The 56,670-nt window shown below is 69.1% G+C and carries 54 protein-coding genes, 1 tRNA gene and 3 pseudogenes (1 of these 58 only partly in view); 24 read left to right on the forward strand and 34 right to left on the reverse strand.

Translation table 11 applies throughout. The annotated features are described in order from the left end of the window. Positions 1-86: 86 nt before the first annotated feature. Positions 87-578 carry an inorganic diphosphatase gene (locus tag KK097_RS06565; RefSeq protein ID WP_111040210.1) on the reverse strand — a complete coding sequence of 164 codons (492 nt, stop codon included), beginning with the start codon at positions 576-578 and terminating at the stop codon, positions 87-89. A 64-nt stretch (positions 579-642) separates the two neighbouring features. Here KK097_RS06565 and tilS point away from each other — a divergent pair, with 64 nt between their 5' ends. The 15 genes from tilS to KK097_RS06635 all read left to right on the forward strand — a co-directional run bounded on the left by tilS (position 643) and on the right by KK097_RS06635 (position 13,801). Beyond that, complete coding sequence (gene tilS / locus KK097_RS06570) at positions 643-1,662, forward strand: tRNA lysidine(34) synthetase TilS (protein ID WP_214544116.1); 1,020 nt, start codon at positions 643-645, stop codon at positions 1,660-1,662. Positions 1,663-1,671: 9 nt separating this feature from the next. Beyond that, positions 1,672-2,223, forward strand: coding sequence for a hypoxanthine phosphoribosyltransferase (gene hpt, locus KK097_RS06575; RefSeq protein WP_214531689.1), 552 nt, complete (start codon positions 1,672-1,674; stop codon positions 2,221-2,223). A 158-nt stretch (positions 2,224-2,381) separates the two neighbouring features. Then, entirely contained in the window at positions 2,382-4,370 is a 1,989-nt protein-coding gene (ftsH, locus tag KK097_RS06580) for an ATP-dependent zinc metalloprotease FtsH (RefSeq protein WP_214531690.1), read from the forward strand. A 6-nt stretch (positions 4,371-4,376) separates the two neighbouring features. Continuing rightward, positions 4,377-5,345 carry a dihydropteroate synthase gene (gene folP, locus KK097_RS06585; protein WP_214531691.1) on the forward strand — a complete coding sequence of 323 codons (969 nt, stop codon included), beginning with the start codon at positions 4,377-4,379 and terminating at the stop codon, positions 5,343-5,345. After that, positions 5,342-5,731, forward strand: coding sequence for a dihydroneopterin aldolase (gene folB, locus KK097_RS06590; protein WP_214544117.1), 390 nt, complete (start codon positions 5,342-5,344; stop codon positions 5,729-5,731). The genes folP and folB overlap by 4 nt, the downstream gene beginning before the upstream one ends. After that, positions 5,728-6,282, forward strand: coding sequence for a 2-amino-4-hydroxy-6-hydroxymethyldihydropteridine diphosphokinase (gene folK, locus KK097_RS06595; protein ID WP_214544118.1), 555 nt, complete (start codon positions 5,728-5,730; stop codon positions 6,280-6,282). Before folB ends, folK begins: the two co-directional genes overlap by 4 nt. Further along, positions 6,279-6,770, forward strand: coding sequence for a DUF3180 domain-containing protein (locus tag KK097_RS06600; RefSeq protein WP_214544119.1), 492 nt, complete (start codon positions 6,279-6,281; stop codon positions 6,768-6,770). The genes folK and KK097_RS06600 overlap by 4 nt, the downstream gene beginning before the upstream one ends. A 24-nt stretch (positions 6,771-6,794) precedes the next feature. Next, on the forward strand, positions 6,795-7,316 hold the full coding sequence (locus KK097_RS06605) for a PH domain-containing protein (RefSeq protein ID WP_214544120.1): 522 nt from the start codon (positions 6,795-6,797) through the stop codon (positions 7,314-7,316). A gap of 9 nt (positions 7,317-7,325) precedes the next feature. Beyond that, positions 7,326-9,086, forward strand: a complete 1,761-nt coding sequence (locus KK097_RS06610) for a PH domain-containing protein (RefSeq protein ID WP_214544121.1) — start codon at positions 7,326-7,328, stop codon at positions 9,084-9,086. Further along, the gene (locus KK097_RS06615) at positions 9,083-9,775 is read left to right on the forward strand and encodes a Rossmann-like and DUF2520 domain-containing protein (protein ID WP_307858343.1); all 693 of its coding nucleotides are present in this window, start codon (positions 9,083-9,085) and stop codon (positions 9,773-9,775) included. The genes KK097_RS06610 and KK097_RS06615 overlap by 4 nt, the downstream gene beginning before the upstream one ends. A 352-nt stretch (positions 9,776-10,127) precedes the next feature. After that, positions 10,128-11,666, forward strand: a complete 1,539-nt coding sequence (lysS, locus tag KK097_RS06620) for a lysine--tRNA ligase (protein ID WP_214531620.1) — start codon at positions 10,128-10,130, stop codon at positions 11,664-11,666. Positions 11,667-11,750: 84 nt separating this feature from the next. Further along, positions 11,751-11,954, forward strand: coding sequence for a hypothetical protein (locus KK097_RS06625; RefSeq protein ID WP_071245264.1), 204 nt, complete (start codon positions 11,751-11,753; stop codon positions 11,952-11,954). A gap of 58 nt (positions 11,955-12,012) precedes the next feature. Beyond that, complete coding sequence (locus KK097_RS06630; RefSeq protein ID WP_214531621.1) at positions 12,013-12,174, forward strand: hypothetical protein; 162 nt, start codon at positions 12,013-12,015, stop codon at positions 12,172-12,174. 86 nt (positions 12,175-12,260) lie between these two features. Then, positions 12,261-12,389, forward strand: a complete 129-nt coding sequence (locus tag KK097_RS18395) for a hypothetical protein (protein WP_267239042.1) — start codon at positions 12,261-12,263, stop codon at positions 12,387-12,389. A gap of 353 nt (positions 12,390-12,742) precedes the next feature. Beyond that, the gene (locus KK097_RS06635) at positions 12,743-13,801 is read left to right on the forward strand and encodes a sigma-70 family RNA polymerase sigma factor (RefSeq protein WP_035809350.1); all 1,059 of its coding nucleotides are present in this window, start codon (positions 12,743-12,745) and stop codon (positions 13,799-13,801) included. A gap of 198 nt (positions 13,802-13,999) precedes the next feature. Here the strand turns inward: KK097_RS06635 and KK097_RS06640 are convergent, their stop codons facing one another. Next, entirely contained in the window at positions 14,000-14,932 is a 933-nt protein-coding gene (locus KK097_RS06640; RefSeq protein WP_214544122.1) for an NAD(+)/NADH kinase, read from the reverse strand. A 70-nt stretch (positions 14,933-15,002) separates the two neighbouring features. On the opposite strand from KK097_RS06640, the gene KK097_RS06645 reads away from it, so the two are divergent. After that, the gene (locus KK097_RS06645) at positions 15,003-15,479 is read left to right on the forward strand and encodes a Clp protease N-terminal domain-containing protein (protein WP_214531623.1); all 477 of its coding nucleotides are present in this window, start codon (positions 15,003-15,005) and stop codon (positions 15,477-15,479) included. 224 nt (positions 15,480-15,703) lie between these two features. After that, entirely contained in the window at positions 15,704-18,223 is a 2,520-nt protein-coding gene (locus KK097_RS06650) for an ATP-dependent Clp protease ATP-binding subunit (RefSeq protein ID WP_214531624.1), read from the forward strand. A gap of 265 nt (positions 18,224-18,488) precedes the next feature. On the opposite strand, the gene KK097_RS06655 is transcribed toward KK097_RS06650, so the two are convergent. The 5 genes from KK097_RS06655 to KK097_RS06675 form a co-directional block, all read right to left on the reverse strand. Continuing rightward, a complete protein-coding gene (locus KK097_RS06655; protein ID WP_214544123.1) occupies positions 18,489-19,523 on the reverse strand; it encodes a DUF8805 domain-containing protein in 1,035 nt (344 codons plus the stop codon). Continuing rightward, positions 19,520-20,470, reverse strand: a complete 951-nt coding sequence (locus KK097_RS06660; RefSeq protein WP_214544124.1) for a hypothetical protein — start codon at positions 20,468-20,470, stop codon at positions 19,520-19,522. Before KK097_RS06660 ends, KK097_RS06655 begins: the two co-directional genes overlap by 4 nt. A 4-nt stretch (positions 20,471-20,474) precedes the next feature. Beyond that, positions 20,475-20,930: a hypothetical protein gene (locus KK097_RS06665; protein WP_214544125.1), complete on the reverse strand. Its 456-nt coding sequence runs from the start codon at positions 20,928-20,930 to the stop codon at positions 20,475-20,477. Beyond that, positions 20,927-21,370: a hypothetical protein gene (locus KK097_RS06670; protein WP_214531628.1), complete on the reverse strand. Its 444-nt coding sequence runs from the start codon at positions 21,368-21,370 to the stop codon at positions 20,927-20,929. The genes KK097_RS06665 and KK097_RS06670 overlap by 4 nt, the downstream gene beginning before the upstream one ends. 192 nt (positions 21,371-21,562) lie before the next feature. Continuing rightward, positions 21,563-22,015: an SRPBCC family protein gene (locus KK097_RS06675; RefSeq protein ID WP_214544126.1), complete on the reverse strand. Its 453-nt coding sequence runs from the start codon at positions 22,013-22,015 to the stop codon at positions 21,563-21,565. Positions 22,016-22,121: 106 nt separating this feature from the next. Between KK097_RS06675 and KK097_RS06680 the strand changes: the two genes are divergently transcribed. Together KK097_RS06680 and KK097_RS06685 are read left to right on the forward strand one after the other, a co-directional pair. Beyond that, entirely contained in the window at positions 22,122-22,664 is a 543-nt protein-coding gene (locus tag KK097_RS06680) for an amino-acid N-acetyltransferase (protein ID WP_181419931.1), read from the forward strand. Between the two features lie 64 nt (positions 22,665-22,728). Continuing rightward, the gene (locus KK097_RS06685) at positions 22,729-23,427 is read left to right on the forward strand and encodes a hypothetical protein (protein WP_214544127.1); all 699 of its coding nucleotides are present in this window, start codon (positions 22,729-22,731) and stop codon (positions 23,425-23,427) included. A gap of 110 nt (positions 23,428-23,537) precedes the next feature. Here the strand turns inward: KK097_RS06685 and cspE are convergent, their stop codons facing one another. Next, entirely contained in the window at positions 23,538-23,747 is a 210-nt protein-coding gene (gene cspE / locus KK097_RS06690) for a transcription antiterminator/RNA stability regulator CspE (RefSeq protein WP_017887662.1), read from the reverse strand. A gap of 280 nt (positions 23,748-24,027) precedes the next feature. Between cspE and KK097_RS06695 the strand changes: the two genes are divergently transcribed. Then, positions 24,028-24,411: an SseB family protein gene (locus tag KK097_RS06695; RefSeq protein WP_182064278.1), complete on the forward strand. Its 384-nt coding sequence runs from the start codon at positions 24,028-24,030 to the stop codon at positions 24,409-24,411. 4 nt (positions 24,412-24,415) lie between these two features. Here KK097_RS06695 and radA read toward each other — a convergent pair whose 3' ends face one another. Together radA and KK097_RS06705 are read right to left on the reverse strand one after the other, a co-directional pair. Continuing rightward, positions 24,416-25,777 (reverse strand): DNA repair protein RadA, encoded by a 1,362-nt coding sequence (radA, locus tag KK097_RS06700; RefSeq protein ID WP_214544128.1) that lies wholly within the window; start codon positions 25,775-25,777, stop codon positions 24,416-24,418. Positions 25,778-25,787: 10 nt separating this feature from the next. Continuing rightward, positions 25,788-26,795: an SGNH/GDSL hydrolase family protein gene (locus tag KK097_RS06705; protein WP_214544129.1), complete on the reverse strand. Its 1,008-nt coding sequence runs from the start codon at positions 26,793-26,795 to the stop codon at positions 25,788-25,790. A 143-nt stretch (positions 26,796-26,938) separates the two neighbouring features. Here KK097_RS06705 and KK097_RS06710 point away from each other — a divergent pair. Together KK097_RS06710 and KK097_RS06715 are read left to right on the forward strand one after the other, a co-directional pair. Then, positions 26,939-27,028, forward strand: a tRNA-Ser gene (locus tag KK097_RS06710). A gap of 843 nt (positions 27,029-27,871) precedes the next feature. After that, complete coding sequence (locus tag KK097_RS06715; RefSeq protein ID WP_214544130.1) at positions 27,872-28,996, forward strand: ComEC/Rec2 family competence protein; 1,125 nt, start codon at positions 27,872-27,874, stop codon at positions 28,994-28,996. A 270-nt stretch (positions 28,997-29,266) separates the two neighbouring features. On the opposite strand, the gene KK097_RS06720 is transcribed toward KK097_RS06715, so the two are convergent. The 19 genes and pseudogenes from KK097_RS06720 to ppk2 all read right to left on the reverse strand — a co-directional run bounded on the left by KK097_RS06720 (position 29,267) and on the right by ppk2 (position 52,874). Further along, complete coding sequence (locus KK097_RS06720) at positions 29,267-30,205, reverse strand: carbohydrate kinase family protein (RefSeq protein WP_214544131.1); 939 nt, start codon at positions 30,203-30,205, stop codon at positions 29,267-29,269. Further along, positions 30,205-32,049 carry an HAD family hydrolase gene (locus KK097_RS06725; protein ID WP_214544132.1) on the reverse strand — a complete coding sequence of 615 codons (1,845 nt, stop codon included), beginning with the start codon at positions 32,047-32,049 and terminating at the stop codon, positions 30,205-30,207. The genes KK097_RS06720 and KK097_RS06725 overlap by 1 nt, the downstream gene beginning before the upstream one ends. Further along, positions 32,039-33,106 (reverse strand): hypothetical protein, encoded by a 1,068-nt coding sequence (locus KK097_RS06730; RefSeq protein WP_214544133.1) that lies wholly within the window; start codon positions 33,104-33,106, stop codon positions 32,039-32,041. The genes KK097_RS06725 and KK097_RS06730 overlap by 11 nt, the downstream gene beginning before the upstream one ends. Before the next feature lie 4 nt (positions 33,107-33,110). Next, positions 33,111-35,063 (reverse strand): ORC-CDC6 family AAA ATPase, encoded by a 1,953-nt coding sequence (locus KK097_RS06735; protein ID WP_250896532.1) that lies wholly within the window; start codon positions 35,061-35,063, stop codon positions 33,111-33,113. Between the two features lie 38 nt (positions 35,064-35,101). Further along, complete coding sequence (locus KK097_RS06740; RefSeq protein ID WP_250896533.1) at positions 35,102-36,193, reverse strand: phosphoribosyltransferase-like protein; 1,092 nt, start codon at positions 36,191-36,193, stop codon at positions 35,102-35,104. Positions 36,194-37,184: 991 nt separating this feature from the next. After that, complete coding sequence (locus tag KK097_RS06745) at positions 37,185-37,802, reverse strand: hypothetical protein (RefSeq protein ID WP_214544136.1); 618 nt, start codon at positions 37,800-37,802, stop codon at positions 37,185-37,187. Positions 37,803-38,818: 1,016 nt separating this feature from the next. After that, positions 38,819-39,532, reverse strand: a complete 714-nt coding sequence (locus tag KK097_RS06750; protein ID WP_214544137.1) for an NADPH-dependent F420 reductase — start codon at positions 39,530-39,532, stop codon at positions 38,819-38,821. Between the two features lie 27 nt (positions 39,533-39,559). Then, positions 39,560-40,153 carry a TetR/AcrR family transcriptional regulator gene (locus KK097_RS06755; protein ID WP_214544138.1) on the reverse strand — a complete coding sequence of 198 codons (594 nt, stop codon included), beginning with the start codon at positions 40,151-40,153 and terminating at the stop codon, positions 39,560-39,562. 100 nt (positions 40,154-40,253) lie between these two features. Then, a complete protein-coding gene (locus KK097_RS06760; RefSeq protein ID WP_111110199.1) occupies positions 40,254-40,595 on the reverse strand; it encodes a hypothetical protein in 342 nt (113 codons plus the stop codon). A gap of 49 nt (positions 40,596-40,644) precedes the next feature. Then, on the reverse strand, positions 40,645-41,175 hold the full coding sequence (locus tag KK097_RS06765) for a DUF6611 family protein (protein ID WP_214544139.1): 531 nt from the start codon (positions 41,173-41,175) through the stop codon (positions 40,645-40,647). Beyond that, entirely contained in the window at positions 41,172-41,732 is a 561-nt protein-coding gene (locus tag KK097_RS06770) for a hypothetical protein (RefSeq protein ID WP_214544140.1), read from the reverse strand. The genes KK097_RS06765 and KK097_RS06770 overlap by 4 nt, the downstream gene beginning before the upstream one ends. An 85-nt stretch (positions 41,733-41,817) precedes the next feature. Then, positions 41,818-42,411 (reverse strand): biotin transporter BioY, encoded by a 594-nt coding sequence (locus KK097_RS06775; protein WP_214544141.1) that lies wholly within the window; start codon positions 42,409-42,411, stop codon positions 41,818-41,820. Between the two features lie 57 nt (positions 42,412-42,468). Continuing rightward, on the reverse strand, positions 42,469-43,161 hold the full coding sequence (locus KK097_RS06780; RefSeq protein WP_250893237.1) for a TetR/AcrR family transcriptional regulator: 693 nt from the start codon (positions 43,159-43,161) through the stop codon (positions 42,469-42,471). A 26-nt stretch (positions 43,162-43,187) separates the two neighbouring features. Continuing rightward, positions 43,188-44,942 (reverse strand): allophanate hydrolase, encoded by a 1,755-nt coding sequence (atzF, locus tag KK097_RS06785; protein WP_214544142.1) that lies wholly within the window; start codon positions 44,940-44,942, stop codon positions 43,188-43,190. Next, positions 44,939-48,640 carry an urea carboxylase gene (gene uca, locus KK097_RS06790; RefSeq protein ID WP_307858344.1) on the reverse strand — a complete coding sequence of 1,234 codons (3,702 nt, stop codon included), beginning with the start codon at positions 48,638-48,640 and terminating at the stop codon, positions 44,939-44,941. Before uca ends, atzF begins: the two co-directional genes overlap by 4 nt. Next, positions 48,637-49,341 carry an urea amidolyase associated protein UAAP2 gene (locus KK097_RS06795; protein ID WP_214544143.1) on the reverse strand — a complete coding sequence of 235 codons (705 nt, stop codon included), beginning with the start codon at positions 49,339-49,341 and terminating at the stop codon, positions 48,637-48,639. The genes uca and KK097_RS06795 overlap by 4 nt, the downstream gene beginning before the upstream one ends. Then, a complete protein-coding gene (locus KK097_RS06800) occupies positions 49,341-50,180 on the reverse strand; it encodes an urea amidolyase associated protein UAAP1 (RefSeq protein WP_214544144.1) in 840 nt (279 codons plus the stop codon). The genes KK097_RS06795 and KK097_RS06800 overlap by 1 nt, the downstream gene beginning before the upstream one ends. 15 nt (positions 50,181-50,195) lie before the next feature. Continuing rightward, a pseudogene (locus tag KK097_RS06805) lies at positions 50,196-51,807 on the reverse strand (APC family permease). A gap of 158 nt (positions 51,808-51,965) precedes the next feature. After that, positions 51,966-52,874 carry a polyphosphate kinase 2 gene (ppk2, locus tag KK097_RS06810; RefSeq protein WP_214530572.1) on the reverse strand — a complete coding sequence of 303 codons (909 nt, stop codon included), beginning with the start codon at positions 52,872-52,874 and terminating at the stop codon, positions 51,966-51,968. A gap of 177 nt (positions 52,875-53,051) precedes the next feature. Here ppk2 and KK097_RS06815 point away from each other — a divergent pair, with 177 nt between their 5' ends. Further along, complete coding sequence (locus tag KK097_RS06815; protein ID WP_214544145.1) at positions 53,052-53,411, forward strand: UBP-type zinc finger domain-containing protein; 360 nt, start codon at positions 53,052-53,054, stop codon at positions 53,409-53,411. Positions 53,412-53,429: 18 nt separating this feature from the next. On the opposite strand, the gene msrA is transcribed toward KK097_RS06815, so the two are convergent. Next, positions 53,430-53,951 carry a peptide-methionine (S)-S-oxide reductase MsrA gene (gene msrA, locus KK097_RS06820; protein ID WP_071245202.1) on the reverse strand — a complete coding sequence of 174 codons (522 nt, stop codon included), beginning with the start codon at positions 53,949-53,951 and terminating at the stop codon, positions 53,430-53,432. Positions 53,952-54,147: 196 nt separating this feature from the next. Between msrA and KK097_RS06825 the strand changes: the two genes are divergently transcribed. After that, positions 54,148-54,507: a hypothetical protein gene (locus KK097_RS06825; RefSeq protein ID WP_214544146.1), complete on the forward strand. Its 360-nt coding sequence runs from the start codon at positions 54,148-54,150 to the stop codon at positions 54,505-54,507. Between the two features lie 81 nt (positions 54,508-54,588). Here the strand turns inward: KK097_RS06825 and KK097_RS06830 are convergent. The 4 genes and pseudogenes from KK097_RS06830 to KK097_RS06845 form a co-directional block, all read right to left on the reverse strand. Next, a pseudogene (locus KK097_RS06830) lies at positions 54,589-55,380 on the reverse strand (AAA family ATPase); the annotation flags it as partial. Between the two features lie 229 nt (positions 55,381-55,609). After that, positions 55,610-55,744: pseudogene (locus tag KK097_RS17985) on the reverse strand (helix-turn-helix domain-containing protein); the annotation flags it as partial. A 6-nt stretch (positions 55,745-55,750) separates the two neighbouring features. Continuing rightward, on the reverse strand, positions 55,751-56,353 hold the full coding sequence (locus KK097_RS06840; protein WP_214530568.1) for a recombinase family protein: 603 nt from the start codon (positions 56,351-56,353) through the stop codon (positions 55,751-55,753). A 200-nt stretch (positions 56,354-56,553) separates the two neighbouring features. After that, positions 56,554-56,670: the 3' portion of a hypothetical protein gene (locus KK097_RS06845; protein WP_051805400.1), read on the reverse strand. Its footprint extends 111 nt past the window's final position; 117 of the gene's 228 nt are visible here — the last part of the coding sequence; its start codon lies off the right edge, out of view; it ends in the stop codon at positions 56,554-56,556.

Consider the following 56,670-nt stretch of genomic DNA (forward strand, 5'->3'; position numbering starts at 1 on the left):
GCGCCGCCCCCCGCACCCCCACGCACGACACAGAACGGCGCCCGCCCTCCGATGGAGAGCGGGCGCCGTTCGTCGTCAGGGGATCGTCAGTGACCAGCGGGCACGTACGCGGCCTGACCGGCCTGCACGATGCGCTCGGCCTCGGCGGCGTCGCCCCAGCCCTCGGCCTTGACCCACTTGTTCGGCTCGAGGTCCTTGTAGCGCTCGAAGAAGTGCGCGATCTCGGCCTTCGTCTGCTCCGGCACGTCCGAGATGTCCTGGATGTGCGCCCAGCGCGGGTCCTTGGCGGGGACGACGAGGACCTTCTCGTCGTTGCCGGCCTCGTCACTCATCTTGAAGACGCCGACGGGGCGGACCTTGACGCCGACGCCGGGGAACGTCGGGAACTCGAGCAGCAGCAGGGCGTCCACGGGGTCACCGTCGTCGGCCAGGGTCTTCTCGAAGAACCCGTAGTCGGTGGGGTAGACGAACGAGGTGAACAGCACGCGGTCGAGGTAGACGCGACCGGTCTCGTGGTCCACCTCGTACTTGTTGCGGCTGCCCTTGGGGATCTCGACGACGACGTCGTACGCGGCCATGTTGCGCTCCTGTGTCTGCTTCGGGGACTGTCGTGTGTTGCGAAAGCGCGGCTAACGTTACCGGGTGAACTCTCCGCGTCCCCGGCTCGACCCCGCCGTCGCCGAGACCCGCCTGGCGGTCCGCGACCTGCTCGCCGCAGCCGTCGACGACGGCGTGGTCGCCGCGGGCGACCTGGTCCTCGTCGCACTGAGCGGCGGACCGGACTCCCTCGCCCTGGCGGCGGCCACCGCGTTCGAGGCGGGCAAGCAGGGTCTCCGGGCCGGTGCGGTGGTCGTCGACCACGCGCTCCAGGCGGGCTCCGAGGCGGTCGCGAGCCGCGCCTCCAGGCAGGCATCCGAGCTGGGACTCGACCCGGTGACGGTCCGCAGGGTCGCGGTCGGCTCCGACGGTGGTCCGGAAGGCGCCGCCCGGGAGGCCCGTCACGCGTCGATCGCCGAGGTCGCGGCCGCCACCGGGTCGCCCCTGGTGCTGCTGGGCCACACCCTGGACGACCAGGCCGAGACGGTGCTGCTCGGCCTGCTGCGCGGCAGCGGGCCGGACAGCCTGTCCGGCATGCAGCCGCTCGCGCGGCGCGACGACGGTCCGGCCTACGGCCGGCCGCTCCTGTCGGTCCGGCGCCACGCGACCCGGCAGGCGTGCGCCGCAGCGGGGCTGGCGCCGTGGCACGACCCGCAGAACGACGACCCCGCGTACGCGCGGGTGCGGGTGCGGAACACGCTGCTGCCGCTGCTCGAACGGGAGCTCGGGGCCGGGGTGCCCGAGGCCCTGGCCCGCACGGCCGACCAGCTGCGCGAGGACTCCGCGGCGCTCGACCACTTCGCCGAGGAGATCGCGGAGGACATCGCCGAGCACTCCGAGGCGGGGATCTCGCTGTCGGTGCGGGCGCTCGGGGCGAACCCGCCGGCGCTCCGGCAGCGACTCGTGCGCCTGGCGGTGGAGAGCGAGTTCGGGGTGACGCTGTCGCGCGTGCAGACGCTCGAGGTCTGCCGGCTCGTCACGGACTGGAGCGGACAGGGGCCGATCGACCTGCCGGGGGTCCGTGCGACGCGGACCGGCGACCGGATCGAGTTCAGCGCCGGTTAGGCTGGCGTGGTGGAACTCTCCGACGTCCAGTCAGACCTGTCCGAAGTGCTCTTCACCCCCGAGCAGATCGACGAGAAGCTCGCCGAACTCGCGGCGGCGGTCGACGCCGACTACGCGGGCCGCGACCCGTTGCTCGTCGGGGTGCTGAAGGGTGCCGTCATGGTGATGGCGGACTTCTCGCGCCACCTCAAGATGCAGGCGCGGATGGACTGGATGGCGGTGTCGTCGTACGGCTCCGGCACGAAGTCGTCCGGCGTGGTGCGGATCCTCAAGGACCTCGACACCGACCTGCACGGCCGCGACGTCCTGATCGTCGAGGACATCATCGACTCCGGTCTGACGCTGTCCTGGCTCAAGCAGAACCTGCAGTCCCGCGGTGCCGCGAGCGTCGAGATCGTCGCCCTGCTGCGCAAGCCCGAGGCCGCCAAGGTCGAGGTCGACGTCAAGTACGTCGGCTTCGACATCCCCGACGCGTTCGTCGTCGGGTACGGCCTGGACTACGACGAGCGCTACCGCAACCTGCGCGGCGTCGGCGTCCTCGCGCCGCACGTCTACTCCTGACGGGCGTTCCGCGGCGCTCGGTGCACGCTCGGCGGACTCTGGCCCGGGGGTGAGTTCGCCCGCAGAGGACACCCATTCTCGCCACAGAATCGCAGCCGTATGCTGATCAGCACGCAACTTCGGCAGAGAAAGGTGTCGGGCACTCACGCCCGGATCACATGAACTTCAAGCGCATCTTCCGCGGCCCGTACCTCTACGTGCTGATCGCGCTGGCGGGCATCTTCATCGGCTGGAGCGTCATCAGCCAGGGCAGCACGCAAGAGATCAGCACCCAGAAGGGTCTCGAGCAGCTCGCCGACGGCAAGATCTCGTCCGTCATCGTGAACTCCACCGAGCAGCGGGTCGACATGATCACCCGCGACGGCGACAAGCAGGAGCAGTTCTACTACTCCACGCCCCGCGGTGAAGAGGTCATCCAGGCGGTCAACGACGCCAACCTGCCCAAGGGCTACGACGACCACGTGAACACGGGCAACTGGTTCCTGTCGCTGCTCGGCATCCTGCTGCCGTTCCTGATCATCGGTGCCCTGTTCTGGTTCCTGCTCTCGAGCGCCCAGGGCGGCGGCTCGAAGGTCATGCAGTTCGGCAAGTCGAAGGCCAAGATCAACAACAAGGAGAACCCGCAGGTGTCGTTCGCCGACGTCGCGGGTGCCGACGAGGCGATCGAGGAACTGCACGAGATCAAGGAGTTCCTCAAGGAGCCCGCGAAGTTCCAGGCCGTCGGGGCGAAGATCCCGAAGGGCGTGCTGCTCTACGGCCCTCCCGGAACCGGCAAGACCCTGCTGGCCCGCGCCGTCGCCGGTGAAGCCGGTGTGCCGTTCTACTCGATCTCCGGTTCGGACTTCGTCGAGATGTTCGTCGGTGTCGGTGCGAGCCGTGTCCGTGACCTCTTCGAGCAGGCCAAGGCGAACTCGCCGGCCATCGTCTTCATCGACGAGATCGACGCCGTCGGTCGGCACCGTGGTGCCGGCATCGGCGGTGGCAACGACGAGCGCGAGCAGACGCTGAACCAGCTCCTCGTCGAGATGGACGGCTTCGACGGCAAGACGAACGTCATCCTCATCGCCGCGACGAACCGTCCCGACGTGCTCGACCCCGCGCTCCTGCGCCCCGGCCGGTTCGACCGCCAGATCGGTGTCGACGCCCCGGGTCTCGCCGGCCGCAAGCAGATCCTCGAGGTGCACGCGAAGGGCAAGCCGCTCGCCGCGAGCGTCGACCTCGAGCTGCTCGCCCGCAAGACGCCGGGCTTCACCGGTGCCGACCTGGCGAACGTCCTGAACGAGGCAGCCCTGCTGACCGCCCGCTCGAACGCGCAGCTCATCGACAACCGCGCCCTCGACGAGGCCGTCGACCGCGTGATGGCCGGTCCGCAGCGTCGCACCCGGATCATGTCCGACCAGGAGCGCCTGATCACCGCCTACCACGAGGGCGGCCACGCCCTGGCGGCGGCGGCGATGCGGCACACCGACCCGGTCACGAAGATCACGATCCTGCCCCGCGGCCGTGCCCTCGGTTACACGATGGTGCTCCCGCTCGAGGACAAGTACTCGGTCACCCGCAACGAGCTCCTCGACCAGCTCACCTACGCCATGGGTGGTCGCGTCGCCGAGGAGATCGTGTTCCACGACCCCACCACCGGCGCCTCGAACGACATCGAGAAGGCCACCGGCACCGCCCGCAAGATGGTCACCGAGTACGGCATGAGCCAGGCCGTCGGGTCGGTCAAGCTCGGCTCCGGTTCCAGCGAGCCGTTCGTCGGCCGCGACATGAGCGGTGGCACCGGCCGGGACTACTCGGAGAACATCGCCCAGACGGTGGACGCCGAGACCCGTGCCCTGCTCGAGGCCGCGCACGACGAGGCCTACCAGGTGCTCAACGACAACCGCGACATCCTCGACCGCCTGGCGGGTGAGCTCCTCGAGAAGGAGACGCTCGACGCCCCGGAGCTCGTGGAGATCTTCAAGGACGTCCGCAAGCTGCCGGAGCGCCCGCAGTGGCTCTCCAGCGACCGGCGCCCGGTGAGCAACCTGCCCGCGATCCAGGTGCCCGGACAGGCTGCCTCGACCGCAGCGGACGACGCGTCGGGCTCCGAGACCTCGAAGCCCCGTCGCCGTCCGTTCGGCAACCCGGGTATCGCCCCCGCGTAGGCCGGCATGACCGAGCTGCCGACGCGACGAGAGCGTCGACTCGCCGAGGTGAGTCGTGCTCGCGCAGCCGCCGCCGAACCGGCGACGGTCGCGATCGACCTCCGCGCACCCCAGCCGGTGCCGGAGGTCGTGACCGGTCGTCGCCGTGACCGGGGTGGCCCTGCCGAGGACCGCACCCGCGTGCTGGGCATCCTCAACGTCACGCCGGACTCGTTCAGCGACGGCGGTCTGCACCAGGCCTACGACGCAGCCGTGCAGCACGCGCGGGACCTCGTGGCCGCCGGCGCGGACGTCATCGACGTCGGTGGGGAGTCCACCCGCCCCGGCTCTGAGCGCGTCCCCGTGCCGGTCGAGCAGGAACGGGTGCTGCCGGTCGTGCAGCAGCTCGTCGCCGAGGGCATCCCGGTCAGCGTCGACACGATGAACGCCGCAACCGCCGAACGCGCGGTGGACCTCGGCGCCGCGATCGTCAACGACGTCTCCGGCGGCCTCGCCGACCCCGACATGGCCCGGGTCGTGGCGTCGACCGGCGTCGGGTTCGTCGTCATGCACTGGCGCGGGCACAGTGACCGGATGTACCGCAACGCGGAGTACACCCACGCGGTCGAGGAGGTCCGGCGCGAGGTCGAGCTCCGGGTGGCGGAACTCATCGTGCTCGGGGTCCGGCAGGAGCAGGTCGTCATCGACCCGGGCCTCGGGTTCGCCAAGCGCGGCGTGCAGAACTGGGAGATCCTGGCCGGGTACGAGCGGTTCGCCTCGATCGGTCTGCCCGTGCTCGTCGCCGCCTCGCGCAAGCGGTTCCTCGACGGTGTCGGGAGCCCCGAGGGCGCTCCGCCGAAGGAGCGCGACCTCGCCACCGCCGCCATCAGCCTGCTCGCCGCAGAACGCGGCGCGTGGGGTGTGCGCGTGCACGACCCGGCACCGACCCGTGCCGTGCTCGACGTCTGGGATGCCTGGAGGGCAGCGCGATCGTGAACGACACCATCCGACTCACGGGGGTCCGCGCCCGCGGGCACCACGGCGTCTTCGACCACGAGCGCGCTGACGGCCAGGACTTCGTCGTCGACGTCGCCGTGGAGCTCGACGCCCGTGCGGCCTCCGGCAGCGACGACCTCGACGCCACCGTGCACTACGGCGTGCTGGCCGAGCAGGTCGTGGCCGAGATCGAACGCGACCCGGTCGACCTCATCGAGACGCTGGCCGAGCGCATCGCCACCGCCGTGCTGACCCACCGAGCCGCACTCGGGACCGAGGTCACCGTGCACAAGCCGCAGGCTCCGATCACCGTGCCGTTCACCGACGTCTCGATCACCATCCGGCGCACCCGCGGCGCGACCGTGCCGGACGAGGAAGAAGAATGACCCACCGGGTGGTCGTCGCCCTCGGTGCGAACCTCGGCGACCGCGGGAGCACGCTCCGCGCCGCCGCCACCGCGATCGCCGCGCTGCCCGGTGTCGTGCCGGTGGCCTCCAGCCGCGAGGTCGAGTCCGTCGCCCTGACCGTCGACGGCCTCGACACGTCGAAGCCCCGGTACCGCAACGCCGTCGTGGTGGTCGACACCGACCTCGAGCCGCAGGACTTCCTCGACGCCCTGCACGGCATCGAGGACGCCCACGGTCGGACACGCGAGGTCCGGTGGGGCGACCGCACCCTCGACCTCGACGTCGTCGCCGTGGACGACCTGCGGATCACCACGGACACCCTGGTCGTGCCACACCCCCGGGCAGCGGAGCGCGCGTTCGTGCTCGCCCCCTGGCTCGACGCCGACCCCGGGGCCGTCCTGCCCGGTGCCGGGCCGGTGGCCGACCTGCTGGCCGCCGTGGGGAACGACACGGAGCGCGTCGACGAGCCGCGCCTGTTCGACGAGCTGACACGGGCCTCCCGGCCGGCGGGGAGCGCGACCAGCGCATGAAGCCCACCCGTGCCTCCACCCTGATCAGCATCGCCGTCGTGACGGTGGTCGCCGGTTTCGCGCTCGACGCCGTCCTGGCCTCGCGGCAGCTGCCGACGTTCCTGTTCTCGATCCCGCTCGGCATCACCCTCGCGTTCATCGGCGTCGCCGTCGTGCTCATGGCACGCCCGGTGCGCCGGCACGCGCGCGACGGCGCCGGACGCGAGCGACCGGTCGACCCGCTCTACGCGACGCGGGTCGTCGTGCTCGCGAAGGCCTCGAGCATCTGCGGCACGCTGCTCGGCGGGTTCGCCGTCGGACTCGTGCTGTACCTGCTGACCCGTTCCGCGACGCCTTCGCTAGGCTCGACCCTGCCGAACGTGATCGCCGTCGGGGGCGGGATCGTCCTGACGGTCTGCGCACTCGTGGCGGAGCGCATGTGCATCGCACCCCCGGGTGACGACGACGACCGCGACGATCCGCGCAACGGCTCGACGACGGTGAACTGACCGCGCAACCCCAGGAGGCCCGCGATGCCGCGTGAACGACTCGACGAGCCGGGCCTCGGCCTCGGTGGGACCACCTGGCACCGGGTGTCCCCGAAGCTCGCGTGGACCGAACTCATCACCACGCTCGTCATCGGCGTCGTCGTCACGGCTGGCTGCGTGCTCATCGGCGTCGTGAACGACGGCTTCGGTTCCGGCGCCGGCACCGTCTGGCTCGTCATCGGCATCGTGGTCGCCGTCATCACGGCGATCACCGCGGCGCTCACGCCCCGACGGGTCCGAGCCATCGGCTACGCGCTCCGCGACGACGACCTGGTCGTCCGCCGCGGGCTCATGTGGCAGCGCTTCACGGCGGTCCCGTACGGCCGCATGCAGCTCGTCGACGTCGCCCGGGGTCCGCTCGACCGGGCGCTCGGCATGAGTGAGCTGAAGTTCGTCACGGCCGCCGCCGCGACCAACGTGCGCATCCCGGGTGTCCCGGCCGCGGACGCCGACGAACTGCGCGACCGGCTCGTCGAGCTCGCCGAGTCCCGTCGCGCCGGGCTGTAGGGGTCGTCCGTGACCTTCCGACCCGGCACCCCGCCACCCGCACCGCCCGCGCCGCCCACCCCGGGCAACGCGGCCGCCGCAGCACCCCTGACCGACGGCGAGTGGCACCGCCTGCACCCGCTCACCCCGCTGCTCAAGGGCGGCATCTTCCTCATCGTCATCCTCGGCTACGTGCTGAACAGCCTGCGCGACCAGCTCGTCGAGTTCTTCATCCCGGGCGACCAGCAGGAGGACGGCGACCCCGTCCGGTACGTGTACGAGCACGGTGTCGTCGGCTGGGTCCTGCTCGGCGTCGTGGTGCTCCTCCTGGTGCTGATCGGGCTCTTCTACCTGTCGTGGCGGATGCACGAGTTCCGGGTCACCGGCGAGATCGTCGAGGTGCGCTCGGGCGTGCTGTTCCGGAACCACCGCAAGGCCCGGCTCGACCGGATCCAGGGCATCAACATCCAGCGGCCACTGGTGCCCCGGGTGTTCGGCACCGCCAAGCTCGAGATCGCACAGGCCGGCAACGACGCCAGCGTGCAGCTCGCCTACCTCGGGGCGCGCGCCGCCGACGACCTGCGGCAGCGGATCCTGGTGCTGGCGTCGGGTGCCAAGGACGACGACGGGCACGGCGGTCCGTCGCGGCGCTCGAACGGGGCCCTGCAGGACCGCGTCGACGAGATGTTCTCGCCCGAACTCGACCCGGCGGCCGTGCACGCCACCCGCATCGTCAAGGTCCGTCCCGGACGGTTGATCGCCTCGATGCTCCTGTCCGGCACGACGCTGTTCCTCGTGCTCGTCATCGCCGGGATGATCGTCAGCGTCGCCCTGACCGGCGAGTACGCGGTGCTGTTCGGCCTGTTCCCCGCGGTGCTCGGCGCCGGCAGCTACTACGTCCGCAAGTTCTCACGATCGCTGCAGTACACGATCGCCGAGACGCGCGACGGCATCCGGATCGGCTACGGCCTCGTCTCGACGTCGAACGAGACGCTGCCGCCCGGCCGCATCCACGCGGTCAGTGTCGCGCAGCCACTGCTGTGGCGTCCGTTCGGCTGGTGGGACATCCGCATCAACCGCGCGACGAGCGCCGCCGGGGCCGCCTCGAGCAACCAGCAGGTGTCGTCGATCGTGCTGCCCGTCGGCACCGCGTCGGACGTGCGCGAGGTCCTCGACATCATCCTGCCGGGCCTCGTCGGCACCGTGGTCGCCGGCCCGGAGGCCTCGCAGGAAGCCCTGCGAGAAGGCTCGGCCGAAGCCGTCAACGTCGTCGACGACAGCCTCACCACCACGGGGGAGCGCGGCGGCTTCGTGCACTCCCCGCGTCGCGGCGCCTGGTTGCGGCCGTTCGCGTTCCGGCGCAACGGCTACCGCTTCGTCCAGGGCGCGGTGCTGCTGCGGCTCGGTGCCGTCTGGCGTTCGCTCGTGATCGTGCCGCTGCCCCGCGTGCAGAGCGTCAAGGTCGAGCAGGGTCCGCTCGAGCGTGCACTCCGCCTCGCCGCGGTCCACGTGCACACCGTGGCCGGCCCGGTCTCGGCCCGCGTCGGTGCGCTCGACGCGCAGGACGCGCAGCGTCTGTGGTCCGAGACCACCCGCCGCGCCGTCGAGACGGCCGCGGTCGACACGACCCACCGCTGGCGCGAACGGGAGGCCCGTCCCACGGCCGCCACGCACGCAGCGGACGCCGCGGGGCCCGGGACCACGGCCCCTGCCGGACCGTCGGCGGACCACCGGACCGGCACCGTGCCTCCCGACTGGGACGACGTCCCGCCGACGGGAGCCGTGCGGTGAGGGCCGGACGTCTCGGCGTCGGCATCGTCGGCGCCGGGCGGGTCGGACCCGTCCTCGGAGCAGCCCTGGCGAACGCGGAGCACGCGGTCGTCGGGGTGACCGCCGTCTCGGAGGAGAGCCGTGACCGAGCCGAGGCCATGCTGCCCGGCGCTCCGGTGCTCGCGACGCCGGACCTGGTCGAGCGGAGCGAACTCGTGCTGCTCGCGGTGCCGGACGACCAGCTCGCGTCGCTCGTGCAGGGCCTGGCGGACGCCGGGATCTGGCAGCCCGGGCAGCTCGTCGTGCACACCAGCCCGGACCACGGCGTCGGCATCCTCGCCCCGGCGATGGCGGCCGGTGCGATCCCGCTCGCGATCCACCCGGCGATGGCCTTCACCGGCACCAGCGTCGACCTGTCCCGGCTGCGTGACGCGTACTGCGCGGTGACCGCCCCGGCCCCGGTGCTGCCGATCGCGCAGGCGCTCGTGGTCGAGATGGGCGCCGAACCGTTCGTCGTCGCCGAGGCGGACCGGCACGCGTACGCCGATGCGGTCCGCGCGGCCGTGAGCTTCTCCACCGCGATCGTCGACCAGTCAGCCGGCACGTTGTCCGGCATCGGCGTGGAGCACCCGGGCCGCGTGCTCGGCGCGCTCGTCCGATCCGCCGTCGACAACGCGCTCACCGCGGCCGACGGGCAGTCGACGCTCTAGCCGTCGGGGGCGGGATCGCGTCGCGGGGAGGAAGACGAGGCCGGGCGCTCGAGCGGCCAAGACTCCCCGCTCAGTTCGCCCGAATGGTCACGACCTGTCGGCTGCGGGTGCTCAAGCCGACAGTTCGTGACCGGTGGGCGTGACGCGGGTGGCGTGTTGTGACCGCGGTCTCGGCTCCGGCAGCCCGGCCGCCCGGCAGCCCGGCAGCGCTCCAGCCCGGGGTGGTCGGGACCCACCGCTCAGTTCTGCCGAGGGGGCGGGAACTGTTGGCCGGGCGGGCACGGTTCGGGGGCGGGACCGCGGCGCGGGTAGCATTTCCCCCGACCCCCACGACCATCGGAGCCGCACCCGCATGACCGACGAGACCGTCACCCCCGACACCGCGATCGCCGACGCCGCCGCACTGGCCGAGCAGGAGACCAGCGAGCAGCGACAGGTCCGGCTCGACAAGCGCGCGAAGCTGCTGGAGTCGGGGATCGAGGCGTACCCCGCCGAGCTCCCGATCACCACGACGATCCCGGCCGTGCGCGAGCAGTACGTGCACCTGGAGACCGGCGAGGAGACCCAGGACGTCGTCGGCATCGCGGGTCGTGTGGTGTTCTCGCGGAACACCGGCAAGCTCTGCTTCGCGTCCCTGCAGTCCGGCGACGGCTCCCGGATCCAGGCGATGGTCTCCCTGGCCGAGGTGGGGGACGAGTCCCTCGCCCGCTGGAAGGAGTTCGTCGACCTCGGCGACCACGTGTTCGTGCACGGGCGCGTGATCTCCTCGCGCCGCGGCGAGCTGTCGATCATGGTGGACGACTGGGCGATCGCGGCGAAGGCGATCCTGCCGCTGCCGAACCTGCACAACGAGCTCAACGAGGAGACGCGGGTCCGTCAGCGCTACCTCGACCTCATCGTCCGCGACGAAGCCCGCGCCACCGTGCGTGCCCGCGCCGCGGTGATGGCGTCGCTCCGCCAGACGTTCACCGCGCACGAGTACCTCGAGGTCGAGACCCCGATGCTGCAGACCCAGCACGGCGGTGCCTCGGCCAGGCCCTTCGTGACGCACTCGAACGCCTTCGACACCGAGCTGTTCCTGCGGATCGCGCCCGAGCTGTTCCTGAAGCGCGCCGTCGTCGGTGGCATCGACCGGGTGTTCGAGATCAACCGCAACTTCCGCAACGAGGGCGCCGACTCGTCGCACTCGCCCGAGTTCGCGATGGTCGAGGCGTACCAGGCGTACGGCAACTACGAGCAGATGGCCGACCTGACCCAGGAGCTCGTGCAGAACGCGACCCGCGCGGTCACGGGCGGACCGCTCGAGGTGACCCTGCCGGACGGCAGCACCTACGACCTGGGTGGCGAGTGGCCCCGCATCGACATGTACGGCTCGCTGTCCGAGGCGGCGGGACGCGAGATCACACCGGAGACCCCGCTGTCCGAGCTGCAGGCGCTCGCCGACGCCGAGGGGGTCGAGGTCGCGCACGCCACGCACGGCAAGTACGTCGAGGAGCTCTGGGAACACTTCGTCATCGACTCGCTCGACCGCCCCACCTTCGTGATGAACTTCCCGGTCGACACGTCGCCGCTCACCCGGCAGCACCGCACCCGTCCGGGGATCGTCGAGAAGTGGGACCTGTACATCCGCGGGTTCGAGCTCGCGACGGCGTACTCCGAGCTCGTCGACCCGGTCGTGCAGCGCGAGCGGTTCGTGGAGCAGGCGAAGCTCGCGGCCGGCGGTGACCCCGAGGCGATGCGCGTCGACGAGGAGTTCCTCCGTGCCCTCGAGCACGCGATGCCGCCGTCGGGGGGCATGGGCATGGGGATCGACCGGTTGCTCATGGCCATCACGGGCCTGGGCATCCGCGAGACGATCCTCTTCCCGCTGGTCAAGGGCGCTGGAGCTTAGGGCAGCGCGCCAGCGCTGCGCGACGCCAGCCCCGGACGAGCTTGCGAGTCCGGTCGGAACAGATAGTCGGGGTACGATGCTCGGGTGCCTGAAGGAGTCGTAAGCGGGATCGTCTTCGCCCTGACGCCGACCATCGTCGTCGGCCTGATCTTCTGGTTCGTGATGCGCGCGATCATGCGCGCAGACCGCACCGAGCGCGCCGCGTACGCCAAGGTCGAGGCCGAGGAGCGCGCCCGCTTCGAGCGTGAGCACGGTCGCCCCGCGCCGGCTCCGACCTCGGCGGAGTAGCCGCCCGCGCACGATCCACTTCACCCCGTGTTCACCGCACGGTGTGATCCTGTCGCGCATGCCCACCATCCCGGAGTCCGCCGCCGGCGTCGACGACCTCGACGACCTGGACGTGGAGGACGCCTTCGGGCACCCGGCGTCCGGGCTGTCCGTCGTGCCCGTCGGCAGCGACGACGGAGCCCTCGACGACGAGGGTGACGTCGACGACCTCGACGTCTGACCGTCGACGACCTCGACGTCTGAGCGCCGACGACCCGTCACGCACCGTTCACCTCGCCGACGCGTGCCGGGGTGAGCATCGTCCGCATGACAACCACACCCTTCACGGGACGCAGCCTCGTCGGTGACATCGAGAGCGAGTACGACGAGTTCGACCGAGACGCCGACCTCGAGGTGTCCAAGCGCCGGGACGGGTGGCTCGAACCCTCCTGGTGACCCCCACCCATCCGGTATTCGGGGTACGACGACCAGATCACACTGATCGGGTCGGACGTACCCCTTTTGCATGTCCGGAGTACGCAGTCGCCCGGGGTACACGACCGGAAACGCTCGTGAAACACGCCTGCAACGCCGGAAACACGGCACTTCCGGCTTGATCCGGGGCCTGATGGGGGACCAGACTGTCGGTGGGCCGTACCCCGTGGGGGACGGTTCCGATGGTGAAGCACGGAGAACCCTGAGAATCACTCCGAACGATTTGTGGGGTACACCTCCGGGCCGCTTTACTCATCAGCACCCCCCGGCAACGCCCCACGAAGCCATCACCGTCGAACGCAGGGAGAAACACCATGACGATCGCAACGGCTGCACCCAGCACCACCCGCCGCACCGCCACCAAGAAGGCATCGGCATCGAAGACCGCGACCGCCGAGTCCGCCACCACCTCCCTCGACACCGAGGTCGAGGCCGACGAGCAGCTCGCCGGTGTCCGCGGTGCCTCGGTCGACCAGGTCGGCGACTACCTCCGTCACATCGGCCGTCTCTCGCTCCTCACCGCCGAGGAAGAAGCGCAGATCGCCCGCCGCATCGAGGTCGGGCTCTTCGCCGAAGAGAAGCTCGCCACCGAGAAGGGCCTCGCGAAGACCCTGCAGCGTGAACTCCGCTGGCTCGTCCGCGACGGTGAGCGCGCCAAGGAGCGCATGATCACCTCGAACCTCCGCCTCGTCGTGAGCATCGCCAAGCGGTACTCGCAGCGTGGTCTGCCCTTCATGGACGTCATCCAGGAAGGCAACCTCGGCCTGGTCCGTGCCGTCGAGAAGTTCGACTTCACGCAGGGGTACAAGTTCTCGACCTACGCCACCTGGTGGATCCGCCAGGCGATCTCGCGTGGTCTCGCCGACAAGGCGCGCACGATCCGCATCCCGGTGCACACCGTCGAGCTCATCAACAAGATCTCGCGCACCGAGCGCGACCTGACCGTCGACCTCGGCCGTGCGCCGATGCCGGAGGAAGTCGCCGCCGAGCTGAGCATGAGCGTCGAGGAACTCGTCGACCTCAAGGGCCGCTCGCACGAGCCGGTCTCGATCCACACCGTGGTCGGCGACTCCGACGACAGCGAGCTCGGTGACTTCATCGAGGACGAGGACGCCGCGAGCCCGAACGAGCTCACCGAGACGACGCTGCTGCACCGCGACATCCGCTCCATCGTCGCCGAGCTGCCCAGCGACGAGGCGAACGTCATCCGCATGCGCTACGGCCTGGACGACGACAAGCCGATGACGCTCGACGAGATCTCGAAGATCGTGCACACGACCCGCCAGGCCGTCAGCCGGGTGGAGTCGCGCGCCAAGCTGCGTCTGTTCGCCAAGGCGGTCTCGCAGGACATGCAGCTGTACCTGACCGACTAGGTCAGTGGACTTCGGCCGGCGCGTTCACCCGTGCCGGCGCGGGGAAACCGGGTCGTTCTGTGGGAAGACGATCCGGTGGGGTGATGGGACGGCCCGCTCGAGCACTGCTCGAGCGGGCCATTCACGTCCCGGGGCAGGGCCAGGCCCAGGCCCAGGGCCAGGACCAGGACCGGGGCCAGGGCCAGCGCCGACACGGCGTCAGTCGTCGATCTCGCGCCGGAGCTTCTGCCGCAGGTCGCTCGGGATGAGCTCGACGAGCTGGTCCGGACGCACGGGCAGGTCGAGCAGGCTGAGCTTCACGCGTCCGGTGCGCCCGTGCCGCTCGGCGTCGAGGCGCACCACACTGCCGGCGTCCTTGCGGAGCCGCATGTCGATCTGCGCCCCGGTGGCGACCTCGCCGACCACGAGCCCGTCGACCTCGAGCGCGGCGCTCCTGGTGCCCTCCGCGATGTCGAACCGGTAGCGCTCCCGTGCGGCGAGCACCACCGAGCGGTCGATCCCGGCCATCGGCGCGACCGGGGTCACCACGGAGCCGGACAGTGCGGGGGAGAGGACCGGTCCGCCCGCGGCGTAGTTGTACGCGGTGGAGCCGGCCGGGGTCGCGGCCACGATGGCATCGGCGCGGTAGTACCCGTACCCGAGGCCCCCGACGCTGAGGTCGGCCGACACCTGCCCGGCGCCCGGCCGTCGCACGATGGTCAGGTCGTTGAACGCCAGGTAGTCGGTGCGGGCACCACCCCAGGACAACCGGGCCTCGAGCGCGTGGTGCGGCTCGAGCTGGTACTCGCCGGCGGACAGCCGGGCGAGCGCGATCTCGAGCTCGGGCGGCTCGATCTCCACCAGGAACCCGACGTTGCCGTAGTTCACGCCGAGGACGGGCACCGGGCGCTTCGCCACGAGCCGCATCGCGCCGAGCATGGTGCCGTCGCCGCCGAGCGCCACGACCAGGTCGACACGGTCGGTGAAGTCGTCGTCGTCGACCACGTCAACACCGCCGCCGATCCGCTGGGCATCCGCGCGTCGGGCGAGCAGTTCGCCCTGGCCGGACGCGTTCCAGCGCTGCAGGGTCGTGACGGACTCCTGCACGTTCTTGGTCGGGTGGACGACGAGGCCGACGACGGGCTGCTCCATGAGCGGATCGTACCGAGCGGACCTCCGACGCGGGCTGGTCGTCGACGGCCGTATGCGATATTCTGAATACATGCAGACTGCTCAGCTCTCCGTCGCCCTCCCTTCCGTCCGGCACGGCCGTGAGATCGTGCTGCTCGCCGACCTCGAGGCCCACGAGTCCGGCTTCGGCTTCGTCGACGCCGAGCACCTGCTCCTCGCGGCCGTCACCCTCTGTGCCGGCATGCCCCGGTTCCGCCCGGTCCTCGACGCCCACCGGGTCACCCCCGACGGCGTCCGCTCCGGTGTCCGTGCCTTCGTCGGCGCCCACACCACCTGTCCCGGTGAGCACGACCGTGTCGCCTGCACCCCGGCAGCCGTCCGCGTGCTCGCCCGCGCCGCCACGATCGCCGGTCGGTCCGACCGCATCCGACCGCCCCACGTCGTGCTCGCCGTGCTCGACTCGGTCGACGATCCGCTCGCCGGATCGGCGCACGACGTCCTCGACACCCTCGGCGTCGACGCGCGCCGCTTCCGACGGGACCTGCGTCGCGCGGTGCGGCGCGCCTGACCCAGCGCGACCGAGAAGCGGACTGGAGGCCCGTGGCGATCCCGCCACGGGCCTCCAATCCGTCTCGTCGTTCGCTCACTGCGCACAAGACGCACCCTGGTCACGCCCACGGCGAACAGGGGCAGCCCCCGGGGGGAGCGCTGGTTACTCTCGAAGTACTTGGCCGGACTCACACGAGACCGGCACAGCGTCGGCTCCGCTCATCAGGGGCCAAGGGAGAGCACATGTTCGAGAGATTCACCGACCGGGCCCGTCGTGTTGTCGTCCTCGCTCAAGAAGAAGCGAAGATGCTCAACCACAACTACATCGGCACCGAGCACATCCTCCTCGGCCTCATCCACGAGGGCGAGGGCGTCGCCGCCAAGGCGCTGGAGTCGCTGGGCATCTCGCTCGACGCCGTGCGCGAGCAGGTCCAGGACATCATCGGGCAGGGCCAGCAGCAGCCGACCGGGCACATCCCGTTCACGCCGCGCGCCAAGAAGGTGCTCGAGCTGTCCCTGCGCGAGGCGCTGCAGCTCGGCCACAACTACATCGGCACGGAGCACATCCTGCTCGGCCTGATCCGCGAGGGCGAGGGTGTCGCAGCCCAGGTCCTCGTGAAGCTCGGCGCCGACCTGAACCGGGTGCGCCAGCAGGTCATCCAGCTCCTGTCCGGCTACCAGGGCAAGGAAGCGGTCGCCGTCGGCGGCGAGCAGCAGCAGAACGCGCAGCAGGGTTCGCAGGTCCTCGACCAGTTCGGTCGGAACCTCACCCAGGCCGCGCGCGACGGCAAGCTCGACCCCGTCATCGGGCGCGAGAAGGAGATGGAGCGGGTCATGCAGATCCTCTCCCGCCGCTCCAAGAACAACCCCGTCCTGATCGGTGAGCCCGGCGTCGGCAAGACCGCCGTCGTCGAGGGCCTCGCCCAGGCGATCGTCAAGGGCGACGTGCCCGAGACGCTGAAGGACAAGCAGCTCTACTCGCTCGACCTCGGTTCGCTCATCGCCGGGTCCCGCTACCGCGGTGACTTCGAGGAGCGCCTCAAGAAGGTCACGAAGGAGATCCGCACCCGCGGCGACATCATCGTCTTCATCGACGAGATCCACACGCTCGTCGGTGCCGGTGCTGCCGAGGGCGCGATCGACGCGGCCTCGATCCTCAAGCCGCTCCTCGCCCGCGGTGAGCTCCAGACCATCGGTGCCACCACGCTCGACGAGTACCGCAAGCACTTCGAGAAGGACGCCGCACTCGAGCGTCGCTTCCAGTCGGTGCAGGTCAATGAGCCGTCGCTGCCGCACACGATCAACATCCTCAAGGGCCTGCGCGACAAGTACGAGGCATTCCACAAGGTGTCCATCACCGACGGTGCGATCGTCTCCGCAGCGAACCTGGCGGACCGCTACGTGCAGGACCGCTTCCTGCCGGACAAGGCCATCGACCTGATCGACGAGGCCGGCGCGCGCCTGCGTCTGTCGATCCTGTCGGCGCCGCCGGAGCTCCGCGAGTTCGACGAGAAGATCTCGACGGTCCGCGGGTCGAAGGAAGCCGCCATCGAGGAGCAGGACTTCGAGAAGGCCGCGAGCCTGCGCGACGAGGAGAAGAAGCTCCTCGGCGAGCGTCTCCGCCTCGAGAAGCAGTGGCGTGCGGGTGACGTCGCCGCGTCCGGCACCGTCGACGAGGGCATCATCGCCGAGGTCCTGGCGCAGGCCACGGGCATCCCGGTGTTCAAGCTCACCGAAGAGGAGACCTCGCGTCTCGTCTTCATGGAGAAGGCACTGCACGAGCGCGTCATCGGTCAGGAAGAGGCCATCTCGGCGCTGTCCAAGACCATCCGCCGCACCCGTGCCGGTCTGAAGGACCCGAACCGTCCCTCCGGCTCGTTCATCTTCGCCGGCCCCACGGGCGTCGGGAAGACCGAGCTCGCCAAGGCCCTCGCCGAGTTCCTGTTCGACGACGAGGGTGCGCTGATCTCCCTCGACATGTCGGAGTTCGGTGAGAAGCACACCGTGTCCCGCCTGTTCGGTGCCCCTCCCGGGTTCGTCGGGTTCGAGGAGGGCGGCCAGCTCACCGAGAAGGTGCGCCGCAAGCCGTTCTCCGTGGTCCTGTTCGACGAGATCGAGAAGGCCCACCCGGACATCTTCAACTCGCTGCTGCAGGTGCTCGAGGAAGGCCGTCTCACCGACGGTCAGGGCCGCGTGGTCGACTTCAAGAACACCGTCATCATCATGACCACGAACCTCGGTTCGCAGGGCATCGCCGGTGGCCCGGTGGGCTTCCAGGTCGAGGGTGACTCGGCCGTCGGCTACGACCGCATGCGCGGCAAGGTCAACGAGGAGCTGAAGAAGCACTTCAAGCCCGAGTTCCTGAACCGCGTCGACGACACGATCGTGTTCCCGCAGCTGTCGCAGCCCGAGCTGCTGCAGATCGTGGACCTGTTCGTGAAGCGTCTGGCGGACCGCCTGCTTGACCGCGACATGACCATCGAGCTCACGCTGCCGGCCAAGGAGCAGCTCATCAAGGTCGGGTTCGACCCGTCCCTGGGTGCTCGCCCCCTGCGTCGCGCGATGCAGCACGAGGTCGAGGACCAGCTGTCCGAGCACATCCTGCAGGGTGAGCTCAACGCGGGCGACCACGTGAAGGTCGACTTCGTCGACGGTGCGTTCCACTTCGAGACCGGGCGTCAGCCGGGCCGCGAGGAGGTCCTCGCCGGTGCGGCCGCGGTCGAGGCCGCGACCGACGCGCCCCAGGGCGAGATCGAGTCCTAGGACCTGACACTCCACGGACAGGAGGCTCGGTGCCAGCTGGCACCGGGCCTCCTGTCCGTTCTCGGGTCGCTTCCAGATCCCGCGTCGGCCGATCTGCGCGTCATTGTGTCCATCGGCCCCCGTCCGGGGGTACTGTGATGACAACGCGCGAGACGTTCCCCCCAACTCCTCGCGCGTCGCGCTCGACCGGTTCCCCCCAACGGGTCGAGACGCAGCCGGCCCCGGTCTGTTCGCAGACCGGGGCCGTTGCACGTCCGGGGTGGCGTCAGGCTGCGTCGGTCAGTCGTGCGGCGAAGTCGCGGACGGCGCGCTCCCAGCGCTCCGGGTCCTCGTTCCACTCGAGGGTGTGCGGTGCCGTGCGGAACGCGACGGTGGTGGCACCCTGTCGCGCGGCCACCGCTGTGACGTCGTCGACGGCGACCAGGGCGTCGGCCTCGGAGTGGATCAGCAGCGTCGGCGTCGCGGAGTCCTGCCAGGTGGTCGTCGTCACGGGCGTCGGGGCCCCGGCGAGGCGGGACAGCACGTTCGTCGTCGCGATGCGGGCCGCGACGGTGCCGACGAAGGCGGGCAGGTGCGCACCGCGGACAGCTCCGCGGAGTGCCGAGGCGACGTCGAGCAGGGGTGACACCACCACGAGTCCGTCGACGTCGACGCGTGCGGCGGCGACCGAGCAGGCGAGCGCGCCGGCGGACCAGCCCTGCAGCACGACGCGCTGTGCACCGCGGGCGCGGGCGGCGCGGACGGCAGCGACGATGCGGTCGGCGGCTCCGGGGTCGAGGGAGCGCAGCGGCAGGTCGGTGGTGTCGATGACCTCGGACGAGGCGCCGAGCGATCGCCAGACCCCGACGCCGCGGAGGACCTGCCGTGGGCCGAGGGACTGCCCGTGCACGTGGACCACGTGGGTCGTGGCGGCCTCGGGCTCGGTGCCGGGCACGTCATCCGGTCCGTCGTACCGCAGGGCGTCCCAGCCCCACGCGCCGGTCGCCACGGGGCCGGTGACGCTGCGGCGGACGCTGTCGCTGCTCGCCCCGCTCTCGGTGGTCGGACCGCTGTCGCTGCTCGCGGCGATGATCGCACCGACCTGCACCCGGGCACCGTCGCGCTGCAGGTCGTAGGTGCCCGGCAGGCGGGTGTCGCGGGTGGCGGTCAGCTCGACCTCGGTGTCCGTGGCACTGCGGACCGTGGCGGTCGCGGTGTACGGCGTCGGGAACAGCAGGCGTCGGGCGACGAAGGCGCCGAGCCCGAGCGTGCCCACCGCCCCCGCCGCGGTGCCGAGTGCGGTGATGCGTGCGCCGGTCATGTGATCTCCCTGAGTCGTGCCGTGGTGAGCGTCGCAGCGGCCGGCACTGCCTGTCCGGCCTCGCGCGCGCGGTCTTCGATCTCGACGGACAGTCGGTGCTGCCGACTCCGCCACTGGCGACGCTGCCACACGATCGTGAAGTAGAGCCCGGTGTTGCCCGATGCCGCTTCGAGTCGACGGAGTTCCGGCTCGAGCGCGCGGAACCGGCGTCGGGCGGCCCGCCAGTCGCGGAACTCCCGTGCGGCGTCGGGCAGCACGCCACCGGCCGCTCCGATGGCGAGCAGGACCATCGAGCCGAGGAACACCGGGGTGTAGAGCTTCGACAGGACCCCGACCGCACCGTCCGCGCCGGCGACGTGCACGGCGTCGAGGGCGATCGCGATGCCGGCGAGCAGCACGAGGCCGGCGGCACCGACGACGAAGAGCCAGTACAGGCGGCCGAGCCCGTCGCCGCTGCGGAACCCGCGCAGCACGGCGACGGCCGAGCGGGCGATCACGATGGCGATGTAGGTCATCTCGACGGCCGAGTAGAGCGCGGTCGGCAGCTGGTCGCCGTAGGCCACCATGAACTGCGCCGTGGGGGTCGGTGCGTCGATGAACGCGAACAGCACGACGAGGGCGACGAGCACGAGCACGCAGCCGATGATGCGGCTCGCACGGAGGAGTTTGGCGGAGCGCGCGGCGGCCTCGACCGACTGTGCGAGGGCGAACATGCCGCACACCATCAGGCAGCGGCCGATCAGGTCGGCGATGTTCGGCACGTGCGTCACCCCGGCGAGGAACGTCGTGACGTCGGGCTGGTTGATCGTCAGACCGACGGCGACGAAGCTGCAGCAGACCATCAGCCAGGTGACGCTGGCCGACTGGGTTCGCACCAGGAACAGCCGGACGACCAGCACCGTCAGGATGAGCCAGACCGGGATCGATCCCCAGACGTGCAGCGTCACCGGGTCACCGGAAGATCCCGGGCTGGCCCTCGGGGTCGAGCAGCCCGATCCGCAGCGCCAGCTGGTCGGCGACGAGTTCGACGGCCTGCTCGTGCGGGGTGTCCAGCGAGCGGGTGAAGGCCGTCCGGCCGCTGAGCAGCCCCGTGTACGCCTGGTGGTCGCAGCCGGTGTCGTCCATGAACACGTGGGCGAGCTCGTGCAGCACGCAGGCCACGCGGGAGCGCTCGGACAGCCCGGGGCGGGTCTCGAGCAGGGCGTGGTCGGTGCGCTGGATGAGCCGCGCTGACAGGTCACCCGGCAGCTCCGTGGTGCGCACGAGGATCGGCTTGCCGAGCGCCGCCTCGGCACGGGCGGTCAGCTCCGGCAGGGTCAGGCGGCGGGGGAGTCCAAGGCGCTGCACGCGACGGCGGGCCTCGGTCTGTCGGCGCAGGGCACCGAAGCGGTCGCGGTACCCGCTCACGGTGTGCCGCCCGACTCGTCGAGCCGACGCAGGTGCTCGGTGAAGTCGCGGATCTCGTCCGCCGAGGCGAACTCGCCCAATCGTCGGGTGGCGAACGCGACGACCTCGCGCTTGCGCAGCTCGAGCACGAGTTCGAGCTGTGCCTGCACCCGCTCGGGCACGTCCGTGTTGCCGGCGGCGTCGGTCAGGTACTCCGCCGGGACGCCGAAGTAGGTCGCCAGGGCCGCCAGGAGTCGCTGGTCACGGACGGCCGGTCCGTTGCCGCCGAGCATGTAGCCCCACCGCGGTCGGCTCATCGACGCACCCTGCGCCTCGATCTCGGCGGCGATCTCCTTGTACGGGGGTCGCTGGCCCGAGTTGGCCTCGACGACGTCCATCAGGAGCTGCAGTTTCCGCGACAGTTCCCGACGGTGTGCGTCGTCGTCGTTGTACTCGATCACGTGTCCCCACTCTCACATCTGTCTCAGACATGATAAAACTGAACCAGCGCGTCGGCCGGTGTCACCACTCTGCCAGGCTCGCGCTCGCTCGTCAGGTCGGCATTTCGATGGGGGGATGCCGAACGGGGGACGAACGAACGGGAGGCGCGGTGCCAGCTGGCACCGCGCCTCCCGTCCGTCGTGTGGTGCGGACTACGCCTGCACGTCGCCGCGCCAACCCGGCTGGGTCGGTGCGTTCTCGACGCGCTCCTTGTAGTTCTGCAGGTCCTTCTTGACGGCGTGGCCGCCGACGCCGACGGCGGAGCCGAGCTTCTCGAGGATGCCGGAGGGCTCCCAGTCGATCTGCACGGTCACCCGCGTCTCGGCGTCGGAGAGCTTGTGGAAGGTGACGACGCCGGCGTGGTCGGTCTCGCCGTCCTTGACGGTCCAGGCGACCCGCTCGTCGGGGTGCTGCTCGGTGATCAGGGCACGGAACTCGCGCACCTGACCTGCGACCTTCACGGTCCAGTCGGTGGTCTTGTCGTCGACCTGGACGATCTTCTCGACCTCGTCGAGGAAGTGCGGGAACTCCTCGAAACGGGTCCACTGGTCGTAGGCCTGGCGGACGGGGACGTTGACGTCGACGGTTTCGATGATCTGAGGCATGCACCGGACGGTAGGCCGATCGACCTGGGCGGCACTCAGCAGCGCTGTCCCCCTGCGGCTCCGGCGGGTGCGGGTCCGTCCGCCGCTGCGCAGTAGTGTGGGGAGGATGACAGAGCACGGGAAGCACGCGTTCCACGAGCGCGACGACCACGGGATCCTCGTGCGTCCGGCGCTCGCCTCGGACGTCCCGCACATCCAGCGACTCATCGCCCCCTACGTCGACCGGCGCATCCTGCTCGGCAAGGAGAACGTCGCCCTGTACGGCTCGATCCAGCAGTTCCGGATCGCCGAAGGGCCTGACGGCACCCCCATCGGGTGCGGTGCGCTCGCTGTGTTCTGGGACGACATCGCCGAGGTCCGCACGCTCGCCCTCGACGAGCAGTGGATCCACAAGCGTGTCGGACACCGGATGCTCGAGGCACTGGAGCACGACGCCCGTGAACTCGGGGTCGCCCGGATCTTCTGCCTGACCTTCGAGGTCGACTTCTTCGCGAAGCACGGGTACCTGGAGATCGGCGAGAGCGTCGTCCCACCGGACGTCTACGCCGAACTGGTCCGCTCGTCGGACGAAGGGGTCGCGGAGTTCCTCGACCTCGCCCGGGTCAAGCCGAACACCCTCGGCAACACCCGCATGCTGAAGAACCTCTGACGCTTTCTCGTGCCGCCCGGCGGGGTTGCCGTGTGTGGACCGCGCCGTTGTCTACCCTGTGCGCATGTCGTCGTTGCGTCACCCCGTCGGGCCCGAGAAGCCGGTCGTCTACTGGCGCCGCCGGGCGCTCGTGCTCGGGGCGCTGCTGGTCGTCGTCCTGGTCGTGGTGCTCATCGTCGTCGGGCGGGGGAGCGGGGCCACGTCGGCGGCGCCGAGTGCGTCGGCCTCTGCTGGTGCCGGGTCCGGTGCCGGTGCATCGTCTGATGGTTCTTCGGCCGGTTCCGGGTCCTCGCGGTCTGCTGCGCCGAAGCCGGCGGCTTCTTCCTCGGCTTCTGCGACGAAACCCGCTGCTGCCGACGGCTCGACGTGCACGAAGGACCAGGTCGTCCTGACCCCGGTGCTCGACAAGCCGGCCTACGGCCCCACCGAGGACCCGAAGATCGCGATGTCGATCAAGAACTCCGGCACGAACTCCTGCCACCTGGACCTCGGATCGGCGCAGCAGGTGCTGACGATCAGCTCGGGCGAGGAACAGTACTGGTCGTCGAAGGACTGCCAGACCGGCGGCACGAACCAGGACGTCACGATCAAGTCCGGTCAGACACTCACGACCCCGGCGATCGCCTGGGACCGCACGCGCTCGTCCACGTCGACGTGCGACTCGTCACGGCCGGCGGTCACCGCGGGAGGCGCGAGCTACCACCTGCAGGTCGCCGTCGGGAACCTCGAGTCGAAGACCTCGGTGCAGTTCATCCTGCAGTAGCTGGATTCTCGGTTCCGATCCGTTCCGGCTGCGCTGTGCCGATCAGGGTGCCGGGAACAGCAACAGGCCCCGTCGTCCGAAGACGACGGGGCCTGTTCAAGCTGATGTGATCAGCCGAGGACGGTGATGTTCTCCGCCTGCGGGCCCTTGCGGCCCTCGGTGATGTCGAACTCCACCTTCTGGTTCTCCTCGAGCGACTTGTAGCCGTTGCCAGCAATCGCAGAGAAGTGCGCGAAGACGTCAGCGCTGCCGTCGTCCGGGGCGATGAAGCCGAAGCCCTTTTCGTTGTTGAACCACTTGACGGTACCGGTAGATGCCATGATGGCGTTTCCTTAGCTTTCTTGCTTCCGCCATGGTGCAGATGCACCGACGGAGACCCCGACGTACGTCGACGGGGGTAATGCGCCACGCGGGCAGGTGCCGGCGGGACGGGTTCGGGGTCAGGCCTGTCGGCCAGTGACCCTGGGGCCCGGGTTGAGGGGCAAACCACCTCGCCCGGACGTTGAGCGCCGCCGAAGCGGTTCCATCAGGTTAGCGTGCTCTGGGCCGACTGGCTACCCGTGCGTCACGGAACGACGAAAATCTGGTGGAATTGAGCTGATGGCAGACAAGGAACAGCGCTTCCGGAGCGAACAGCTCGAGGAAGCCCTCGCGAAGCAGGACGTCGCTGCGGTGGCGTTCGCGCTCCGCCACGACATCGTGATCGTCCCCCGACTCGTCACCGGCAAGAAGGACATGCAGGTGCGGGTGTTCGGCCGTGAGGGGTCGGACAAGCGCATCCTGCTGCTGTTCTCGTCGGCGGACGCCTACACGGCGATGGTGCCGGACGAGAAGATCCGGCAGGTCATGGTCTACGACGGGCCGCGGCTCGAGGAGTTCCTGGCCGCCCACCTCGACATGCTCGAGGGCGTGTTCTTCGACATCGCCGGCCCGCACACGATGCAGGCCGCGCCGGAAGACCTGCTGGCCGCTTTGCGCGCGTAGCGCCTCAGAACGCGCGGTCGAGCTCGCGTTCCCGCGGGGACTGCGTCATCGAGAACGCCACACGCAGTGCTTCGCGGAGGTGCCCGGAGTCCGAGCCGAGCACGGTCGTGAACCCGAGGCGGGTGGCCTCGTTCACGCGCTGCTTCGTGCCCGTGGCCGGACGGATCTCGCCGGCGAGGCTGATCTCGCCGACGGCCGCGAGCGTGTGTGGGTACGGACGGTCTCGTGCGGCGCTCGCGAGGGCCAGTGCGATCGCCAGGTCGGCGCCGGGCTCCGTGAGCTTCATGCCGCCCACCGTGGACACGTAGACGTCGGCGTCGGACAGCTTGAGGCCGGCACGGCGTTCGAGGACCGCGAGCAGCATCGCCACACGAGAGGCATCGACACCGTTCACGACCCGGCGTGGCTGCGGTGCCGAGCTCGGGACGATGAGGGCCTGCACCTCGACCGGCAGCGCTCGGCGCCCCTCGAGTGCGACGGTGACGCAGGTGCCGGACACCGGGGTGGCGTTCTTCGACATGAAGAGGCCGCTCGGGTCCGGGACTTCGTGGATGCCGTCGCCGCCCATGTCGAAGCACCCGACCTCGTCGGTGGGGCCGAAGCGGTTCTTGAGTGCCCGGACGAAGCGCAGCGCGGTCTGCCGGTCGCCCTCGAAGTGGCAGACGACGTCGACCAGGTGCTCCAGGAGCCGCGGGCCGGCGATGGTGCCGTCCTTCGTGACGTGGCCGACGATGAGGACGGGCAGGGCGCGGTCCTTCGCGATGCGGATCAGGGTCGAGGCGACCTCGCGCACCTGGGACGTACCGCCGGCGATGCCGTCGATCGAGCTCGATGAGATGGTCTGCACGGAGTCGGCGATGAGCAGGTCGGGCTGGACCTGGTCGATCTGGCCGATGATGACGCCGAGGTCGACCTCGCTCGCCAGGTACAGGTCGTCGTGCATCGCCCCGGTGCGTTCGGCACGGAGTCGGACCTGGTCGACGGACTCTTCGGCGCTGACGTAGAGGACGCGCTTGCCCGAGGCTGCGGCTCGGGACGCGACCTCGAGCAGCAGGGTCGACTTGCCGACACCCGGCTCGCCGCTCAGCAGGACCGCGGCACCCGGCACCACGCCGCCGCCGAGCACGCGGTCGAACTCGCCGATGCCGGTCTGCCAGCGCTGCACGGAGCTGCCGCGGGCTTCGGTGATCGGTCGCGCGGCCCGTGCGCCGGTGACGGCGACCGCCGAGGTGCCCCGGGTGCTCGCCGACGCCGCGGAGCTGTCTTCGACGGTGCCCCAGGTCTGGCACTCCCCGCACCGGCCGACCCACTTGATGCTGGTCCAGCCGCACTCGGTGCAACGGTAAAGGGACTGCGGGCGCGCCATGTCGTCGAGGCTAGGCCGTACGGCCGACATCACCGGGGTGGTCGCCCGGCTCGTCGGGTCCGCTTGGTTCGTCCGACTGGTCTCGTTCGTCGGGCACTGCGATCGACCCGGTCATCCGGTGGCGCAGGCGCTCGACCGGCCCCGGACCCTGGCGTGAGGCGTGGTCGAGTGCCTCGGCGCCGTCGGTGTCCTGCTCGGCGCGCGCGTTCGCCACCGCCCCGGCTTCACGACCGAGGTTCTCGGCCTCGCGCACGGACAGGTAGTGCCGGATCGCCGCCACCGTGTCGACCCGGGCGTCGACCGCGGGCTCGAAGGCGCTCGCCCAGATCTCGTAGCCGCGGTCGTTCGGGTGGAACAGGTCGCCGTAGCTGTTGAAGAAGGTGCGACGGACCCCGACGCGCTTCGTGATGGTGTGCAGCGGAGCCACCGTCAGCCCGAACTCGTCGGCCACCCGGTGCACGATCTCGTTGGCCACCGCCACCTTGCGCTCCCGGTCCGGCACGAACATGCACGGCAGCTCGGCCACCACGGCGTGCGACGGCACCGCGCCGTAGATCGCCCGGATGTTCCGCTCGAACTTGTCCGGGTCGAAGTCGGCGATGTCGTTCGCCCCGATCGACACCGTGCAGACGTCGGGCGCGTAGTGCCGGAGCTTCGGCAGCTGATCACGCTTCGCGCCCCACGTGGTCGAGCCGGAGACGCTGAGGTTCACCACCCGGACCGACATGTGGGAACGGTGCCGGATGCGCCGCGCGAGCAGCCCCACGTAGCCGCGTCCGGGTGCGGTCGCACCGACGCCCTGCGCTGCCGAGTCACCGATCGCCACGTAGAGCAGCTGCCCCTCGTGCTGCTGTCGTTCCCGCCACCAGTCGGCGTGGATCGGGAGCATGTCGACGACCCGTTGCGCCGCTGCCCGTTGGCCCTTCACGCCGGCGCGGGCACCGACGGCTGCGGCACCGACGACGCCGAGGCTGCCGACGACGGAGGTGAGGAGTGCGATGAGCGTGCGGGATCTCATGCCGTGGACGGTACGCCCGCCGGTCTTGCCGGAGACGAGGAGGACCTGTGGGTGTGGGGAGAGCCCTGCAGGTGACCGCCTGTGGAGGGCGACTCGACCCGGAGTGTCATCACGGGCCTCCCGGATCGTGTAAACTCCTTCCCGGTACCGTGTCCGAGCGGCCGAAGGATCATGTCTCGAAAACATGTGTGGGGGCAACTCCACCGTGGGTTCAAATCCCACCGGTACCGCCACAGGGCTGATTCTGTTTCTGACCTCAACGGTTTGCGAAACGTGGCTCAAGAGAAGAACCCCCGGCTCGGGCCGGGGGTTCTTCTCGTTCCGCTGTCGATCGGCGTGATCTCCCTCGCTGTTCGGTGCGACGGGCGGATCCGGACGGGCGGGGCGGCTTTATCGGGCGCGCTGAAGCATCCCGGACGCTGGTGGAGCGTTTTCAAGCGCGTTGGAGCGTCCGGGTGCTGGTCGTGCTTGTTCAGTTCGAGAGGCTCCATGCAGCCTACGTCTGCGGCATCGGTATGAGCTTCGCCGGTCGGAGTTGCGCTTGTAGTTGGACCGGCTGAGCTGGTCGCGTCGGCGCTGCAGGCGTTCGTGCTCCTGCTTGCGCGGCTGAGGCTGCCGCCCTTCTCGGGCGCGCTTGTCGAGGATGTAGAGCTCGTGTTCGAACTGGATGATGTGTTTCGAGGTTTCGTGTGTCGTGGAGGGAAAAAGGTTTGGACGAGGTGCACACCGAGGACACTCGCATGGCGATCCGATGAGTGCGGCGGTGCCGGCGTGGCTTCGGTGCGAAGCGAAAAGGACGACACAGAGCGAAGCTGCCCACACGTACCCGGACCGGGAGGGACGCGTGCGGCAGCCGATCGGCTACCGAGAAGCGATCACGACCCGGAGCGTCGTGACTAGCTGTAGGTTCGATCCCGGATCGGCTGAGTGTGTGACGTCTCCCGAAGTGATCCTGGTGCTTACGCTATCTTGAGTGGATGTCAGTAGCAGGGGGCGGGGCGCCGCTTAGTGCGCACCGAGTGCAGTATCGGGTCGGCCACGGCGGGTTCCATGCCACTACTGTCGCGCAACCGGGGGTGAGCCCGCTGACCTACATCTACGACGTCGGTGCGGCACCGCGTGTGGGCCAACTGGAATCAGCCATTCGTGACTTGGCGAAGGACCTGGTCAATCGAGGCGTAGTGCGCATTGACTTCATCTTCGTATCACATCTCGACGAAGATCATGTGAATAGATTGCGGTTTCTTGTCAAGGAGATGGGTCGGTCAACGATATCGGTCGGAACGCTTGTCATACCCTGGCTCGGACCCGTATCGAGGCTCTTCGGCATGCTCCGGCAATCTCATCGAGCGGGGAAAGCGGCGAGCATGAGCCTTCTGCAATCTGACGCAAGTATCGCTGAGTTCGCGGCAAACCTCGGATTCGTGGAAGTTCTCTTGGTACAAGACGGCCTTAACGCAGCCGACCAGAACGTTGCTGTTGACCTTGCCCAGCAGGTAGACACCGACGGAGCGGTAGTGGCCGCACCAGTACGAACGATCGCCTCGGGAACAGATCTCACACCGGCAGGTGTGCCGTGGATGCTGCTCGTCACACAACTCACGGTTCCGAAGAAGACCTTGAAAGAGGTGGCGAAGCGGATCAGGTCTAAACTGAAGCTCGACGTCAACCGGGAAACGGCCCGCCAGAGCGTGATCCAGTCGCACGCCCACCGACGCGCAGCTCGCGCCATCATGGAAGACGTTGCGCATGCTCACGGGATCCCACGCGGTCGAACGACCATTACCAACTGGTCATCAATAAGCTTGTACAGCGGATCTACTAATCCTCCTACCAAGCATCCTTCTATTGCGTGGAATCCAACCCATTTCGCACATTCATGCACAAATGGGTGGATCCACACGGGGGATCTGCCGCTCAACGTCGGTCATGTTTGGCAAGCATTCGCGGCGGAATGGCATAAGTGGTTGCCGTCGGGCGTTCAGACGTGCGTGGTGACAGCTCCTCACCACGGATCAATGAATGGCCATAACATAGCGCTATTCAGCCTGTTCAATCCGGATCATGCGGTATTCACGTACGGACTCGAGAAGGGTTCGACAAAAATCAGGCCGCGGTGGGCAAAGAAGGTTGACCCGACGGACGCCCTCCGCGAGGTCAAAGCCCGGACCACTGCGCAAGTGTGGGAACTGTCGAACTGACGAAGTTGAGTGGTCGGTAATTTCAATGTCAGATGAGCTACCCACACCGACCGCGACTGCCGCCCGAAATCCGGCTGTGGGTTTCTTGGCTGTACGTGCTGTTCGTCGGCCAGGGACGCGACGTGGTGCCCTCACGTTTGAACTCGTAGTGCGGCGATCGTCAGGCGCGTTCGATGAGCGATGCAGCTTGTGCGGTGTTAGCCATGTGGGGACCTGTGCGCGGTCGGGTCCACCGGTCTGAGATACACGCCGATGTTGCGCGCCGGTCGATTATCGGACAGACATTTGCGCGGACGCGCGCCGTTCCGAGAGCTTCCGCGGGCATCCGAACGACTCGAAATCGCCAGCGATATGTGTTGCGGCCTCCGGCCGTACGCCCTGCCAACTGCAGGCGTCGGCTCCGAGCCGCTGCCCTGCGATTAACGCCCTTTCCCAGTCCGGTTGACCGTCTGAGGTGAACAGAGCGTCGATGATGCCAGCGGACGTCCAATCCCCGGCTCCAGCGGAATCAACAAGAGCTGGTACCGGATGACCCGGAACGTCGGTCCACACGCCGTCGACTCGGATCCGTGCGCCCGCCGGTCCGAGGGTCTCAATCAGGGTTGTCAGGTCCGCCGGTAGCCGGTCTGCGAAGGCTGGGGCGCGCTCGGCGCTGTACTTCACGACATCAGACACCTCGACCGCCCGGTCGAAGAGCGCAGGCCTACCCAGTCCGGCCGGCTCGAAGAAGACCAGTGACCCAGCTTCCTTCCACCGACGAGCAAGTTCGATGGTGAATAGGCTGACTCTGTCGAAAAAGAAGACGTCGGGAGCTGGCAACTGCTGCACTATCGCCGCAGCGTATGCCACCTCTGACGGCCGGTGCTTGGCGAACCTGGCGCCGCACGCTGGACATGCGAAGCGCCACGCATGGTCATCGCGGCGGCGTTCCTGCACGACGATGGGAGTCGTCCACTGGTCGAATAGCCTCAGCGAATGCGTTCCTACCCCGTCGGCTTCCAGCGACTCCGCAAGAAAATGTCCAGCTGGGTCGGTGCCGATGGTTCCTGCCACTTCGGAGTGCCATCCGAGGCGCGCGAGGATTGCGGCCACGTTCACCGCCGTGCCGCCCGGAGAGGCGCAGACGCTTCCGTTGATCATGACGTCGACGGCGGCGAAGCCGCTGGTCACGACGGTGCGGGACCTTGCCGGCAGCTCGGAGTAGTTCATCACGTCCTATTCTTCACCTTCGGAGGGACCAGTCTTGTCCCCCCGTTAGAAGTGTGCAGCATGCCGATGACATCGAGGAGAGCATCTGGTCCACGCTGGCCAGACCGGCCAAGCGGCCAGCAACGATCCAATGCGGGAGAGCATCGGTCGACGCTGACACTCAGCCTCGTCGCCGTGAGCAACGCGAAGTCGTTACCGCCCGGCGCGCCCTGATCGCCGACAGCCAGCGTGGCTCCGGATCGCTGTTGCAATTTCCGGAGGAACGGCGCCTTACCGCTGTTAGCTGCAACAACATCAACACTGTGGCCGCTGGATACGACCTGTACGGGCGCGTCGAGGAACGCAACGACAGAGTCCACGATGCTCCGTGCGGCGGCGACGGACGCGCCGTTCCCGACGGGCTCGACGCCGACCTGCTGGTGGCCTTGCCGGACGACGATGGCGCCAAGTTCAACATACGCAGCGAGGGAAGCGCAGACTTCTTGCACCCAAGCGGCTTCATCTGTTGGCTGGGTCAGCGGTGCGTCGAGTGCCTGCTCCCAAGCGCCGTTGTGTAACCCGAGCTTAACTTGCGAGCGGAGATGCTCCGGCACCCACGCTTGAAGCGTCGTGTAAAGGCTACTTCCACGGCCAGAAGCGAACGCAAGCTGAAGGCCGTCTTGTAGGAGTTGCAGAAGGGCGTCCCGGATTTCTGCTCGGGGCAACTCGAACCGGGCCGTGGTGTCGACGCATGTGCCGTCGTAGTCCAAGACGATCGTCGTAAACCGCTGGCGCCCTACCCCAAGTCGCCACCGGTCGTATGCTACCTCCACTAGCGGTAGCGCGTCGGAGAATGTTGTGCCGATGGCACGTGCCTTCCGCGTCACGGGATTGTCCTCCGGGGTCGGGAACAACCGTTTGAACGGAAGATGGTATAGCTCGCGCCCAAATGCGGGAACCGGCGGCTTGCTAAGAGACAGGTTTTGCGCAGCGGCGCGCAGCGTCGGCGTTTGCATCGCGGCGGCGAGTAGGTGCAGTGATCCGGCAACGCCTGGTGTAGTCGTTCGGATGCGGACAATCCGGATGACGCTCGGGACGGTGCGGAGCGTGCGCTCAGCGAGCGCTTCGACTTCCGGGGTGATCAGCGCTAGCACAGAGGCGTGCGATGCGCGCCGCTGCAATCCGACATGCCTTCCGTGTGCGAAGTTGCGGTAGTCGGCAAGCTCTACCGGAGCTAAACCGAGTTCTTCGTATCTGATCTGGATGTCCAACGCCGCCGCGTATCCCCCGGAGCCGTAGAGGACGACCAACGGCCCTTCGGAAGTCAGTTCTGGCAGCGCGGGCAGACTTAATGCGGGGGGAAGGGTGCTCTCGTAGGCGCGTGCGACCACGGTACTCATCGACAGCACGCTCCCGGTCGCAAGGAACCCGTCCTTGGGTCGGACGGTCGGTACAGTGATCACGTGCACTCGAGAGTTGTTGAAAGGGGCAGCGAGCTCTGAGGGTGAGCGTGTTGTCAGCAGAACGACATTCAGGCCATGAGCGAGAGCGTGACTGACCGCCATTGATGAGTCTGGGTGACGTGCGCGCGCCGAGAACACCACGGCAATTGAATCGGGTGGTAATGCTCGGCGCTCGATGAACGCGAGCGGGGAAACGATTTCCGCTGATGCGCCGTTGTCGGAATGTAGCATCGCTGCGATGGCTGCTGCGGGCGCGGCACCTCCGGATGCGACCATGTAGGCATGCTGCGCTGACATGAGCCGGCGCAACGTTTTGTCGACTGCCACTGCAGCGGCGAGACGGTACACCTGTGGGAGTTCGCCTGTTTCGTCCCGGTAGTCCGCAGTCGGATCAAACGGCATACGGTGCTCCTAACAGCCATGCAGTCGAGATATTGACCGTTCGTCTACCCGGAGGCGCGTCGTGCAGCCGGTACGACATTGGGCGGGCATGCGCTAGAGAGAGACCTCGTTCGTGCGCGGCGAGGACGACGCCGAGTCCGAGCATCTTGCTCGTATGTTCACTGACGACAACGGCGGTCGACCCGAGCGGACGGAGAGCCTGGCGGTATCGATCCGCGAGGTTGACCAGCTGACGGTACAGATCGAAGGGATTGGACTCGCTCGCGTAGAAGACGTTTCGCTGCTCGAGTTGCAGCTCATCGAAAAGGAGTTGCCGATGCTCAAGCAGGAGATCGTCGCCGGTCCTGGGGTCGGTGGCTGGGAACGGGATGACCGCACACACCTCTTCAGGCTGCAGGAAGGTGCTGAGAGCTTGGACTTCATCGACGGAGCTGCGTCCGAGTACGGGGATCCAGATCGTGGTTGCTGCGGTCTCGTCGGCACCCGCGAATCCGGGGAGCATCTCTGGTTCGTCGAGCTCGGAGGCGATGATCCTGCTGTCCGTGACGGGGTCCTCGGATGCGATCGCGAGGAGGTTTCCGGCGAATCGGTTCATGTGCTGGCCGGCCTGGGTGAGCAGTAGCTGCAGGATTGCGAACGACACCATCGAAGGCAGGCCCGACATGTCCAGCAAGATGGTGTCGTAGTCCAAAAGGGCGTAGTCCCGCACGAGGGTCCGGGTGAGCTTTGCGGACTGGCTTGACGGATCCGACGAGGTAACTCGTGGAACGAACCGCAGTTGGGTTGAGAACAGGTTGCGCAGATCGTCCTGGTGCGTGGCTGCCACTTGGTCGGCGGTGTCGTGGGAGCCTGGCGGTGCGAGTTCAAGGGCGAGGACGTCTAGGTCGGTGATGCTTTGCGCGACTCGGTGGGGGACGTCGAGCGTACGCGGGTCGAATCCGGCGCCGCAGAGCAGCAGAGTGCGGCCGCCCGCTTCCGCGGCGGCGCGCCAGAAGTCGACGGACTCATCGGAACTATCGGCAAAGACGTAGTCAAGCCATCTCAGATCAGGAGCCATGGGGTTACAGAAGCCGTTCGTCTGGGAGGCTGACGTCGTCGTCGATGTCCGGGAGGTGTCCGCCCAGCCGGGCGGCCGCGCGCGTCCAGCGGTTCAGCGTCCGTGCGACGCTCTGTTCTCGGAACCCGCCTCGTTGCAGCGGCAGCGAGAAATGCGGAAGCAGCATCCGATTGAGGTAGAACACTTGGAAGCGGCTGTTCTTCACTGCCTGCGGTTCGGCAGTGGTCTCCAACAAGTTGTTGGCCACTGCTTGGCCAAAGGCGTTGCGAAGGCGCTCCAGGTTGCTGTCCTGCTGCGGTGCGCGGAACAGGCGCTGCGCTTCTGACCATTCAAGAGCCATGCCGGTCACGCCCGGCGCGTACGGCGCGGTCGGCTGATACGTCTCGGCTCGCCCGCGCTCGGCGATGGAGTACAGCAGAGCTTGCACGTCCATGCCGTTAGGTATTCGTCGTGGAATGGTGTTCCACATCTCCTTGCTGCCTCGCCGCACGCGGACATCCTGTTCAGAGGCAAGTAGATACGGTGAGCGGCCCCGGATCATCAACGCCGAGAGAATGAGGTCGAACTGGTCGCCGGCGAGAGCGAGGTACTGTTCGATGTTTCTGCTCGATAGTTCCGCAAGGACGTTCGGCCCGAAGTAGTAAGGAAGATTCTGTTCACGAGCGAGAAAAAGTTTTGCAGCCGCGCGGGTGCTGCTGCTTGAGAGCTTTTCAGCGCGGTCCGGGTCGAGTTCCTCCACAAAGTCAAATAATGTAGGAGCTTGACGGTTCAAGTTCCGTTCAATCAGAATTCGTAGCTCCCGAAACCCAACTGCGCGTTCAAGAACGGATTGTGATCCACCTTGCTCGGTCAAACGTGCGAGCCACTGACGATGCTCAGGGTGCGCGTCAACCGCGGCGGAGGCGTCTCGCTCCGCCTCCGCGAGGGCACGTTCCATGAGACCACCCGGGATAGACTCAGCACTGCTCAAAAGCATCGAGAATAGTTCGTTTCTCCCCTGAGATAACAACGGGCGCATCGCTCTGCTGTCAGCGATTGCGGTCATGATCTGCCGCTGCTTGAACGGCCGGTCGAGGTGCTTCTCAATTTCGATGAGGCTGTATTCTCGGCCCTCGGTTCGACCGACCAGGAGTTCATTGAGAGGGACGGCCGACCGTCGTTCCGCGATCCAACGGCCAACTCGGGGTTCTCGGACGATCAGTGCGTTGTAAAGAGCGGTTCTCTGATCCGGGTCAAGGTCGTGTACGTCGTCAAAGAGCAGCACCGGTCGGGCATGAAGCTCAGAGTCGTTGACGAAGATTCTTGTTGTCGCGAGGAATTCCAGGGAGAGAAGGTCCGGGTGGCCGTCGATGCCTTCCCAGTCAACTGGCATTAGAGAGCCGAGTAAGTCCAGAACGGATCGTTCTTTCTCGCGTAACTGATCAAGGATCTGCTGCCCGTTGAAGGGAACAGTGTCGATATTGAAGAGGCGTTTTGCGAGTGCCCGGGCGCGTTCGGTGTCGGGCCCGGCGTTCGGTCGGAACTCGACCGACGAGGCGCCGTCGGGGAAGCGCTGCTCAGTCGCTGTGAGAGCTGCTTCGACCGCGCGCGTCAATATACGCGCGTCGAGAAGCTTGAAGAAGATCTTGAGGGCGCCGGCGCCTTGCGGTCCGAGATCGACGAGGGAGCGATAGTCGCGTCCCACGCTCACCATCAGCCCGAGCAGCTGGGGTCTGCCGTCGCTGAGGACACCACTAGAGTTCAGCTCGGATCGAAGCTCTTCGAGGTGATCATCGCGAGTGGGACTCCGGAAGGCTGCGAGGTTGTCTGGCGTCAGCATCCGGAGCATCGACGTCTTGCCAGCGCCGGGAGCGCTGCGTAAGACGACCAGGCGGTTCCAAGCGACCGCGGCGTCCGGAAGCGCTTCGAGCATCGTGGTGCTGAACGTGGTGAGGAACCCGGCGCGGTCCCGTTGCATTTCCGTGTAGCGGGATCGGAATGGGTTACCTGATGGGCTCATGGTCGTCCGGGGTGGTGTCGTTCGTGCCGGGGGAAGACGCCGGTCCACGGGCTCGCGTCCGGTAAGCGTTCGGCGTCTGCTCCGTCATCCTTCCACAGGATCGGCGGTGCGTTGTTCGGCGCGTTGTGATGCAGGACAAGTGGGAGAGCGGAGCCGCCGAATCCGAATCGGAGGTCATCACCCCCGACTCTCGTGGCGTCAGTTACCCACGTGGCGCGGAAATACCGATCGCATAATTCGAGGAAGTCGCTGTCGCGGGCAGCGTTGAGAGGAAACGCTTCGGGGAACGTGTACGCGGACTTGACCGTGAAACGGTCGGCGTACCCAGCTTCGATGAGTCGGGTCTGCACGGTGGACTCGGCGTTCTCCGTCATCAGATAAAGCAGTCCCGTGACCTGCACATCATCCGCGACTACGCCCTCGCTTTGTAACAGGTCGACTTGGCGCAGTATCTTCGGGACCTTGCCCTTCCAAACGTCATGTTCCTTCCGTAGCATGGACGCGCCGGAGCCGGAGAAGTCGTCGACGACGAGGACTGACTGGAAGGTTGGCTCCGCCTGCAGACCCTGCTTCTCAAGGGCATCCTCGAGCGTCGCCCGCATGCCCTTCGCTTTTTCGGTCTCAATGACGTAGTCGAGGTGGAACTGTTCTGTAGACATATTACTTGCCCGCCGGAGGCGATCAAGTCGCGCGCCGTCACTCATCCCAAGAACCAAGGTCCGTCGCTGCACCGCTTTGAACTCATCCGATGCAACTATGCGCGCAACCTGCCACAACGGCAGCCCGAGCTGCTCTGCTGCTTGTCGGCGAAACCAGGGCCTTAGAACATCCTGGTATACAGTCGAAACGAGATGCTCCATCTCGGCGGCCGAGATAAACACCAGGCGTCGAAGAATGAAGTCGAGTGCCGCGGTCCGGTCGCCTCGGTCGAAGCAGTCGAGCCATGTTGCCAATGACTCGATGAACTTCACACCAGGCATGTAGCCGCCATATTCATCGTACTTCGTTCGACTGAGCACCTGTAGCTTTGACAGCAGCTCGCTCAGGCGCTCGAGATCGTGCTCTGATGTCACCTCAGCAAGGACCATCTGCGCGAGTGAATTCCGCACGCTACCCCGTTCTCGGCGTGATTTCACGCTGACCCAAGCAAAGTGTAGTGTTCCTCAGGTAGCGTCCGCTGGCCCCCGTCGGGGTGGCGTGGGCGCGGTCGGCATGGAGCCTTGATGTGCCATTCGAGTTCCGCCGCGAGCCGGAACTTTGGGCGTTAGCGGAGACCATCGACTACGGGGCGCTGGGGGCGTGAACGGACTCTCGTATTGAGGCGCGCCTGGGCGCGAGCCAACCGGCTGAAGGCTGTAGGCGTCGGTACCGGCTCGTCAACGAACCTCTACACACCGATTACGGAACGGCCGGGGTTGGTGATTTCTAACCGGTCTTCGAACATCTCGATAGTGACGCTGCCACAGGCCCACTCGAAGTCCTGGTGGCTTAGTGCGTTCGCTAGGAACTCGGGGATAGCCAGGGCCGTGAGACCCTTACCTCGAGCTGGCCGCCGAGCCGCGAGAGACACCGCTCGTCGATCATCGGCCGCTACCAAGTGCAACTCATCGATGTCGACGACGACGAAGGACGGCGGCTCGACGAGCAGTCGCGGTGCCGACTGACCTAAGCGGGTAAGCCCCCCACGAAGCGGTGGGGGCTTCCTGCGTCGACTGCGCTGGTGGAGGCGCTGGGTGACTCGGGACCGCCGATCGTGGCACGCCTCTGGAGTGCCGTTGCTCCGCTATCCCGAACGCTGAGCAGTGAAGCCACCGTGAGGGGTGCAGATCCAGGGCAGGACGACCAACGGGAGCCAGATCGCCCCCACGATGGCGTCGAAGAGACACGCCAGCCTCATGACAGGGCCACAACGGGCTCCGCACAATGCATTCGTCGTCCTGGCGCTCAACTGGCGCCCGCTAGAGCGACCACCGCGGGGGCACCGCCTCGAGTAGCGGCCCCGGAACCGCCGACGGCAGACGACTAGTGGCGTTGTGGGTGCGTTACATACCGGACGTGCCGGTCGCTCTTCTCGACACTTCACCCGTCTTTGGGCTCGTTGCCATCGCTCCTTTGGTCTCTAGCCGCCAGCAGCAGCAGTGCCATGTTGACGGCTTCCTCGTTGAGTCCCCAGGCTTCGAATTCGCTGCGTAGGCGCCGGTTTCGCCGCTTCAGGAGGTCGATGGTGGTGGTCAACGCCACAACTGAGACAGCAAGCACCACAGGCAGTACCAAGTTGAGGAAGTCGGCCGTGCCGCCGGGTGAGTTCGATGCCGAGCCCCAATCGGTGGTTGTCACGACGAGGGTCAGGGTGACAGCCCCCACGATCCCGATGACCGATGCAACCGCGGAACTAATGAGTCGACCACGGTTGTCCACTATCCGTTCCCACCATGTGGCTCGCTTTTGCGCCCGCGCCATCAGGTTGCCCAACGCGGCCAATTCGCGGTCCCTGTGTACCTGTACGAACTTCCGCAGCTCGGCGTCGGTCGGCAGCGACTCCAAGGTTTCCTGCGAGAGCTTAACCGCTTCAATGCGGCGGCGCGGCCCCCGCTCCGTAGAGACGACGTAGATCGCTCGAACAATGGCCACGATCGCTCCGAGGCCCACTGTCCCGAACAAGCCTCGCAGCAGCAGTTCCCCGAGCTCAACCGTCACGATACGGAGGGTAGCGCGGGTTTAGCTTCCCGTTCACCGATCCAGCACTGTCGGCCAAGAACGCCGTGGTTCCAATGCCCGTCGGCGGAGAATCCCACAGGCTGGGTCCGCTTTCTCAATAGGGACAGTTCGAGGGAACGGGCCCCACCCTGCCGGGCGGCTCGCGCGGAGGTTCGGGCCCTCGTGCGCCGGCCGCGCCGCCCCAGCAAGAGCCCGAAGCCGCGGACGAAGTCCTCATGATCGAACTCGAACTCGAACTCGAACGGGCTGCGGCCGGTGGGGGCCCGATTGCATCGGGCCCGAACGTGTGCTTAATGAACGGCCCGACCTCGAATCATCGAAGGACCTCGACCTGGGTGTGCCACGCCGCGAGCCATCGACGAGGCCTGCGGATGGCGCAGGCCGAGTCGTCCTCGTCGCACCTTCCTTCTTGAAGCGGATCGAGGAGGAAGGTGTTGCCGACCGTGAGCTGTCGGCCATGCTTGCATTGCATCACGCGGAGCCGTCCGGCGGTGTCGGCCCCGGAGGATTGGCCACTCCGTTGGGCGTCCAAGATGCCGTGGACGGGCGTAGGGCATCATGCAGCTTGGTGGGCATGAAGGCCGAGCGTTCGTTGCGTCTCTGGTTTGCGATTTCCTTCTCGGCAAGAAGGCTCTCGCACTCGTGATGCGGGCAGAGCAGAACGGGAAAAGTCAGGGACGAGCGAGTGCGCATGCAACCTCACGAGTTCCTTCGGTGCACGGGACGGCATGGCTGTGGAGCTCCAAGACTGTTCGCGTGTGGTCGTCGCGGAGGTGTTCGAGGACAACGCAACGGGCGTCTGCACCTTCTCGTCATCGGAAGGGGTGGTCGTCCCGGTCGGGCTCGTGTGGGAACTCCTGAGGCTCGCTGCTGTCGAGTTCCCGCAGGCCGCTCAAGCGGTGATGGGATCGAGCCCCGCGAAATTAGGTGAGCGGCCGAAGTGATCAGAACACTTGGCCTTCGGCCTTCGGCCTGCGTCGAGCGGTGGATACCACTCAGAACTGCCGGTTCGCCACATCCGCCCGGTGCGACACGGACAGCAGCTCCCGCAGCCGCTCCGCGGGCAACGGCGCTCCCTGATCGGCCAGGTAGTCCGCCGCGAAGCCCTCGGCACTCGCCGCGTAGATCCCCGTGTACGCCCCGGACTCCGGCTCGAAGCGCCACGACTCGGCCAGCGTACCGGCGTCCACGGTGTCGAACCCGAGCAGCTGCACGAGCTCGGCGACCACAGCCTTGGCCTGCTCGTCGTCGCCCGCGATCGGCAGCGCCGTGCGGGGCGTGGAGTCGGCGAGGTTCGGGATGTGGTGCGCGACGATGTTGTTGAACGCCTTGACGATCCGCGTTCCGGGCAGGAGCGTCTGCTCGTACTCCGCCGTGGTCGTCGCGAGGCTGTCGAGCTGCTCGATCCGGCCGTCGCGACCGGGGTAGTAGTTGCCCGTCGACAGCACGGTCCGCCCGGCGAAGGCGTCGAGGTCGGGGGCGAGCGCCGGGTAGGCGGTGAGCGGGATGGCGAGCACGGGCACGTCGCCGAACTCGGCAGCCTGTCGCACGGTGCCGGCCTGGGCGCGCGGGCCGAGCTCGGCGACGAGGTCCTGCAGCGACTCGGGGCCGCGCGAGTTCGCGATGAGGACGTCGAGGTCGGCTGCGACGGCGAGGCGTGCGATCGCGGTGCCGATGGCTCCGCTGCCGATGACGCCGATGCGGTTCATGTGGTGCCCTTTCAACAGTGGTGGAGGTCAGGGGAGAGCAGGGGCTTCCCAGCCGCGCCGGGCCAGGGCGGAGAGCGCCGCGGACGACGAGTCGTCGGCCATCGCGGCACCCCGGGCCCAGCTGGTCGCCAGGGCAGCGAGGAACAGGTCCCGCGCGCGGACGTCGGCGCGCGCACGACCGGAACGCTGCGCGGCACGGAGAAATTCGTCCGTGGTGGTGATGAACCCCTGGCACGTCAGGGCGAGCGGCGACGAGTCGGACGACGCGGCGGTGCGGAGCGGTTCGGGCAGCCCGTCGAACGTGCCGGCCCACTCTGTGACCGCGTCGAGCCAGCCGTGCAGGGCGGCGCCGGTGTCGACCGAGCCGTCGCGCAGTGCCTCGCGGCGGGCCACCAGCTCCTCGTCGCGGGCGGCGAGGAGCTCGGCGAGCAGGGCCTCGCGCGTGGGGAAGTGCCGGTACAGGGTGCCGGCGCCGACGCCGGCCTGCTTGGCGATCGCGTCGAGCGAGCCGGTCACGCCGTGCTCGGCGAACGCGCGCTCGGCGACCCGCAGGATGTGGTCTCGGTTGCGGAGCGCGTCGGCGCGCGGTGCGCGCCCGGCGGGAGCGGTCTGCTCGGGCATGGCAGCCTCCAGGCTGGCTCAGGAAACGGAGAAGCTCTCCGGAACCACCACAGTACAGGAGACCCTCTCCGTTTCGTCGCGGAAGCGCGACGCCCGGGCGTCAGTGCTCCTCGGCGGCCTCCGCCGCGTCCGCCAGGTCCGACCGCGTGTTCGCGTGGATCGGCTCGCTGTGCCCGAAGGTCTTCGCGGCGGCGCGCAGCCGCCCGACGAACTCCCCGTTGTCCATCTCGAGTTCGTCCTCTTCCGCGTCCTCGATGACGATCTCGCTCGACGGTCCGATGAGGATCTTCGTGGTCGTCATGGTCCCGTCGTCGGCGACGGCGGGCACGTCGACGGTGTCCGCTCGGTCCCCGCCTGCGAGGGCCGCGGCGTACTCGATCACGGCGTCGGCGACGTCGTCACCGACCAGGATCGTGGTGGCGTCGTAGTGGATGTGCTTCATCGCGTGCTCCTTCCCGGACCCATACAAACGCGCGGCGCGGGAACGGGCTTCAGGATGACCGCTGCGCGCGGTGGTCCGGGTCCGGGGACTCCAGGGCGTTCCACACGTCCGCCCAGATCAGCTCGAAGTCCACGGGGCGGATGCGGTCGGCCCGGAGCGCCTGCTCCAGGATCGACAGCGCGTCCAGGGAGCCGGTGAGCAGACGCTCGTCGCCGTGGACCTCGCGGCGGCCGTCGCCCAGGAACGTCGTCACGGTGACGGACCGCACCCGCGGTCGCAGCGAGCGGGTGGCGCGGGCGAGGACCGCGAAGCCACCGCCGTAGACGAGCAGCGCGGTGGTCGTGCCGACGGCGGGGACCGAGACGGCGAGCACCAGGGCAGCGAGGGCGAGGACCGCCCCGACGGCCGGCCAGACGTGCCAGGCACGCAGCAGCAGGCGCTCGCCGGTGGTCGTGCCGGGCGGGAACACGACGAGGGTCCGCGAGCTCCACAGCGTCCGCCCGACGGGTCGGATCGTGTACCGGCCCCACAGGTGGGTGCCGTCGAGCAGCCGGGTGCGGACCGGCAGCGCGACGGTCATCGATCCGCCGGCGCGAGTTCGGTGCGCACCGGCGCGAGTTCCGCCCGGACCGGCTCGACGACGTCGCGGTGCCGGACGGTCGCCAGGCACGGGAAGCAGACCAGGTCGCCTTCGCGGACGTCAGCCGGCAACGGAGCCGGGAGGCGGTGGAACGGACCGTCGGCCTGACCGTCACAGCGGGTGACGACGTACATCGGGGAGAGGGGAGCGGTGCTCCGGCGTCCGATCAGGCGCACCTGGTCGAGCACGGCGCAGGTCGGCAGGACCGCGTCCAGTTCCAGGAGCACCACCCCGGTGCGCGGTCGACGCACGCGGGTGACCGACGCGACGGCGACGCTCACGTCGCGGGGCGCCCACCCGCGCGGGCGGTACCGGGGCGGGGACTGCTCGGCGGTGTGCACCGTCGGGGTGCCGGTGAGGTCGGCCAGCCGGACCATCGAGATCGCCGAGACCAGCAGGTCGTCGGTGGTCGCGACGGTGTGGGCCGGCCAGAGGAACGGGTCCATCGGATCGGGGAGCGACGCGCGGAGCGTCGGCATGATCGCAGTCAGTGTCACGACCACACGCTCTCGCGGGCTCGAACAGCGCGGAAGGCCTCCTGACGGAACCCCTACGGTCGGCGGCGGAGTCCTGACGGAGCGCTCACCGGCGTGTGGCCGAGCGCAGGGCTGCGGTCCACCCGAGGGAGATCACGCCGGCGCCGATCAGGGTCTTCACCACACCACCGAGGACGAACGGGTACAGCCCGTACTGCAGGGTCTGCTGCAGGTCGAGGCCGAGTGCCACCGCGAGCCAGGCCATCCCGGCGACGAAGGTGACGACGGTGCCGAGGGCGAAGGACAGCAGCGCGTTCCGCAGCGGGCGGTCGCCGAAACGCTCGGCGACCCAGCCGACCAGGGCCGCGGCGGCGACGAAGCCGACGATGTACCCGCCGGAGGGGCCGACGAGCACGCCGACCCCGGCCGAACCTTCCGCGAAGACCGGCAGCCCGACGACGCCGAGCAGCGCGTAGACGAGCATCGACAGGGCACCGCGACGGGCGCCGAGGGCACTGCCGACGAGCAGCACGGCCAGGGTCTGCCCGGTGATCGGGACGGGCCAGATCGGGACGGACACCTGCGCGGCACCGGCGGTCAGCAGCGCGCCGCCGAGGACCAGGGCGGTGCTGACGACGGCGGTGCGGGGGAGCAGTGCGTCGGCGAGCGGACGGTGTGCGGCGGGGGTGATCGTGGTCATGGTGTTCCTCGCTGGGGGGAAGGAGCTGGGGAGAAGGAGCGGCGGGAGAGGGAGGGGTCAGACCGCGACGGCGGCCAGCAGGGACTCGGCGTCGCGTCGGGCCTCGGCCACGGCGGCGGTGTCGAGGCCGCAGGCGCGCAGGCAGGTCGCCACGAGGGCGTCGCGGTCGGCGTCCTGCACGGGGCCGGACCGTCGGAGTTGGATGACGGTCTCGGTGATCTGGATGAGCACGGCACCGAGGCGCGACGGCGCGACACCGGCGGCGACGTCCGGGGTGGCAGCGCGCGAGCCGAGGCGCCCGTAGGCCTCCTGCAGTTCGACCCGCTCGGCCCGGAACTCGTCGTAGCGCTCGCCCTGCACCTCGGGCAGCAGGTACAGCGTGCCGATGTTGTGCGGCGTGCGGGCGAGGGTGTCCACGTCGGCGACGACCAGTGCGGCGAGGACACCGGCGGCCGAGGCTGACTCCGGCACGAGCTGCTCGAGGCCGCGCACCAACTCGAGGCTCGGGCGCACCGAGGTCGTGAGCAGCTCGACGAGCATGTCGTCCTTGCCGGCGAAGTGGTAGTACAGCGAGGCCTGCCGGATCCCGACCCGTTCGGCGATCGCCCGGGTCGAGGTCGCGCTGATGCCGTTCTCGACGAACAGTGCGGCGGCGGCGTCGAGGATCTGGTCACGCGGGCTCAGCGCGGAGTCTGCGTTCGGCACGACCCGCGGTCGGCCGGGGCGCACGGGCCGGTCGTCGGGGGTCATGCCCCCATCCTGACAGCCGGTGTCCGTCACGACTGCTCCCGGTACGCGCGCCAGCCGCCGTGGTGGGTGATGTCCTCGGCGCCCTCGACCGCGAACGGCTCGACCAGGAACCCGGTGACCTCGGTGCCGTCGTCGAGCGCCACGGTGCCGATCGCCATCGGTGCCGGCAGAGCCGCGACGAAGGTGCCGAAGCCGGCGGCGGGCAGGCGCCAGACCTCCCCGACGATGCCCGAGCCCGAGCCCGAGCCCGACCCCGGCCCCGGCGCAGCAGCACCGGACGCGACCGGACCCACGCGGACCAACCCGGGCTTTGGTGGCACCGTGTCGAGGGCGTACAGCCGGTAGTCGGACGCGGTGCGGGCCTCCCGGACGAACGATCCGCCGGACGCGACCAGCTGGCCGTTCAGGGGCCCGCCGCGCAGGTGCGCCCCGACGACCAGCAGGTCGACGGTCGGGGCGGCGAACGCTGCCGCCAACGCCGCCAGGCGCCGGTCGCTGAACGCCGGGCCGGTGAGCATGACGCCGAACGGCAGGCCGTCGACGAAGCCGGCGGGCACGGCGAGCGAGGCCATGTCGAGCAGGTTCGCGAAGTTCGTGTACCGACCCATCCGGCTGTTCGCACCGATCGGGTCGGCCGCGACCTGCTCGAGCGTCGGGTGCCACGTCGTCGTCGGGGTGAGCAGGGCGGTCGTGCCCTCGAGTGCGGCGCGACCCGCTGCCCCGAACGCGTCGAGCCGTTCCTGGTCGGCGAAGAGTTCCGCGGCGGTCGGTCGTGCGCCACCGAGCACGATCGCGGCGACCGACGGGTCGAGGTCGGCACCGACCTCGTCGCGGTGGGCCTCGATGTGGGCGCCGACGGCCGCGTACCGTTCGGCGACGAACGCGCCGTCGTAGAGCAGCGACGCGGCGTAGAGCAGGGGTGCGATGTCGACCTCGACCACCCGGTGTCCGAGCGCGCGGAACCGGTCGACGGCCGCGGCGAACGCCTCGGCCCAGCCGGGTGCGAGCCCCTCGAGCTGCGACGGCAGCGGTACCGCGATGCGCGGGACGGCGGGCAGGTCGGCGAGGGCGAGGTCGGGCCGCGCGAGCGGGTCGACGCCGTCCGGACCGGCCATCAGCTCGGTCGCCGTGCGCGCCAGGTCGAGCGACCGGGCGAACACCGTGACGCAGTCCTGCGAGCGGCAGGCGGGGACGACGCCCGTGTTCGGCACGAGTCCCTTCGTCGGCTTCACCCCGACCAGGTTGCCGAGCGCGGCCGGCACCCGGCCGGACCCGGCGGTGTCGGTGCCGAGCGCGAAGTCGACGATGCCCAGGGCGACCGCCGTGGCGGAGCCGCTCGACGAGCCGCCGGAGATCCGCGTCGGGTCCCAGGCGTTCCGGACCGCGCCGAAGGGCGAGCGGGTGCCGACCAGGCCGGTGGCGAACTGGTCGAGGTTCGTCTTGCCGACGACGACGGCGCCGGCGGCGCGGAGCCGGGCGACGGCGGTGGCGTCGGCGGCGGGGTCGTGGGCGTAGGAGCGGGCGGCTGCGGTGGTGGGCAGGCCGGCGACGTCGATGTTGTCCTTCACGGCGAACAGCAGGCCGGCCAGGGGCAGCGTCGGGTCGACGGCTTCGGCCTCCGCCAGCACGTCGGCACGGTCGCGCAGGCTGATCCAGACCTCGGGGCGGTCGACGGCGTCGAGGCGGGCGAAGGCGTCTCGGACGCGGACGTCAGCGGACGTCGTGGCGGCCGCGGTGGCGGCGGCGGTCCCGCCGGCGCCCGCCGCGCTCGTCCCGCTCACGCTGCCGCTCCGATCGCCGCGAGGACCTGGCCCGGCGCGACCTGGTCGCCCGGCTTGATGTACACCTCGAGCACGTGGCCCGGCACCGGTGCGTGCACCATCGACTCCATCTTCATCGCCTCCACGGCCAGCAGCTTCTGCCCCTCGTCCACCCGGTCACCCGGCCGGACGTCCACCTGCCACACGGTCGAGGTGAAGGGGGCGTACACGGCGGTCGACCCCTCGGGCACGGTCACGGCGTCGGCCACCACGGCGGCCGGTTCATCACGGACGTCGAACTCGCCCGACGCCCGCCACCGCTCCTTCTCCTCGCCGAACGCCTGCGCCTGCTGCGCCCGGAAGTCCGCGATGGACCCGGCGTTGTCGGCCAGGAACCGGTTGTACGACGCGATCGAGAACTCGCCCTCGACGGTCTCGAACGAGCCCCGCCCGGCGTCCGTCTCGGCGCGCAGCTCGAGCAGTTCGTCGGCACCGACCGGGTACCACTCGATCCGGTCGAAGAACCGCAGCGCCCACGGGTTCTCCTGGAACAGCCCGCCCCGGCGGAACCGGTTCCAGATCTGCACGGTGCGGCCGACGAACTGGTAGCCGCCCGGACCCTCCATGCCGTAGATGCACAGGTACGCGCCGCCGATGCCGACGGAGTTCTCGGCGGTCCAGGTGCGGGCCGGGTTGTACTTCGTCGTGACCAGGCGGTGCCGGGGGTCGAGCGGGGTCGCGACCGGGGCGCCGAGGTACACGTCGCCGAGGCCGAGCACCAGGTAGCTCGCGTCGAACACGGTGCGGAATACGTCGTCGACGCTCTCGAGGCCGTTGATGCGACGGATGAACTCGATGTTCCACGGGGTCCACGGGGCGTCGTTCCGCACGCCGTTCATGTACCGCTCGATCGCCAGCCGGGTGGCCGGGTCGTCCCACGACAGCGGCAGCTTGACGGTGCGCGACGGGACGACGAGCTGGTCGGTCGGCGGGATCTCGTCCTCGAGTTCGCGGAGCAGCCCCGCCACGTCGCGCGCCTTGAGCACGGACGCGTCGGTGTGCACCTGCAGCGAGCGGATGCCCGGCGTGATGTCGAGGATCCCCTTCGGCGTCTGCTCCTGCAGCTTCGTCATGAGCGCGTGCACGCGCATCCGCAGGGCGATGTCGAGGGTCATGTCGCCGTACTCGACGAGCACGTTGTCGTCGCCGTCGCGTCGGTACGCAACGCTCGGCCGCACGTCGGTCGCGTCCAGGCGGGCGATCACGCCGTCGTCGCCGTCACCCCCGGTGCGCGGCACCGTCCTGGAGGCCCGGTGTGCGTCGAGCGCGGCGGCGTCGGCTTCGCGGACGGGGACGAACCGGACCGTGTCACCCGGTCGGAGCTGGCCCAGCTTCCACAGGTCACCGCTGGCGACCACGGCGGGGCAGACGAAGCCGCCGAGCGACGGCCCGTCCGGTCCGAGGATGATCGGGGTGTCCCCGGTGAAGTCGATCGCACCGACCGCGTACGGGGTGTCGTGGATGTTCGACGGGTGCAGACCGGCCTCGCCGCCGTCGGTCCGCGCCCACTCCGGCCGCGGCCCGATGAGCCGGATGCCCGTGCGCGCCGAGTTGTGGTGCACGGCGTAGTCGGTGGCGTAGAAGACGTCGAGGTCGGCGCGGGTGAAGAAGTCCGGTGCGGCGTGCGGCCCCTCGGTGACGGCGATCTCCCACGCGTCGGTCAGCGCGGTGCGGCGGTCGGCCGGGGTCGGACCGCCCACCAGGCCCAGACGGGTCCCGGACGGGAACGCCGGGTGCGGGGCGTCCGAGTCCGGCGAGCCGAGGCGCAGGACGTCGCCGGCGAGCAGGGCCCGACCGGCGTGACCGCCGAAGCCACCGAGCGTGAAGGTCGCGGTCGAGCCGAGGTAGGTCGGCACGTCGAAGCCGCCCCGGACCGCCAAGTAGGTGCGGAGGCCCGGACCGGGGGCCGTGCCGATCGCCAGGGTCTGGCCGGCACCGACCTCGATCGGCTCCCACAGCGCCACGGGTTCGCCGTCGAGGGTGACCGGCGCCGGCGCACCTGTGAGCGCGACCACCGCGGCGGCCGAGAACCGGAGCGTCGGGCCCGTGGCGGTGACTTCGAGCGCGGGGGCGCCGTCCGGGTTGCCCACGGCGCGGTTCGCCTCGGCGAAGGACGCCGCGTCGAACGGGCCGCTCGGTGGGACGCCCACCTGCCAGTACCCGACCCGGCCGGGCAGGTCCTGGATCATCGTCATGGTGCCCGGCGCGACGACGTCGATGCGCGGGTCCGGGTCCTCGGTCGCGTCGAGCGTCGAGGTGGAGTGCGTGGCGGTGCGGAGCTCGAGGTCGTCGGTCAGCGCGCGGAGGAGCCCGGCGTTCGTGACGATGCCGTCGATGCGGGTGGCCGCGAGCCCGTCGCGTAGCAGGTCGAGGGCGTCGTCGCGGGTCTCCCCGGTGGCGATCACCTTGGCGAGCATCGGGTCGTAGAACGCGGACACCTCGGAGCCGGTCTCGACCCAGCCGTCGACGCGGATGCCGGTGCGCTCGCCGGATGCCGTGGTCGCGCTCGGGAACACGGCCTGGGTGACGAGGCCGCTGGAGGGCAGCGAGCCCTTCGCCGGGTCCTCGGCGTAGACGCGGGCCTCGACGGCGTGGCCGTTCGGGGTCCAGGTGCGGTCGAACACGTCGGGGTCGATGCCGGCGGCACCGTCGCGGGCCAGGCGGAGCATGAGCTCGACGAGGTCGACGCCGAACACTTCCTCGGTGACCGGGTGCTCGACCTGCAGGCGGGTGTTCACCTCGAGGAACGACGCCTCTTCGCGCACCGGGTCGTAGACGAACTCGACGGTGCCGGCGCTGCGGTACCCGACGCTCTCGGCCAGGCGGCGGGCGGACGCGTGCAGGTCGGCGCGGACGTGCTCGGGGAGCGCCGGTGCCGGGGCTTCCTCGATGACCTTCTGGTTGCGGCGCTGCAGGGAGCAGTCGCGGTCGCCGATCACCGCGACGCGGCCCTCGCCGTCGCCGAAGAGCTGGACCTCGACGTGCCGGGCGGGCCGGACCAGACGCTCGAGGAAGATGCCGGCCGACCCGAAGTTCGCGGTCGCCAGGCGGACGACGCTCGTGTAGGCCTCGCGGACCTCGTCGAGGGTCGAGCAGGCCTGCATGCCGATCCCGCCGCCACCCCCGGTGGCCTTGAGCATGACGGGCAGCCCGATGCGCTCGGCCTCGGCCACGGCGTCGTCGACGCTGGCGAGCAGCCCGGTGCCGGCGAGCATCGGGACCCCGGCGGCTGCGGCCAGCTCGCGGGCGGTGTGCTTCGCGCCGAACCGGACGATCTGGTCGGCGGTCGGCCCGACGAACCGGATGCCGGCGTCCTCGCAGGCCCGGGCGAAGTCGGTGTTCTCGGACAGGAACCCGTAGCCGGGGTGCACGAGTCCGGCGCCGGTGTCCTTCGCGGCCTGCACCACCGCGTCGATGCGCAGGTACGAGTCGCGGGCGGGGGCGGGACCGAGCCGGACGGCGGTGTCGGCCTCGCGGACGTGGGGTGCCGCGCGGTCGGCGTCCGAGTAGACGGCGACGGTGCGCATGCCGAGCGCCCCGGCGGACCGGATGATGCGGCGGGCGATCTCGCCGCGGTTCGCGACGAGGACGGTGTCGGTGCGAAGGGTGGGGGTCTGGTTCACGGTGGCGGTCCCGGTGGGGTCGGGCGCGGCGGTCACGGCTGGACCACGATCATGCGCAGCGGTGTGCAGGAGAAGTCGTTGCAGGGGTTGTTCATCTGCGGGCAGTTCGAGACGACGACGAGCACGTCCCGCTCGGCCCGGATCGCGACCCGCTTGCCGGGGGCGCTCATGCCGTCGACGATCCCGAGGGCGCCGTCGGCCTCGACCGGCACGTTCATGAACCAGTTGAGGTTCGACACGATGTCGCGGGCACCGAGTCCGTGGCGGCCGGCCTCGGCCAGGAAGTTCTCGCGGCAGCCGTGCTGGTACTGCGTGTGGTGCCCGTACCGCAGGGTGTTCGACTCCTTCGAGCACGCGCCGCCGATGGTGTCCTGCCGGTCGATCTCGTTCACGACGACGGTCATCAGCGGGCGGCCCTCGTTCGACATGAGGACGGTGCCGGTCCGGACGTACGCGTTGCCCTGTGCGGCGAGGGTGTCCGGCACGCTGTACCGCTCGTCGGGGTCGTGCGCGTCGTAGAGCAGGCAGTCGGCGCTCTGGTTGCCGCCGACGTCGACGATGGTGAGCACCTCGCCGGCGCGGACCACGGCGGACCACGGCGCGAGCGGGGCGACCCGGTCGTCGCGGACCACGGTGCCCGGCACCAGGGACTCGCTCCAGTCGAGGGCCACGTCCGGGTCGTGGACGGCTCCGACCGGGACGGTGGAGGAGGGGGTGTGGGTCGTCGTGTCGGTCATCACAGGCCTCGGGCTTCCGCGTGGTCGATCGAGTTCAGGTAGGCGCGGGTGAGCTCCGGCGTCGCGGTGAACCGCTCGTCGGCCGCGGTCGTCGGGGCCCCGCGCCAGGCGTGCACCCGCAGTGGTCCGACCAGGTAGTCCGGGCGCGGGTCGATCGGGTGCGCGACGTTGGCGACCAGCACGAGCAGCGGCAGCTCGGCGACGAGCGTGACGTGGGTGCCCGCGCCGGCCGACCCGGTGAACGTCATCGCCCCCTCGGCGTCGATCCGCACGCCCTGGAAGAACGAGATGCTCGGCGGCAGGTCCCGCTTGGTGAGCCCGTGCTTCGCGGCGGCCTTCGAGAACAGCGACCGACCGCTCGGGGTGCGCCCCTCGGGTGCTGCGTCGCCGTACTTCCGCTCGTTCCAGGCGTCGGTCGAGGTGCCGCAGAACGCGTCGTGGTGTGCCGAGGTGTCCTCGAGCACGGTCGCGAGTGCCCGGCCGTCCCCGCTCAGCAGGGGCGAACCCTGGCCCAGGTACGCCTGCCACGGGATCTTCTGGGTGTCGGCGACGTTGAGCCGCTCCCACGGCTCGAGCGCGTTGTACACCAGGACGTTGGCGCAGGCCTGACCCGTCGGGTCGTCGAACCGCAGCCGTGACCCGCGGGCCAGCACCTTGTGCGTGTACCCGCCCGGCGCCACCGTCTCGGCCCAGACGAGTTCTGCGGGGTCGACCCCCTCGGGGGCGAACGGTGACGACGACGCCGGCAGGTACGGCATGTACTCGGACTGCGAGCCGGCCTGGGCGCGTGCGTCGGACCGGGAGGCGAGCACGCTGTCGGTCTGGTGGAGGTCGCGCATGAGATTCCTTCCGGATCAGGCTTCGACGGGCGCGGCTGCGGCGGCGGGGACGGGCACCGCCGCGGTGGTGGGCACCTCGGCCAGGGTGATCGGCCCGTGCGTGCGGTGCCGCCAGCTCGACCACGCCCAGCCGACGAGCAGCACGCCACCGATGAAGAGCAGGGCGCTGTACTGCAGCCACCACGAGGTGCCGGTCAGGTCGTAGATCTCCGGCCGCGGCCAGATGAGGTTGATCGCCATGCCGACCTGGAACGCCACGGCCAGGGCGTTGAGCGGGATGCCCCCAGCGGCCGAGGGTGAACAGCGGCTTGCCGTCCTCGTCCACCCCGGTCGGCAGGCCCGTGCGGCGGAGCTTGATGCGCTGGACCAGCAGCGGCCCGGTGACCCCGAGGTAGGCCAGGTAGAGCATCGCGATGCACAGGCTCGACAGGGCGGTGAAGATCGCGGACTGCCCGATGTTGACGGCGAGGGCGAGGCCGGCGCCGACCCCGACGACGATCGACGCGGCGATCGGGGTGCCGGTGCGGGGCGAGACCCGGGCGAGGGTGCGGTGGAAGGGCAGCGCCTTCTCGCGGGCCATCGAGTAGACCATCCGGGCGCCGGCGGTCTGCACGGCGAGGGTGCAGGCGAAGACCGCGACGGCGACGGTGCAGAGCAGGAGTCGACCGAAGACGTCACCGAGGGTCGAGGTGATCACCCAGGCGAGTCCCTGCGAGGCGAGGTTGCCGTCGGTCAGGCTCGGGGCGGCGACGAGGGCGCCGATGATGAGCAGCCCACCGCCGAGGCCGGACACCGTGAGTGCCCGGACGATCGTCTTCGGGGTGGTCCGGCGCGGGTTGTGGGTCTCCTCGGCGAGCTCACCGGCCGAGTCGAAGCCGACCATCACGTACGCGGCCATCAGCGAGGACGCCAGGAATGCCCACACGTACGGCTCGGTGCTCGTCGACCCGGCGGTCGTGAACACCACGGAGGCGCTGCGGTGCGGCAGCAGGAACAGGGCGCCGATGAGCACGACCACGCCGACGATCTCGATGAGCACGCCGAAGCTCGTCACGCGGGCCATCAGCCGCACGCTCGTGATGTTCACGATCGTGGTGACGGCGAGCATGACGATGCCGAGGACCACCGCGTTTGCGGCACCGGTCGGCGACGCGACGGACGGGTCGGCGCCGGGGCCGCCGACGACCTGGAACCCGTCCCAGATCGCGGGGAGCACGGCCTGCACGGCGATGGCCGCCACCGCGACGGTGAGGATCTGGCCGATGATCATCGTCCAGCCGGTGAACCACCCGAACCGGGCTCCGGCCAGGCGGCTCGACCACTGGAAGATCGCGCCCGAGATCGGCCAGCGGGCCGCGAGCTGCGCGAAGTTCAGCGCGACGAGCAGCTGGCCGCCGAAGACGAGCGGCCACGCCCAGAAGAACGCAGCACCGCCGAGCCCGAAGCCGAGTCCGAACAGCTGGAAGACCGTGGTGAGGATCGAGACGAAGGAGAAGCCCGCCGCGAAGGAGGAGAACGAGCCGACCCCGCGGTGGAGTTCCTGCTCGTAGCCGAGGCGGGCGAGCCCCTGGGTGTCGACGTCGGACGTGGCGCGCGGTGCGTGGAGCGGTGCTTGCGGAGAACGCATGACTGCAGACCTTTCGCGGAGTACCTGTCGGGTGACAGGTAGTGCGACCAGTGTCGTGCGGCCCTGTGTCGCCGCCGTTGCCCGTCTGTTTCGAGTGCGTGACGGGAGGCGGCGGCGTGTAAACGTTCCGAGTCGGCGGGCGGCTCAGCGGCGGGGGATCACTCGATGTCGACGTCCCGCTTGCCGCGGCGGACGATGAGCGGGTCCGGCTTGCCGATGACGTCGGCGGCCTTGTCCGGGTAGTCGAACTGCGTCAGGAAGTACCGCATCGCGTTCAGCCGTGCGCGCTTCTTGTCGTTCGACCGCACGATCGTCCACGGCGCGTACCGCTTGCTCGTCCGGGTGAACATCGCCGTCTTCGCCTCGGTGTAGTCCTCCCACCGGTCGAGCGACAGCAGGTCGATGTCGGACAGCTTCCATCGCCGCACCGGGTCGAGCTGCCGCATCGCGAACCGGGTCCGCTGCTCGCGCCGGGTCACCGAGAACCAGAACTTCGTCAGGTGGATGCCGGAGTCGACCAGCATCCGCTCGAACTGCGGCACCTGGGTCATGAACGACTCGTACTCGTCGTCGCTGCAGAACCCCATCACCCGTTCGACGCCGGCACGGTTGTACCAGGAGCGGTCGAACAGGACCATCTCGCCCGCGGCCGGCAGGTGCTGCACGTACCGCTGGAAGTACCACTCACCGCGCTCGCGCTCGGTCGGCTTGCTCAGCGCGACGACCCGCGAGGTCCGGGGGTTGAGGTGCTCGGTGAACCGCTTGATCGTGCCGCCCTTGCCCGCGGCGTCACGCCCCTCGAAGAGCACGACGACCTTCTGGCCGGTGTCCTCGAGCCAGTACTGGCACTTCAGCAGCTCGATCTGCAGCAGGTACTTCTGGTACTCGTACTCGTCCCGCGGCAGGCGCTCCGAGTACGGGTAGTCGTCCTGCCAGGTGAGCACCGGGTTGCCGTGCGGGTCGATCAGCTCCGGGTCGGCCGTCTGGCCGTCCGCGACGCTGTACCCCTCGGTCCGCAGCTGTTCGATGTACTCCCGCAACGGTTGCGAGTACGGCGCTGTGTCCACGGTGTCCTCCCTCTGCGAGCCGACCGGCTGTCGGCCCCAGGGCCATCCTGGCCTGGCCACCCGCACGACCGCCCCACGCCTCGCCCTGGACGCGACCCGATGACGGCCTGGAGGCGCGGTGCGGGCCCGCCCCGTGCCTCCCGACCGCATGTGGCCCTTCACAGGCATGATGGGGCCATGACGGACCAGGCCGAGATGATCCACCCCGAGATCGCACCGAGCGGAGACGGGTGCGTCGAGTGCGACGCGACCGGCTCGTGGTGGGTGCACCTGCGCCGCTGCGCGGCGTGCGGCCACGTGGGCTGCTGCGACGACTCCCTCAACACGCACGCGACGCGGCACTGGGAGGAGACCGGGCACGCGGTCATCCAGAGCTACGAGCCCGGCGAGACCTGGGCGTGGGACTACCGCGACGGCAGCCGCTCCGAGGGGCTGGAGCTCGCGGCACCCACCAGCCACCCCGTGACGCAGGCAGTCCCCGGGCCGGCGGATCGCCTGCCCGGGGACTGGTTGGAACTGCTCGGCGGATCACGCTGATCCGCCGCGGTCGTCGGGTCAGACGGCCGCGGTCGCCTCGTCGCGGTGCGGGAGCTTCCAGCCCGGACGCACGAAGTGGCAGGTGTAGCCGTGCGGGTTCTTCTCGAGGTAGTCCTGGTGCTCGTCCTCGGCCTCCCAGAACGGGCCGGCCGCGGTGACCTCGGTGACGACCTTGCCGGGCCAGATGCCCGACGCGTCGACGTCCGCGATGGTGTCGAGCGCGACCTGCTTCTGCTCGTCCGAGGTGTAGAAGATGGCCGAACGGTAGCTGCGACCGATGTCGTTGCCCTGGCGGTCCTTCGTCGACGGGTCGTGGATCTGGAAGAAGAACTCCAGCAGGTCCCGGTACGAGATCTGGGACGGGTCGAAGACGATCTCGACCGACTCGGCGTGGTCGCCGTGGTTGCGGTACGTCGCGTTCGGCACGTCGCCGCCGGAGTACCCGACGCGGGTGCTGACGATGCCGGGACGACGACGGAGGAGCTGCTGCGCTCCCCAGAAGCATCCGCCGGCGAGGATGGCGGTCTCGGTGGTGGTCATGGTGGCCTCCTGGGCTCTCGTGTCACTGGCTGCGACACCGTGTGGTGCAACCGGCAACAGGGACGATCTGTTCCCGTCGTCAGGTCCGCTGTGGGGCACGGACCCACCCGGGTGTGCGGTCGGTACGACTCGACCCTACGAGCACGTGCTCCGTCTCACCCCTGCGGTGCCGTCAGGCCACATGAAGCGGTCATCCGTGCACGACGAAGTCCAGCGCCGTCCGCGTGGTTGGTGGCTGCTCGGACTCGCGTTCTGTTTCCTCGTGTTCCTCGAGGTCTTCGTGGCGATCGGCTCGCTGCCGGGGATGCTCGCCGCACAGCTGCAGTACACCCCGTGTGGCTCCGACGAGACGATGCGGTGTTCGTACGCCGTCGGGGAGACCGCACAGATCCTCGTGCCGCTGGTCGCGTTCATCGTCGCGATCACGACGTGGGTCATCGGGGCGTCCGGTGCTCCCACGCTGCGGCGACGGGTACTGACGCCGGCGATCGGCCTCGTGGTCATCGTCCTGATCTTCGTGCTCGGCGTCGTCGCGATCGATCTGTCGATCCGATGACGGTCGTCAAGCGAACTCGCCGCCCCACGCTTGTGAGCAGCCTCGCTCTGTGTCGTCGTTTTCGCTGCGATCGGTGTCGGGTCAGGTGGTGCCGATGACGAGGGTGCTGCGGGCGGCTTCGACGACGTCGTTGGTGATGACGTCGAGCTCGTTGATCTTCAGGACGCGTTGGATCTGAGGGAGGAGGCGCTCGAGGAGTCGGAAGTTGCCGCGGGTGATGCGTTCGACGGCGGCGATGGCTTGCGCGTCGGTGAAGTCGTCGGGGTCGAGCGTTTTGCCGAGCTTGCGCCATTGACGTTCGAGAACGAAGAGCAGCTCGTCGTGGCCGAGCGGACGGTACTGGAGGGCGAATCCGAGGCGGCTGTAGAGCTGGGGGTAGTGGCTGAACTGCTTCTCGATGCCGGGCATGCCGATGAGGATCATCGCGATGCCGGTGCGGTCGTACTGGTCACGGAGCCACTCGACGGCGTTGCCGGTGAGGCGTTCGGACTCGTCGATGATGATCAGCTCGAGCAGGGACGGGTTGGGGCCGTGTGCGTGGTCGAAGTGGCGGCCGTGGAGGAGGAGATGTTCCTCGATGCAGTGTTCGGTGCGGAGCATGTCGTGCCGGAGGTCGTCCTGGAGGGCTCGCATCGTGGCGGAGACCTCGGGCGTGTAGAAGACGGTGCGGGCACGGTGTGTGGCGGCGTAGATCTTGGTGTCGTCTTCACTGCGTGCGGCCCATCTGGCGATGAACGGGCCGATGCTGTCCCAGTGGGCGTAGCGGCGGGCTGAGAGGGTCTTGCCGACGCCAGCGGGACCGAAGCAGACGCCGATGGTGTTCTGTTTCCGGACCGCGTCGGCGAACTCCGCGAACCGGCGGTGCTCCCTCGAGCGCGAGCGTCACCATCCCGGGGTCGAGCGCGTTCACGATCGACCGCACAACGGAGTACGACGGCGCTGAGAGACCTCGTTTGGTGCAGTGGTTGTCGACCTGGCGGTGAATCGTGGCGATCGAGGGTCGCGGCTTGGTGAGCGCGAGCCCCTCGATCAGGCGCACCAGTTCCGGTGCCGTCCGTCGGGCGCCGTGATCGGTGCGGGTGCCGTCGGCGAGAGCAGGGTATCCGCCGGTTCGGTAGCGGGCGAGCCAGCGTTGCAAGGTGCGTTCGGCGACGCCCGTGGTGCGGGCGAGGGTGGCGAGCGGGATGGCGTCCTCGACGTGCAGTCGCAGGATGCCCCACCGCTCGCTCGCGTCCATGGCTAGCTACATCGTTGGGGAAGGCTTGGTTCGTCGTGCCACGACGGGCTCGGCGTGCTTCGCGAGTGCACGGTAGATGGTGGTGCGGCTGACGCCGAGCACGTCGCCGATCTGCGCGACGGTCATGTCCTGCTGCTCGTAGAGCCGGCGCGCGGTGCGCACCTGGTCCGCGGAGAGGCGAGACGGTCGGCCGCCGGTCCGGCCGCGGGCTCGGGCGGCGGCGAGGCCGGCGTTGGTGCGTTCCTTGATGAGGTCCCGCTCGAACTCCGCCAGCGCGGCGAAGACGTGGAACACGAGCCGGCCGCCGGGTGAGGTGGTGTCGATGGTCTCCTGCAGCGACCGGAACCCGATCCCGCGCTCGGCGAGAGCGTGCAGCTGATCGATGAGGTGCCGGATGGACCGGCCGAGCCGGTCGAGTCGCCAGACGACGAGAGTGTCGCCGCGGCGGAGCTGGTCGAGGAGCTTGTCGAGCTCGGGCCGGTGTTGGAGCGACCCGGACATGGTGTCGACGAACACGCGGTAGCAGCCGGCGGCATTGAGAGCGTCGATCTGCAGCGACGCGTCCTGGTCCGTGGTGGACACGCGCGCGTACCCGAGGAGGTGACCCATGAAGAGAACGTAGCGAAACTCGACCCGGAGGGGTAGTGGTGGGACGTAGATTCCGGGACTGGGTTCCGTTACAAGAAACGCTCGCCTCGCACCCCGGCGGAGCGTCGGCACGGACAGTTGTAGCGGAATCGTTCGTTTTCGCTACAACATGGGGACAGAGCTTTCCTGGCCGAATGAGGGGCGGCTTTTTGAACCGGTGGTTACTGCTGCCCGCGGCGGGCTCGACGCAGTTCTGCGACGATGCGAGCTCGCTCGGGATCCTTGGCCAGCGTGCGATCGTCGATGACGTCGATGACGTGCTGGATCAGCGCGACGAC

It is taken from the genome of Curtobacterium flaccumfaciens (genome assembly GCF_018598405.1).
GTDB lineage: Bacteria > Actinomycetota > Actinomycetes > Actinomycetales > Microbacteriaceae > Curtobacterium > Curtobacterium aurantiacum.

Coding starts and splice junctions, on each gene's coding strand:
- KK097_RS06565 (WP_111040210.1), bottom strand. CDS start 578: ATGGCCGCGTACGACGTCGTCGTCGAGATCCCCAAGGGCAGCCGCAAC.
- ftsH (WP_214531690.1), top strand. CDS start 2,382: ATGAACTTCAAGCGCATCTTCCGCGGCCCGTACCTCTACGTGCTGATC.
- folP (WP_214531691.1), top strand. CDS start 4,377: ATGACCGAGCTGCCGACGCGACGAGAGCGTCGACTCGCCGAGGTGAGT.
- folK (WP_214544118.1), top strand. CDS start 5,728: ATGACCCACCGGGTGGTCGTCGCCCTCGGTGCGAACCTCGGCGACCGC.
- KK097_RS06600 (WP_214544119.1), top strand. CDS start 6,279: ATGAAGCCCACCCGTGCCTCCACCCTGATCAGCATCGCCGTCGTGACG.
- KK097_RS06605 (WP_214544120.1), top strand. CDS start 6,795: ATGCCGCGTGAACGACTCGACGAGCCGGGCCTCGGCCTCGGTGGGACC.
- lysS (WP_214531620.1), top strand. CDS start 10,128: ATGACCGACGAGACCGTCACCCCCGACACCGCGATCGCCGACGCCGCC.
- KK097_RS06630 (WP_214531621.1), top strand. CDS start 12,013: ATGCCCACCATCCCGGAGTCCGCCGCCGGCGTCGACGACCTCGACGAC.
- KK097_RS18395 (WP_267239042.1), top strand. CDS start 12,261: ATGACAACCACACCCTTCACGGGACGCAGCCTCGTCGGTGACATCGAG.
- KK097_RS06635 (WP_035809350.1), top strand. CDS start 12,743: ATGACGATCGCAACGGCTGCACCCAGCACCACCCGCCGCACCGCCACC.
- KK097_RS06640 (WP_214544122.1), bottom strand. CDS start 14,932: ATGGAGCAGCCCGTCGTCGGCCTCGTCGTCCACCCGACCAAGAACGTG.
- KK097_RS06645 (WP_214531623.1), top strand. CDS start 15,003: ATGCAGACTGCTCAGCTCTCCGTCGCCCTCCCTTCCGTCCGGCACGGC.
- KK097_RS06650 (WP_214531624.1), top strand. CDS start 15,704: ATGTTCGAGAGATTCACCGACCGGGCCCGTCGTGTTGTCGTCCTCGCT.
- KK097_RS06655 (WP_214544123.1), bottom strand. CDS start 19,523: ATGACCGGCGCACGCATCACCGCACTCGGCACCGCGGCGGGGGCGGTG.
- KK097_RS06675 (WP_214544126.1), bottom strand. CDS start 22,015: ATGCCTCAGATCATCGAAACCGTCGACGTCAACGTCCCCGTCCGCCAG.
- KK097_RS06680 (WP_181419931.1), top strand. CDS start 22,122: ATGACAGAGCACGGGAAGCACGCGTTCCACGAGCGCGACGACCACGGG.
- KK097_RS06685 (WP_214544127.1), top strand. CDS start 22,729: ATGTCGTCGTTGCGTCACCCCGTCGGGCCCGAGAAGCCGGTCGTCTAC.
- cspE (WP_017887662.1), bottom strand. CDS start 23,747: ATGGCATCTACCGGTACCGTCAAGTGGTTCAACAACGAAAAGGGCTTC.
- KK097_RS06695 (WP_182064278.1), top strand. CDS start 24,028: ATGGCAGACAAGGAACAGCGCTTCCGGAGCGAACAGCTCGAGGAAGCC.
- radA (WP_214544128.1), bottom strand. CDS start 25,777: ATGGCGCGCCCGCAGTCCCTTTACCGTTGCACCGAGTGCGGCTGGACC.
- KK097_RS06705 (WP_214544129.1), bottom strand. CDS start 26,795: ATGAGATCCCGCACGCTCATCGCACTCCTCACCTCCGTCGTCGGCAGC.
- KK097_RS06720 (WP_214544131.1), bottom strand. CDS start 30,205: ATGAACTACTCCGAGCTGCCGGCAAGGTCCCGCACCGTCGTGACCAGC.
- KK097_RS06725 (WP_214544132.1), bottom strand. CDS start 32,049: ATGCCGTTTGATCCGACTGCGGACTACCGGGACGAAACAGGCGAACTC.
- KK097_RS06730 (WP_214544133.1), bottom strand. CDS start 33,106: ATGGCTCCTGATCTGAGATGGCTTGACTACGTCTTTGCCGATAGTTCC.
- KK097_RS06735 (WP_250896532.1), bottom strand. CDS start 35,063: ATGCAACGGGACCGCGCCGGGTTCCTCACCACGTTCAGCACCACGATG.
- KK097_RS06740 (WP_250896533.1), bottom strand. CDS start 36,193: ATGGTCCTTGCTGAGGTGACATCAGAGCACGATCTCGAGCGCCTGAGC.
- KK097_RS06750 (WP_214544137.1), bottom strand. CDS start 39,532: ATGAACCGCATCGGCGTCATCGGCAGCGGAGCCATCGGCACCGCGATC.
- KK097_RS06755 (WP_214544138.1), bottom strand. CDS start 40,153: ATGCCCGAGCAGACCGCTCCCGCCGGGCGCGCACCGCGCGCCGACGCG.
- KK097_RS06760 (WP_111110199.1), bottom strand. CDS start 40,595: ATGAAGCACATCCACTACGACGCCACCACGATCCTGGTCGGTGACGAC.
- KK097_RS06765 (WP_214544139.1), bottom strand. CDS start 41,175: ATGACCGTCGCGCTGCCGGTCCGCACCCGGCTGCTCGACGGCACCCAC.
- KK097_RS06775 (WP_214544141.1), bottom strand. CDS start 42,411: ATGACCACGATCACCCCCGCCGCACACCGTCCGCTCGCCGACGCACTG.
- KK097_RS06780 (WP_250893237.1), bottom strand. CDS start 43,161: ATGACCCCCGACGACCGGCCCGTGCGCCCCGGCCGACCGCGGGTCGTG.
- KK097_RS06795 (WP_214544143.1), bottom strand. CDS start 49,341: ATGACCGACACGACGACCCACACCCCCTCCTCCACCGTCCCGGTCGGA.
- KK097_RS06800 (WP_214544144.1), bottom strand. CDS start 50,180: ATGCGCGACCTCCACCAGACCGACAGCGTGCTCGCCTCCCGGTCCGAC.
- KK097_RS06815 (WP_214544145.1), top strand. CDS start 53,052: ATGACGGACCAGGCCGAGATGATCCACCCCGAGATCGCACCGAGCGGA.
- msrA (WP_071245202.1), bottom strand. CDS start 53,951: ATGACCACCACCGAGACCGCCATCCTCGCCGGCGGATGCTTCTGGGGA.
- KK097_RS06840 (WP_214530568.1), bottom strand. CDS start 56,353: ATGGGTCACCTCCTCGGGTACGCGCGCGTGTCCACCACGGACCAGGAC.